General features: G+C 34.0%; 52 protein-coding genes (2 of these 52 cut by a window edge). 7 read left to right on the forward strand and 45 right to left on the reverse strand.

Features of this window, described 5'->3' with window-relative positions; translation table 11 throughout:
• Together CLO1100_RS15480 and CLO1100_RS15485 are read right to left on the reverse strand one after the other, a co-directional pair.
• Positions 1–554, reverse strand: partial view of a methionine ABC transporter permease gene (locus CLO1100_RS15480; protein ID WP_014314708.1) — the 5' portion only. The gene continues 112 nt to the left of window position 1, outside the view; 554 of the gene's 666 nt are visible here — the first part of the coding sequence; it begins with the start codon at positions 552–554; the stop codon falls past the left edge of the window.
• Positions 530–1561: an ATP-binding cassette domain-containing protein gene (locus CLO1100_RS15485; protein ID WP_014314709.1), complete on the reverse strand. Its 1032-nt coding sequence runs from the start codon at positions 1559–1561 to the stop codon at positions 530–532. Before CLO1100_RS15485 ends, CLO1100_RS15480 begins: the two co-directional genes overlap by 25 nt.
• Positions 1562–1791: 230 nt before the next feature.
• Here CLO1100_RS15485 and CLO1100_RS15490 point away from each other — a divergent pair, with 230 nt between their 5' ends.
• The gene (locus tag CLO1100_RS15490) at positions 1792–2238 is read left to right on the forward strand and encodes an Rrf2 family transcriptional regulator (RefSeq protein WP_014314710.1); all 447 of its coding nucleotides are present in this window, start codon (positions 1792–1794) and stop codon (positions 2236–2238) included.
• A gap of 67 nt (positions 2239–2305) precedes the next feature.
• On the opposite strand, the gene larE is transcribed toward CLO1100_RS15490, so the two are convergent.
• The 33 genes from larE to CLO1100_RS15655 form a co-directional block, all read right to left on the reverse strand.
• On the reverse strand, positions 2306–3115 hold the full coding sequence (gene larE, locus CLO1100_RS15495) for an ATP-dependent sacrificial sulfur transferase LarE (RefSeq protein ID WP_014314711.1): 810 nt from the start codon (positions 3113–3115) through the stop codon (positions 2306–2308).
• A gap of 79 nt (positions 3116–3194) precedes the next feature.
• On the reverse strand, positions 3195–5363 hold the full coding sequence (locus CLO1100_RS15500) for a DNA topoisomerase III (protein WP_014314712.1): 2169 nt from the start codon (positions 5361–5363) through the stop codon (positions 3195–3197).
• Between the two features lie 237 nt (positions 5364–5600).
• Positions 5601–6263: an HAD-IA family hydrolase gene (locus tag CLO1100_RS15505; RefSeq protein ID WP_014314713.1), complete on the reverse strand. Its 663-nt coding sequence runs from the start codon at positions 6261–6263 to the stop codon at positions 5601–5603.
• Positions 6264–6377: 114 nt separating this feature from the next.
• On the reverse strand, positions 6378–7379 hold the full coding sequence (locus tag CLO1100_RS15510) for an ROK family protein (protein WP_014314714.1): 1002 nt from the start codon (positions 7377–7379) through the stop codon (positions 6378–6380).
• A complete protein-coding gene (locus CLO1100_RS15515) occupies positions 7372–8484 on the reverse strand; it encodes a Gfo/Idh/MocA family oxidoreductase (RefSeq protein ID WP_014314715.1) in 1113 nt (370 codons plus the stop codon). The genes CLO1100_RS15510 and CLO1100_RS15515 overlap by 8 nt, the downstream gene beginning before the upstream one ends.
• Before the next feature lie 10 nt (positions 8485–8494).
• Positions 8495–9874 (reverse strand): fatty acid--CoA ligase family protein, encoded by a 1380-nt coding sequence (locus CLO1100_RS15520; RefSeq protein WP_014314716.1) that lies wholly within the window; start codon positions 9872–9874, stop codon positions 8495–8497.
• A gap of 81 nt (positions 9875–9955) precedes the next feature.
• Positions 9956–10966, reverse strand: coding sequence for a U32 family peptidase (locus CLO1100_RS15525; protein ID WP_014314717.1), 1011 nt, complete (start codon positions 10964–10966; stop codon positions 9956–9958).
• A 34-nt stretch (positions 10967–11000) separates the two neighbouring features.
• Positions 11001–12338, reverse strand: coding sequence for a hypothetical protein (locus CLO1100_RS15530; protein WP_014314718.1), 1338 nt, complete (start codon positions 12336–12338; stop codon positions 11001–11003).
• 29 nt (positions 12339–12367) lie between these two features.
• Positions 12368–13351 (reverse strand): hypothetical protein, encoded by a 984-nt coding sequence (locus CLO1100_RS15535; RefSeq protein ID WP_014314719.1) that lies wholly within the window; start codon positions 13349–13351, stop codon positions 12368–12370.
• A gap of 19 nt (positions 13352–13370) precedes the next feature.
• Positions 13371–14453: a DUF362 domain-containing protein gene (locus tag CLO1100_RS15540; protein WP_014314720.1), complete on the reverse strand. Its 1083-nt coding sequence runs from the start codon at positions 14451–14453 to the stop codon at positions 13371–13373.
• 42 nt (positions 14454–14495) lie between these two features.
• Positions 14496–16127, reverse strand: coding sequence for a radical SAM protein (locus CLO1100_RS15545; protein ID WP_014314721.1), 1632 nt, complete (start codon positions 16125–16127; stop codon positions 14496–14498).
• A gap of 55 nt (positions 16128–16182) precedes the next feature.
• Entirely contained in the window at positions 16183–17823 is a 1641-nt protein-coding gene (locus CLO1100_RS15550; RefSeq protein ID WP_014314722.1) for a radical SAM protein, read from the reverse strand.
• Between the two features lie 5 nt (positions 17824–17828).
• Entirely contained in the window at positions 17829–19463 is a 1635-nt protein-coding gene (locus CLO1100_RS15555) for a carbamoyltransferase C-terminal domain-containing protein (protein WP_014314723.1), read from the reverse strand.
• 28 nt (positions 19464–19491) lie between these two features.
• On the reverse strand, positions 19492–21117 hold the full coding sequence (locus CLO1100_RS15560) for a radical SAM protein (protein ID WP_014314724.1): 1626 nt from the start codon (positions 21115–21117) through the stop codon (positions 19492–19494).
• Positions 21114–21932, reverse strand: a complete 819-nt coding sequence (locus tag CLO1100_RS15565) for a hypothetical protein (protein WP_014314725.1) — start codon at positions 21930–21932, stop codon at positions 21114–21116. The genes CLO1100_RS15560 and CLO1100_RS15565 overlap by 4 nt, the downstream gene beginning before the upstream one ends.
• Positions 21922–22920, reverse strand: a complete 999-nt coding sequence (locus CLO1100_RS15570) for a U32 family peptidase (RefSeq protein ID WP_014314726.1) — start codon at positions 22918–22920, stop codon at positions 21922–21924. The genes CLO1100_RS15565 and CLO1100_RS15570 overlap by 11 nt, the downstream gene beginning before the upstream one ends.
• A gap of 17 nt (positions 22921–22937) precedes the next feature.
• Complete coding sequence (locus CLO1100_RS15575) at positions 22938–24842, reverse strand: radical SAM protein (protein WP_014314727.1); 1905 nt, start codon at positions 24840–24842, stop codon at positions 22938–22940.
• 31 nt (positions 24843–24873) lie between these two features.
• Positions 24874–26286 carry a B12-binding domain-containing radical SAM protein gene (locus CLO1100_RS15580; protein ID WP_014314728.1) on the reverse strand — a complete coding sequence of 471 codons (1413 nt, stop codon included), beginning with the start codon at positions 26284–26286 and terminating at the stop codon, positions 24874–24876.
• 12 nt (positions 26287–26298) lie between these two features.
• On the reverse strand, positions 26299–27264 hold the full coding sequence (locus CLO1100_RS15585) for an ATP-binding cassette domain-containing protein (RefSeq protein ID WP_014314729.1): 966 nt from the start codon (positions 27262–27264) through the stop codon (positions 26299–26301).
• Positions 27265–27277: 13 nt separating this feature from the next.
• Positions 27278–29554 (reverse strand): glycosyltransferase family 9 protein, encoded by a 2277-nt coding sequence (locus CLO1100_RS15590; protein WP_014314730.1) that lies wholly within the window; start codon positions 29552–29554, stop codon positions 27278–27280.
• Between the two features lie 14 nt (positions 29555–29568).
• Positions 29569–30708 (reverse strand): glycosyltransferase family 9 protein, encoded by a 1140-nt coding sequence (locus CLO1100_RS15595; RefSeq protein ID WP_014314731.1) that lies wholly within the window; start codon positions 30706–30708, stop codon positions 29569–29571.
• Positions 30705–31799 carry a radical SAM protein gene (locus tag CLO1100_RS15600; RefSeq protein ID WP_014314732.1) on the reverse strand — a complete coding sequence of 365 codons (1095 nt, stop codon included), beginning with the start codon at positions 31797–31799 and terminating at the stop codon, positions 30705–30707. Before CLO1100_RS15600 ends, CLO1100_RS15595 begins: the two co-directional genes overlap by 4 nt.
• Before the next feature lie 8 nt (positions 31800–31807).
• The gene (locus CLO1100_RS15605; protein ID WP_014314733.1) at positions 31808–32605 is read right to left on the reverse strand and encodes an ABC-2 family transporter protein; all 798 of its coding nucleotides are present in this window, start codon (positions 32603–32605) and stop codon (positions 31808–31810) included.
• Between the two features lie 2 nt (positions 32606–32607).
• Entirely contained in the window at positions 32608–33420 is an 813-nt protein-coding gene (locus CLO1100_RS15610; RefSeq protein WP_014314734.1) for an ABC-2 family transporter protein, read from the reverse strand.
• 51 nt (positions 33421–33471) lie between these two features.
• Positions 33472–33735, reverse strand: coding sequence for an acyl carrier protein (locus CLO1100_RS15615; RefSeq protein ID WP_014314735.1), 264 nt, complete (start codon positions 33733–33735; stop codon positions 33472–33474).
• Between the two features lie 100 nt (positions 33736–33835).
• The gene (locus tag CLO1100_RS15620) at positions 33836–34558 is read right to left on the reverse strand and encodes a PIG-L family deacetylase (RefSeq protein WP_014314736.1); all 723 of its coding nucleotides are present in this window, start codon (positions 34556–34558) and stop codon (positions 33836–33838) included.
• 35 nt (positions 34559–34593) lie between these two features.
• Positions 34594–35526, reverse strand: coding sequence for a glycosyltransferase (locus CLO1100_RS15625; RefSeq protein ID WP_014314737.1), 933 nt, complete (start codon positions 35524–35526; stop codon positions 34594–34596).
• Between the two features lie 95 nt (positions 35527–35621).
• Positions 35622–36146 (reverse strand): antiterminator LoaP, encoded by a 525-nt coding sequence (gene loaP / locus CLO1100_RS15630; protein WP_014314738.1) that lies wholly within the window; start codon positions 36144–36146, stop codon positions 35622–35624.
• A gap of 262 nt (positions 36147–36408) precedes the next feature.
• Positions 36409–37512 (reverse strand): mannose-1-phosphate guanylyltransferase, encoded by a 1104-nt coding sequence (locus tag CLO1100_RS15635; protein WP_014314739.1) that lies wholly within the window; start codon positions 37510–37512, stop codon positions 36409–36411.
• A gap of 45 nt (positions 37513–37557) precedes the next feature.
• Complete coding sequence (locus tag CLO1100_RS15640) at positions 37558–38511, reverse strand: hypothetical protein (protein ID WP_014314740.1); 954 nt, start codon at positions 38509–38511, stop codon at positions 37558–37560.
• Positions 38512–38621: 110 nt separating this feature from the next.
• Entirely contained in the window at positions 38622–39566 is a 945-nt protein-coding gene (locus tag CLO1100_RS15645; protein ID WP_014314741.1) for a hypothetical protein, read from the reverse strand.
• A gap of 162 nt (positions 39567–39728) precedes the next feature.
• On the reverse strand, positions 39729–40808 hold the full coding sequence (locus CLO1100_RS15650) for a hypothetical protein (RefSeq protein ID WP_014314742.1): 1080 nt from the start codon (positions 40806–40808) through the stop codon (positions 39729–39731).
• A gap of 285 nt (positions 40809–41093) precedes the next feature.
• Complete coding sequence (locus tag CLO1100_RS15655; RefSeq protein WP_014314743.1) at positions 41094–42512, reverse strand: family 43 glycosylhydrolase; 1419 nt, start codon at positions 42510–42512, stop codon at positions 41094–41096.
• 249 nt (positions 42513–42761) lie between these two features.
• Here CLO1100_RS15655 and CLO1100_RS15660 point away from each other — a divergent pair, with 249 nt between their 5' ends.
• Positions 42762–43532: an AraC family transcriptional regulator gene (locus tag CLO1100_RS15660; RefSeq protein WP_014314744.1), complete on the forward strand. Its 771-nt coding sequence runs from the start codon at positions 42762–42764 to the stop codon at positions 43530–43532.
• On the opposite strand, the gene CLO1100_RS15665 is transcribed toward CLO1100_RS15660, so the two are convergent.
• From CLO1100_RS15665 to CLO1100_RS15685, 5 genes are all read right to left on the reverse strand, one after another.
• A complete protein-coding gene (locus CLO1100_RS15665) occupies positions 43483–44883 on the reverse strand; it encodes a S8 family serine peptidase (RefSeq protein ID WP_014314745.1) in 1401 nt (466 codons plus the stop codon). The two genes, CLO1100_RS15660 and CLO1100_RS15665, sit on opposite strands and share 50 nt — an antisense overlap.
• Positions 44884–44939: 56 nt before the next feature.
• Positions 44940–45638: an ABC transporter ATP-binding protein gene (locus CLO1100_RS15670; RefSeq protein WP_014314746.1), complete on the reverse strand. Its 699-nt coding sequence runs from the start codon at positions 45636–45638 to the stop codon at positions 44940–44942.
• A complete protein-coding gene (locus tag CLO1100_RS15675; protein WP_014314747.1) occupies positions 45625–47070 on the reverse strand; it encodes a hypothetical protein in 1446 nt (481 codons plus the stop codon). The genes CLO1100_RS15670 and CLO1100_RS15675 overlap by 14 nt, the downstream gene beginning before the upstream one ends.
• Before the next feature lie 18 nt (positions 47071–47088).
• Entirely contained in the window at positions 47089–47415 is a 327-nt protein-coding gene (locus tag CLO1100_RS15680; protein ID WP_014314748.1) for a hypothetical protein, read from the reverse strand.
• A 68-nt stretch (positions 47416–47483) separates the two neighbouring features.
• On the reverse strand, positions 47484–47810 hold the full coding sequence (locus CLO1100_RS15685; protein ID WP_014314749.1) for a hypothetical protein: 327 nt from the start codon (positions 47808–47810) through the stop codon (positions 47484–47486).
• Positions 47811–48338: 528 nt separating this feature from the next.
• On the opposite strand from CLO1100_RS15685, the gene CLO1100_RS20845 reads away from it, so the two are divergent.
• From CLO1100_RS20845 to CLO1100_RS15705, 5 genes are all read left to right on the forward strand, one after another.
• Positions 48339–48512, forward strand: coding sequence for a hypothetical protein (locus tag CLO1100_RS20845; protein WP_014314750.1), 174 nt, complete (start codon positions 48339–48341; stop codon positions 48510–48512).
• A gap of 209 nt (positions 48513–48721) precedes the next feature.
• A complete protein-coding gene (locus tag CLO1100_RS15690; RefSeq protein WP_041700302.1) occupies positions 48722–49201 on the forward strand; it encodes an SPASM domain-containing protein in 480 nt (159 codons plus the stop codon).
• Positions 49202–52258, forward strand: a complete 3057-nt coding sequence (locus tag CLO1100_RS15695; RefSeq protein ID WP_014314751.1) for a type 2 lanthipeptide synthetase LanM family protein — start codon at positions 49202–49204, stop codon at positions 52256–52258.
• Between the two features lie 23 nt (positions 52259–52281).
• Entirely contained in the window at positions 52282–53007 is a 726-nt protein-coding gene (locus CLO1100_RS15700) for a flavodoxin family protein (protein ID WP_014314553.1), read from the forward strand.
• Between the two features lie 66 nt (positions 53008–53073).
• The gene (locus tag CLO1100_RS15705; RefSeq protein WP_014314752.1) at positions 53074–53268 is read left to right on the forward strand and encodes a hypothetical protein; all 195 of its coding nucleotides are present in this window, start codon (positions 53074–53076) and stop codon (positions 53266–53268) included.
• Between the two features lie 156 nt (positions 53269–53424).
• On the opposite strand, the gene CLO1100_RS15710 is transcribed toward CLO1100_RS15705, so the two are convergent.
• The 5 genes in view from CLO1100_RS15710 to CLO1100_RS15730 are tightly spaced (at most 50 nt apart) and all read right to left on the reverse strand, a layout consistent with a single transcriptional unit that may run on beyond the window.
• Positions 53425–54390 (reverse strand): carbohydrate kinase, encoded by a 966-nt coding sequence (locus tag CLO1100_RS15710; RefSeq protein WP_014314753.1) that lies wholly within the window; start codon positions 54388–54390, stop codon positions 53425–53427.
• A 34-nt stretch (positions 54391–54424) separates the two neighbouring features.
• Positions 54425–55447, reverse strand: a complete 1023-nt coding sequence (locus CLO1100_RS15715) for an alcohol dehydrogenase catalytic domain-containing protein (protein WP_014314754.1) — start codon at positions 55445–55447, stop codon at positions 54425–54427.
• 18 nt (positions 55448–55465) lie between these two features.
• Complete coding sequence (locus tag CLO1100_RS15720) at positions 55466–56479, reverse strand: zinc-dependent alcohol dehydrogenase family protein (protein ID WP_014314755.1); 1014 nt, start codon at positions 56477–56479, stop codon at positions 55466–55468.
• A 17-nt stretch (positions 56480–56496) separates the two neighbouring features.
• Positions 56497–57576, reverse strand: a complete 1080-nt coding sequence (locus CLO1100_RS15725; RefSeq protein WP_014314756.1) for an erythritol/L-threitol dehydrogenase — start codon at positions 57574–57576, stop codon at positions 56497–56499.
• Positions 57577–57626: 50 nt separating this feature from the next.
• A protein-coding gene (locus CLO1100_RS15730; protein WP_014314757.1) for an FAD-dependent oxidoreductase crosses the window boundary here: on the reverse strand, positions 57627–57671 show its 3' end. The gene runs 1251 nt beyond the window's last position; 45 of the gene's 1296 nt are visible here — the last part of the coding sequence; the start codon falls outside the window, past its right edge; it ends in the stop codon at positions 57627–57629.

The following is a 57671-nucleotide window of genomic DNA, read 5'->3' on the forward strand; positions in this document are numbered from 1 at the left end:
TACCTGTAAAACCCATAGCGTATTGCAATGTCGCCGAGTCCTCCTCCGCCCACTATTCCTGCCATTGCGGAATATCCAAGTATTGTCGTGGTTGCTATTGCAGCCCCGGTAATAAGGGATGGTACGGATTCAGGCAACATGACCTTACGGATTATCTGAAACGGGCTACAGCCCATTGAAACCGCCGCTTCTATAACACCCTTGTCAATCTCCTGAAGGGAGGATTCCACAAGTCTTGCAATAAAAGGTGCTGCCGCTATTACAAGGGGTACCACGGTAGCAGTTGACCCGATGGTTGTTCCGATTAATAATCTTGTTAATGGCATTGCGGCTATTAATAATATAAGAAAAGGAATTGAACGAAGCAGGTTTACTATTACGTTCAGAACCTTGTTTAGCTTTGGCATAGGGAGAATCCCGCTGTTTTCGCTTGTAACAAGCAGTACTCCAAGTGGAAGACCTATTACATATGCTGCAAATGTAGAAAATAATGTCATATAAACTGTTTCAAGAAGACCTTTGCCTATCATTATCCACGTTGAACTATCCCACATTGGTCAAAAACCTCCTCTACCGCAAGATTTCTTTCTTTCAGGTAATTGATTATCTTTTCTGATGTCAGTTGATCTTCGGGAAGCTGTATAACCATCTGGCCGAATGCTTTCCCATCTATATCACGCATATCAGCAAACATTATGTTAACAGGCGCACCGCAATCTAATATCATTCTGGCTACAACCGGCTCATAAGAGGAACTGCCGTCAAATACTATCCTGCAGCGGCGGCTTCCGATATCTCTTTCATTTTTATTGCCATTTGGGAAAACCAATCTTTGAGCTGCATGTGTCTTAGGGTGTGAGAAAACCTCAGATACCTTTCCCTGCTCTGCAATACCGCTTTTATCTATGATTGCCACATGTGAGCAAATCTGTTCAACTACGCTCATTTCATGTGTAATTATTACAATGGTAATTCCAAGTCTGCTGTTGATATCTTTCAGCAGTGAAAGGATTGATTTTGTAGTATTAGGGTCAAGTGCAGACGTAGCCTCATCGCACAACAAAACTTTAGGGTTTGTTGCTAATGCCCTGGCTATGGCAATCCTCTGTTTTTGTCCGCCGGACAGCTGTGACGGGTAGGACTCTGCCTTGTCAGCCAGATCAACCAGCTTCAGCAGCTCTTTTGCACGATCTAGAGCATCTTTTTTATCTATACCTGATATTTCAAGAGGAAACGTTATGTTCTCTATTGCCGTACGCTGCATCAGTAGATTAAATTGTTGGAATATCATTCCCATAGACTGGCGGACTTTTCTTAATTCCTTTTCATTGAGACCTGCCAAATCTACCCCATCTACTACTACCCTTCCGCCTGTAGGCTTTTCAAGATAGTTAATACACCTAACCAGAGTGCTCTTTCCTGCTCCGCTCATTCCTATTATTCCAAAAATGTCGCCCCGGTTGATTGTAAGATTTACATTTTCAAGTGCTTTAACTTCATTTGTTTTTCCTGAAAATATTTTTGTTAATCCCTCTATTTTAATTACAGGCCTGCTGTCCATTATATATTCACCTACCTGTTAGAATATATTCATACTATTCATATAATTCATATATGTATTCTATTGTTTTCTTTAGTATAATGGCTGATTCCAATATTGTCAATGTTATTTTTTACTATCCTTACAGAACTACTTGGGAATAAATGTGAATAAAAACTAAAAATATTGACACATTATAAAGTATGTGGTTCAATAAAACATATATAATTAGTATGAAATCGGAGGTAATTATGCGAATTTCGTCAAAGGGCAGATACGGGATAGCATCTATGATATGTGTTGCACAATTAGGCAGAAACGGCGATTTTGTTACTGTAATTAGCATTTCGGAAAAACTGGGAATATCGAAAATATACCTTGAACAGGTTTTTTCGCTTTTAAAAAGGTCAAAGCTTGTTACTTCCATCAAGGGGTCTCAGGGCGGATACCAACTGGCTAAACCACCGGAAAAAATTACTGCTTATGATATTTTGCAAGCAGTTGAAATAAGTCTGTTTGAGAAGACCGAGCGTTCCGTTTCCGAGCAGGCAGAGGGAATTGAAAAATCAATAACTAATTTGGTCTGGAACAAGATGGATGAATCAATTTCCGAAGTTCTGAAGAATACTACTCTCACCGATCTTGTTGATGAAGCTGAAAGAAACCCGGAAGATGATTCCTTTATGTTTTATATTTAGTTTGGTTTACTGCTGCAAAAATCCTGTTGTACCACGTAATTATTGCAGCAGTGTACCTTGATGTTCTTTATAAAGTTAACCCTTCATTCATGCTGCCTGTTCTATAACCTTTTAAATCTAAAGAGGTATACATAAAGCCTATTTTTTTAAATTCAGAATAAACCTTTTCTCTTATTTCGCTATCAATAAATTTCAAGAACTGTTCCTGTCCTACTTCGATTCTTGCTATATCACCATGGAACCTTACTCTCACCTGTTTAAAGCCCAAGTCCATTAGTAGCTGTTCAGCTCTGTCTATCATTCTAAGCCTTTGTTGTGTAATTTTTTCTCCGTATGGGAATCTGGAGGAAAGGCACGCAAATGCAGGTTTATCCCATGTATTAAGACCCATTTCCTTTGAAAGAAAACGAATTTCGTCCTTTGTAAGAAGTGCGTCTTTCAGTGGGCTTAGGACACCATGCTCGCTAACAGCCTGAAGTCCGGGTCTGTAGTCTCCAAGGTCGTCATGGTTGGAGCCTTCAAGAATATGTTTTACATTTTCCTCTTTTGCAACCGTCTGAATTTTATCATATAACTCGTTTTTACATAAATAACAGCGGTTAACGGGATTATCTGCAAATCCTTCAACGTCCAGCTCCTCAGAATCGATTATCCTATGTCTTATGCCAAAGCTTGAAGTAAATTCCTTTGCTTCATTCATCTCTCTTTCAGGGTATGTGGAAGAATGTGCCGTTACCGCTACAACGTCTTTTCCAAGTACATCAAATGCTACCTTTAATAAAAAGGAAGAGTCCACTCCTCCGGAAAAAGCTACCGCAGCACTTCCTAATGATTTTATATTAGTTTTCAGAAAATCAAGTTTATCAAATACGCTCATAATATCCTCCCGGAAATCTTTTTCCTAGTTATCCTATATAAATTATAATGATAATACAATAATCAGATATCCGTGTCAATTATTTCTTCCACTTGGCCAATGCATCGGCAAGAGCTGAATTTATACTTTCGTCCTTATCCTGTTGTCTCATAAATCTGGCGACATCCTTTTTATCTACCTGTTCACCCTTGCGTTTTTTAAAGGCATCCAGCTTCTCCCTGTAGCCGCAGGAACAGTAGAAGGATTTATTCTCGCCTTCTCCCCTGATTTCCATCTTCTTGTGACATTCGGGACACCTGGCATTTGATATCACGGTTACCGATTTTCTATATCCGCATTCTCTGTCAGGGCAGACATGCATTTTCCCCTTCTTGCCGTTTACTTCCAAAAGGTATTTTCCACATTCGGGACACTTTTCCCTTGTTACATTATCGTGTTTGAACTGCTCTGAGCTTGCTATGACTGCTCCCACCAATTTTTTTGCATAATTTTTCATTTCACCTACAAATGCATTTGAGTTGGCCTTACCTTTGCTAATCAATGAAAGCTGCTGCTCCCACTTTGCGGTAAGCTCAGGAGATTTCAGGTCAGCCGGAACCAGGGAAATAAGTTGTGTTCCCTTTGAGGTAGGATAGATTTCTTTGCCTCTTCTTTCTATATAGAAGGTGTTAAATAGCTTTTCTATTATATCTGCCCTTGTTGCAGGCGTACCAAGTCCGCTGGTGCTTTCTAGAGCTTCTTTTAACGCTTTGTTGTCTACAAACTTACCCGGATGCTCCATTGCAGAAAGTAAAGTGGCCTCGGTATACCTTGCGGGTGGCTTAGTTTTCCCGTTTATTGCTTTAGGTGCAACAACTTTTGCCTTATGCCCTTTTTGAATATCCGGCAGGGACTGGTCATTGTCATCTTCATCACTGTCTTCATCAAGCTTTCCAAAACCGTCATATACAGTTTTCCAGCCCGATGACCTGACTATCTTTCCTTTTGCATAGAAGCTTTCTCCTGCGACATTAAGCTTTACCGTAGTCTGCTCATATTCAAAGGGCTGGCTTAGTACTGCTATAAATCTCTTGACTATAAGGTCATATATATTTCTCTCTTCTGAATTCAGTGAGGACAAATCAACAAATTGTTCTGTTGGTATTATGGCATGGTGGTCTGTAACCTTGCTGTTATCCACAAACCTTTTTGTAACACTTATTTTGTTTCTCATAACTCCCTGCACAAGCTTTGCATAGGGGCCTACTGCTATACTTTTCAAGCGTTCGTTCAAGGTTGGTACAATGTCATCTGTTATGTACCTTGAATCTGTTCTGGGATACGTAACCAGCTTGTGTGACTCATAAAGACGCTGCATGATATTCAGGGTTTGTTTTGCTGAATATGAGAACTTTTTGTTTGCATCTCTTTGCAGCTCTGTCAGGTCATAGGCCAATGGTGGCAATTCTTTCTTGGTTTCTTTTTTTACTTCAACGACTTCACCTATCTGCCCAGTTATTTTTGCTACTATTCCGTCTGCCTCTTCTTTGTTGAAGGTTCTGGTTTGGTTAGTTCTGCCGTCCTGCCACTGTACAGAAAATCCGTTAAACTGTGCGGAAATTGTCCAGTAGTCTTTAGGCCTGAATTTCCGAATTTCTTCTTCTCTTTCTACAATCATTGCAAGAGTAGGTGTCTGTACTCTTCCTGCTGATAGCTGTGCGTTGTATTTACAGGTCAATGCCCTTGTGACGTTAAGCCCAACCAGCCAGTCGGCTTCTGCTCTGCTCTGTGCAGAGTAATACAGGTTGTCGTATTCCTTGGAAGGTCTTAACTTTGCAAAACCTTCCTTTATGGCTTTGTCTGTCTGAGAAGATATCCATAGACGTTTTATGGGCTTTTTAAACCCTGCTTTCATTATAATCCACCTGGCAACAAGTTCTCCTTCTCGCCCCGAATCAGTGGCTATTACAAGCTCGTCCACATCTGCCCTGTTCAAAAGCCCTCTGACTACACCATACTGTTTTGCAGTCTGCTTTATTACTACCAGTTCCATTTTGTTCGGAAGCATTGGCAGGTCTTCCAGATTCCATGTCTTGTACTTGTTGCCATAAGCCTCAGGGTCTGCAAGGGTAACAAGATGTCCCAAAGCCCAGGTTACGATATATTTTTTTCCCATTATATAGCCATTGGCATTCTGTCCGCAGTTTAAAACTTTTGCCAAGTCTCTAGCTACCGAAGGTTTTTCTGCTATTACTAATGTAAAACCCATATTTTATGTCTATCCTCCTAAAAATCAAATATTCTTATGTTGGCTCTAATTTATTATAGAGTTTATAATAACAAAAAATAAAGTAAAATAAAAATATTTAATTTAAGACGCTCAGCTCATCTAATAATGACTAAAGAATTGTTGTATTCTTTATCCTTTGTTGTGTTAACCATCTCTATCAATAACTCAATCTTAGCATCATCGGCAATTGTCGCAACGTACACTAGTGCAATCTGATTACTTTACCAGATCTATTTGTTTTATATCTAAAAACATATTTATTCCTGTATAAAGCTCAAACATATTATTAACGATTAAATTTGGCGATTCTTGTTCCAAATCGGCTTGTGAAAATCCTCCCCAAGTAACAGCAATGCTTTTAACTCCTGCATTCTTTGCGCATTTTATGTCGTTCTTCGCATCGCCAATCATTAATGCACTCTCAGCACCTATATCCAATTGATTTAAAATATGGATTAAGCTATCCGGATGGGGTTTTGGGTGCTTAACATCATCTGAACATACAACAATTGAGAAAAACTTTTCCAAACCAAATTTCTCAAGAATTCCTAACGTTCTCTTTCTATCCTTACCAGTACATAGAGCACAGATAACCTTGTCATCTTTAAGCTTTGTAAGTATTTCACTTATCCCCGGATATATTTTTATCGTATAGACTTTTTCTTGACTAATCCTTCTATAATGTTCAACCATTTCTAGCGGTAGATTCATATTTTTAAATATATTTTCCAGGCTGTTCCCACTATGGCTTAAAAATTCTCTAAAAGAAGGAGTTCCTTTTCCAACAACTATTTTGTAGCTTTCTTGAAGTGCCTGTTTTTGAATATCCAAGGAGTCAATAATAACCCCATCGAAGTCAAAAATAGCTGCTTTTCGCATATTATCACCTCTCTCAGTATTTTCATTTTAGCCTTGTGCTACCAATGAAAAAAAATAAGTTTAACTCCTAACTGCTGAGCTAAACTCTTTAAACGTAGTTCAATATCAAATTTATTAACCATTTTCTTCAACTTCCTTTATATCCCTATTAATATGGCATAGGTCTGGTTCTCTGTTATTTACATGCCTGTATATAAGACCAAGAGCTCCTATTACTCCATTAATATCAGCTAATGTAGATTTTTCTATTTTAACTTTTCTATTGAAGTAATTCAGTTGGTGCGCAACTGTTTCCTTTATAGGTTCCAGAAGAATATTTCCTGCCTCGGCGACGCCGCCGCCAATAACAAAAGCAGAAATATCAAGGAGCATAACAATGTTTGATATTATTTTCCCGATATGCATCCCTGCTTGAGAAAAGACCTCAATTGCGTCAGCATCTCCCTTCCCTGCTAAAGCAGAGACCTCCGGCAGCTGTATCAGCTCGGCATCTTTGCAATCGGCTTGCCTTAACTCTTTAAATCTTTTCAAGAGTGCGGGACCCGATACTAAGGATTGAAGACATCCTTTATTTCCACAACTGCATTCCGGCCCGTCTTCAACCACCTTTATATGACCTATTTCACCTGCCCATCCATTTGCACCGGTAATGAGTGTATTATTAAGGATCAGTCCGCATCCAACGCCTGTACTAATCGTAATGTATGCCAGATTATCATGTCCTTTTCCGGCTCCCTCAAGTTTTTCTCCAAGTGCAGCTGAATTGGCATCGTCCTCCATAATAATAGGTACATTAAATCTTAATTGCAAATACTTTTTCAGTTCAAAGCCATTCCAAGTCATATTGTTAGGCCATTTAACAATATTTCCGGTTGTTCTTTCAAAAAGTGCGGCCAGGGAAAGCCCTATTCCTCTTAACACTTTATTTTCCTGCTTTTTTTCATTTATAGCAGATGTTATCAAATCACAAATATTTTCCGAAATTTCAAGCTCACAAATCCCGGATTTTTTAAACTTTACTTTTTTAATATCTGAAATATAACCAAAAGCCTCATCATAAGTTGCAATACGTATATGAGTTCCCCCGATGTCAATTCCAATAAAAAAGTTATTCACGAATAAACTCCTCCAAACTGACACTCCTAATCTTTTGTTTATCTATATTTTCATTTATGTATAACTGTTCTATAAGCGAGACTGTATTATAGGCATCCTCAGGCTTAAGATAATCCGCAACCTGTCCCCCAATAACCCTCGAAAAGTAAACGGCCATGCTGTCAAATGCATTTCTGGTACTGTTAGTGCTTGAATCAAATACTTCATTTCCATTATATAATTTAATCAATAAATCTTTTTGCCATAGCTTGTCATTACTAAAACCAAAAAGAGTTTTCAGCTTTACGCCAGATTTTGTTCCAATAATATTAAAATAAGTTGCATCCCCGTCTATTGGAGCTGTCCAGCTTAATTTTAGATTGATACTTTTGCCGTCATCATACTTAACTTCAGCATATGCGGTATCTTCAACATTAACCTGATACTGGTCAGTATAATTTCCTGTGAACCATTGAGCTGAATTTAACACGGTCCGATTGTCAAGCATTGAGGTAATAAGTGTTAATTCCTGTGGTTTTTGGCTTCCAAATAACATCATACAAATATCAATTACATGAGAACCCAAATCAACAAGTACCCCGCCTCCGGAATATTCTCTGCTGGTAAACCATGTACCCGGCCGCGGCACCCCGTTTCTTCTCAACCAACCTGCTTCTATAGATTTTATTTCACCTAATTCACCAGATAACACTATATCTCTTAACTTCATTATGTCGTACCTGAATCTATTTACAAAACCAGGCATATATACCACACCTTTTGCTTTTGCAGTATCAATAATTTCCTTTATTTCACTTGTAGATAAAGCAACAGGCTTTTCGCATAAAACGTGTAATCCATGTCTCAGCGCACGTAAGGAATATTCGGCATGTGTGTAATTAGGCGTAGCAATTACTACAGCATGAATTCCTGAATCAAAAAACTGCTCTATGTTATCACAATAATTCTTAATATGAAATATTTCAGATATTCTCTTGGCTCTTTCGATATCAACATCGAATACTGATAAAATCTCAACAGTATCCAGCTTTGAGAAAGCTGGGATATGCGCATTTTCTACTATCCATCCGCATCCTATAAATCCAAGTCTTATTTTCTTTTCCAAAATAGTGTCACTACCTTTTCAATTCTTGGTGAATAACTTTTCCAAGCTTGTTTTTTGGGATACAATCAGTAAATATTATTTCGTTTGGAATTTTGTGCTGGCTCAGTTTTTCAGAACAAAAGCATCGAATCTGGCTCTCGGTAATTCCATCCGCTACAATATATGCCCTGACTCTTTCTTCTTCGTTCTGATTGATATACCCTGTAACCATACATTCCCTGACCCCGGCTAATTCCATTAATACTTCTTCAACTTCATAAGGATTTACTTTCTTTCCTCCAACATTAATAAGCAGTTTTTTCCTTCCTTTTATATACAAATAACCATGAGAATCCTGAACAGCAATATCACCCATTGCAAAAAAACCATCCTTGTCAAAAGGCGGTTCAGATGTACCAAAATAAGCTTTAAGCATACCATCGCATTTAACCATTATTTCTCCAGTTTCACCAGTTCCCACTTTTTTGCCATTTTCATCGCACAGCTTGATTTTCACCCCATCCATAGGCATTCCGATAGAAGTAAAGGTCAGCGGATCAAGACGTGATACTAGCGCACCGGTCTCTGTACTCCCATAGTTGCTTAATAAAGCTACTCCATATTTCTCCTTGAACTTATTATATACCTCTTCTTTAATTGGGCCTGCTCCAACCAGTGCAATACGAAGAGAAGACAAATCATATTTCTGATCAGAAATTGTATTGCATATTAAACTGGCCATAACCGGTACTAATATAAAAAATGTAATACTGTTATTTTGTATTATTTTTAATACTTTTCTGGGAACAAAACTGTCAATAGTATATATACAGCTTCCGGATACAAAAGCTCCCATAATTGCAGCTCCGAGAGCATATGAGTGATAAAGGGGCGATGCACTTAGAACCCTTTCTTGAGTGGTGATAGAAAAAGTATTCTTAAAACTCAGGCCTTCACAGGTTAGTCCATAAAGGGTACGGATACAAAGCTTTGGCGTACCGGTTGAACCTGAAGTAAGGTGCAATATTCCAGTGCTATTTGAATCAGATATATTTACATCATCTGCAAACTCCAAGCACTTATAAAATTCCCAGTTTTCATATGGAAATATTGTTGCGCTGGTTAAGCTTATCACTTTTTCCAACTCATCCTGTTTGATGTCGTCCGGAACAGGTATAACCCAGCACTCAACTGATAAAAGACTTAGTAAAGCAATGATAAAATCAACTTGTTTGTTAATTTTAACTATTACTTTTTGCATTGGTGTGAAACCATATTTTTTTAATGTAACGTTATTACTTTTTATATAATTATACAGCTCTTTGTATGTAATGGTTCTCTCTTGGGCAACTACAGCAAGGCTGCTTGGGTTGCTATCTGCATATTCTTTAATATAGTCAAATAAATTCATCAAATTAAACCTACTTTCAAGCCAGGATTCCATTTCATATACGTATACGTCTGTCCAGCCAGACAACACTTTGATAACCTATTAATTATAAAAGCAAGTTGTGGGACACTTATTGTTAAAAATGTTTAGCTTGATTTTCTCTTCAAACTCCTCTGAGTTTGAAGCAGTATTCATTATATCTATACCTTTTTTAAGGAATTCCAAATCCCGTTTTACCATATCCAGATTGTGGCCTCTTCCAACTAATTTGATATGAGTAATACCACACCTCATTAACTTATGCATTTTGCATATTCCACAGCCCTTTTCAGCAAAATTGTAGGTATCAGCCCTACGTTTGGAAAGGTTATAATAGGATCTCTTATCTACAATATTGGTTTTACTGGCTAATTGATTTCGTAATTTCAAGACATGATAGATATCTTTGTATTTTGTAGAATTCTTGTCTATGCGTACTGTTTTTGTAGGCAAATGGCAAGAATGAGGTATTTCATCACAATGGACAGTATTGCAAAACGCCCCCAGAAACATACACCAGTCATTCAATATAAAGGATTCAAATTCCTTTTTCTCACCAGTTTTAAACTGCTCTATACTTGTCCTTATATTATCTATAGACTCTTTACCCGGAAAAATAAACCGTTCAATATTTAACGGTTCAAAGAAGTCTAAAGTATAATGGTTTAAAGCACCGCATTCTCCACTTAAATGGATATTGCAGTCTATATTTTTCTCCCTCAAATAGCAGACTAATGCCACATCTGCAATAATAAAGGTATTTATTCCGCAGTCCTGCAGCATTTTAATCAGATTCAGAATTAAAGGGTATTGCTCTTTAATGTAATACAAGGAATTTAATGTTACTTTAACATTAACCTTGTAAGTTTCTATCATTTTTTTTAATATTCTAACGGAACTCATGGTACATATATTACAATTATCCAATAAATACTCACGACGATTTAAAGGCATTGTTACGTTGTACTTATCTAACCATTCAAAAGGTAATATCCCGCAAAAAAATTCATCAGCACCAGCTTCTACCAGTGGAATATAATTATCCATATTCGATAGTGGAGTTACTACTTTCAAATTCATCACTCCTTCAAAACTACATTTATTTTAATTATAAATTAAGTACCAATCGGTCATAGCCCTGATTCAATAAATCTTCCAACAAGTTGGGATCAGTTATAACCCCACGGTTAAATCCAAATATACTGTTACCTTTTCCTACCATATATAGATGTTCAGGGTAAAGATATACAAATTCATTACAATATTGAGGACAGCTGGCAACTACCCCCTGCTTGGTTCGGTTATAAGTTGTACATTCAGCATTGAGGGGGCAATATAGAGATGAATTAGTCTGGAAATACGGAAAGTGAAAACTTAGCCCTCCACTAAATCCATCAGGCCTTTTGTTCCGGAAATCAAACTCAATTCTTTTTATTTTCAGTTCTTGTAAAAAATTTGTAAAGTGACTCAGGTTCAAACTATTTTCTTCTAATTTGTCTTTTACCTTGTCAATTCCCCACTTCCAAGGTATTTTTGTATCCTTGAGTTTCTTATTTATCATTCTGCCGTATGCCAGAGTAAATTTGGGAAAATGTCTATTTAAATAATGCAGCATCCCCCAATCATTAATTACTAATTCTATAGTAATCCCCTTTTGCTCCTGCCATTGATATAAAAACTCTATTGTCTTTTCCATAGAGTTTACGTTGTCTTCTCTAATAAACGGAAACACAACGGTAATACCCAGATTTTGCTGCCAAGCCTTTTCAAGACAATTTTCAAGTAAATCTATAGACGGAAACAAGTTGCAACAGAATTCGCTTCCGATATATACACGTTTAAATTCGGATATAATCCCATGGTCTTGTAAGCCCTTATCTTTTAATATTTCAGCAAACATTTTATCTGCCGGGCACTCTAAAAATTGATGATACAGCTCATTATTATCAAGAGTGAAGCACAATTCAAATTTCTGTGAAACTGTTCGGAAACGGTGGTCCTCTTCAGTAGTAACAGATACCTGAAACCACTTTTTCTCCTGTCCTTCCCAGTCTGTACAGAAATCTTTATCGTTTTCCTTAGGATAAATTGGATTAGGCTCAACTATAGTTTTTAATGTTTCAATATCGCCGGCACCTTTTACATTGTCATCTATGAGAAATAGCTTCTTCATACAGGTAATATATTCTTGCGAGGGTTTGAGAAGTTCAATTTTATATATTACCGAAAAGGGCTTTTCTTGAAGTTCAATTATTCTTATCTCTGAAAAGGAAAAGCTTATGTATTGAAATTTTTGAAAATCGAATACCTTTAAATCAAAAGAAGATAAATCAGGAATTTTTTCATCCGCCTCAAAGGTAATTATTTTCTCATCACTCTCTATTATCCTCACATCTTTATCATTTATAAAACCGATTATAAATGCAGCTGGTAATGTTTTGCTCATATTCAAACTCACTCTCATTTATATTAGGATTACTTTAGTACCTTGTTGTTTAGGATTTCGATATCATCGCTCAAGAAATTCAGTATTATAGAGGTTAATTTATATTGCTGTTCTGATGAATCCAAATCAGACACAGGTATTCCTGTTTTACCCTCCATATACACCTGAAACCAAGGGTTAGATGCCTTTTCCTCAATTAACCCAAAAACTTTCAGACCACAACTATTAAGGTATTCAGCAGTTTCCTTTACCATTTCAGCTGAATCCTTGGAATGTATTGCAAGCAAGACCCCATCAGGTTTAAATAATTCTGCAAAATCCCATGAATTGAAAGAGTCAACTATATTACTGTCTGTCTGAAATGGAAAGCCTTGGGCTGGCCCGTCAAAAATAATAATGGGACTTGTATCTGCATATTCTTCCTTCAAAAAGTTTATTGAAGTATCAAAGGGCAGCAGACTTGATATGGGATTACTGCTCATAATAAAGCTTGGTAAGTGATACTTTTCGAGTGCCTTTGTAATTTTAAGTTCCACTGAATGAATATTAATTTCCTTTCTTGTGGCAGTAACCATGACAGACGGCTGTTCATTCAGCACCATCCGGTTATCTTCAATAATAGCAAGAATGGAATCATTAATTTTATCAACTGAAATAGACCTTCTGCAATAAGTATCACAGGGTATGGATAATTCAAAATATGGACTGGCTACGGGAATGCCTAGTTCTGCAGCAGCATTCAGTACCATTAAGTAATAATCATATTTTTCAGTCCATGGTGGTAACAGTAATGTTTTAGGGCTATTTTCCAAGATTAACACTAAATCGCATTGTTCCATCATACTTGTTATATTACTGTTAAAACCGCCGGATTTGTCTTTCTTGATATCAAGTTCATTAATTATGCTAATAATATTAAATGATAAGACATCTTGTAGCTGTAGCAAATTGCGAGCTATATAGTTATCAGGATACAAGATTACTTTTTTACCGGCTAATTCAGCTTTATTCATACCGTAGAGTTTAAACCTTTCAAGAATTTATTTTTTTATATTTTATAGATAACGCTCCATGGAAGCAGATTTCATAACATCTGAAGCAATGCAGACAGGCGTTCTCATCTACTACAGGGTAAGGATCCATGGTAATTGCATTGGCAGGACATCCGTCGAGACACGCAGAACATTTGGAGCATTTGGAAGAATCGCACTGAATCTTACCAAGAACCAACTTTAGGAATCTTTCACGTAATCCCCCCTGTAAAGTGGGTATTAAATTTGCGGTATGCAATATTCTTTCCCTATAGCAACTATCATCTATAAACAGGTTATCCAGATTAGATTCACCAAGATTCCTCTCCGAGGCTCGTCCAATCATTTGCACATCATCAATTTTATAACCCAATAAGGTGGCACCAAGAGCATCAATTGCAACTGCATCCCGAGAAACAAGTAACACTCCAAAATTCACAGGATTACCATGTACAGGCCCTATGCCGTCCATTCCCCAAATACCATCCATTACCGTCAAATCAGGTACCCGGACACTAAATATATCTGTTAGCAGTTTTGAGAATTCTTCCTGAGTTTTATATTTATGCAATGCTTTTCTCTGCTCAAAAGCTACAGCTCCGAACATGTTTTTGATTGCTCCCGTATATAATGTAAGAGCGTGAGTTTTTAATTTTGGCATTGATATCACCTTATCGGCTTGCAGTACATCAGAGCTATAAGAAATATCTTCTACAATTGAATAATCTGACAAATGCACCTGTTGGAATTTTTCGAACAGAAAAGCCGGTACCTTCTCTTCCCGTGCGACATCCTCAATTCCAGTATCTTTAATGGGAGATTTAATAGTAGCAGGTCCATCTCCTATAATCGGATGTCCTCCACACTCCTTAATCAGTCTAACCATCATTTTTACAAGAGCCGGATGGGTTGTAGCTGCTTGTTCCGGGCGAAAAGGCCCGGTTAAGTTTAATTTTAGCAGAACAGTATCTCCTGACTTTACAATACTGTCCAATCCACCTATAAACTCAAAAGATTCTCTTAACGCCTTCAAAATCTCATTTTCATCATATGTTTTAGTTAATTTTAAAGAAATCTTATTCATCAAACCCCTCATATCGTTGGTTATGAACATCCAAAGGCATGTTTAAATTTTTAATGACCTTTGTATACTCATACCATATTTCAATTGAATTTTCTGAACCTTATAAATTTTCTCCTCTATTTTCAGTAAGTGATCTTTCAGTATTTCGGAAAATTCATTGTCCGAACCATCATTTTTCACCCAATCAATGCACTTTAAAAACCAAGTATGATTTAAATCATCAATATCCTTTCTCATATCCCTGACAGCTTCCTCAAGAATGGACAGATTGTCAGACAAATACTCATGTCCCAAAACACTTGATTTCAATAACCTTCTACGCATACGTGATATGTATGTTACTAACTTAGTGATACCTTTGAAATGAAAAAATGCTTTTTCAGATAAAACAGTGTTAACAGTCAGCATTTTATCCGACAATCTCTTAACCCGCTCATCTAAAAACTTATAATCATATAAAGTGTAAATACCTTCACCTTGATTTAACAGCATGTTATCTTCCTGTAACTTTTGATATATGCGTGTATTCGGAAAAAGATATAATTTTGATGAATATGTACACAATGTATCAGCCAGTCCGATTCTTTTAAGAAAATCAGCATTAGCAGTTAAATCTTCAAAGGTACTGTATGGATGGAACATAATAAAACCGCAATCAATATTTATATTGAATTTACTTGTTAAATCAACAAATGAAAAATAATTTTCTACTTTAGCCCGTTTGTTAAATAGCTGTAAACTACTGTTGTTTCCTGCCTCTACACCAACAAGCACTGATTCAAGTCCGGCAAGATACAGCAATTCCATTAACTCAGAATCATCCTCTGACCAATTTTCTGCACGCATATGCGCAAGAAATGTAATGTCAAGGTCTGATTCTAAAATTAATTCTGCTATCTTTCTTATCCTTTCTTTACCCTTATGCCCCGGATCTTCAAATGTAGGATCCAGAAAATTGAATTGTTTTATATTGTAGGTATTATTTAAATACTTTAATTCTTCAACAACATTTTCCGGGGATCTTCCTCTCCATACCGGGTCATTCTTGGTTCTTGTAGCCGGAATTGCACAGAAGGCACAGTTGCCCAGACATCCTCTTGCAGAAGAAATCCACATTGAGCTATAGTTGTGGAGCAGCTGTGAATCTCTCGCCGGAAAAGGTAACTCATCCAATGAACCAAGCGGACGATCATCGTTTGCAATAATTCGCCCATTGTCACGGTATGTAATTCCCAAGCAAGAACTCAGATTTTCATTTTTGATAAACAAATCAACCAGTTCTGTAACTGTATTTTCACCTTCACCACGGATAATCACATCAATATCGGAACATTGCTCCATAATCAGTTCTGTATTCATTGGTGCTGAATGATGACTCCAACCGGCTAGTACTATTTTGCACTCAGGTTTTTTAGATTTAACGTAACGTGAGAAGGATACCAACTCTGGAATATTTGAAGTACGAGGTATTGTAAAAACTACTACATCCGGCATGTTTTGCATTAATTTTACTAAATCCTCATCTTCACAGCCTCTGCTTATTTCATTTAAAGATGTTGAATGCCCTTCTTTTCTAAGCATTGCGATTATATACCCGGCAACCAAGTCATCAGCTGCTTCATAATCCTCGTAGTCATATAATAATGACACAACATTTATTTGATATTTACTCATATTACACCTTCTTTTTTATTTTTAAATGACCCATTTCCAGTAGTCAACATCAATATTACATATTCATAATCCGTATCAATCCTCTTCCACTTCTCATCTGCACAGATTTAACCTTGTCATATTCCACTTTTAAATCAGCAAAATGCTTATTCATAATATTATCAAATTCTTCATCCTTACCATCCTGCTCAACCCAGTCAATGCACTGTGAAAACCATTTATGGTTTAACTCGTTCAGGGAGCTTTTCATTTGCTCAACTGCATTTTCTATAGGTAACAGATATTTCATGGACTCTTGATTGTCTGATTTCTCTATTTTTCTGCGTATTCTGGATACAAAGGTTGTAAACTTCTGAATATTGTAAAAGTGAATATCCGGTCTGACATTTAACTGTTGTTCAACCCAGGACATTTTTTCTGCCAGCCTTTGAACACGCGGATCGATGTATTTGTAATCAAATAAACTGTAAACTCCATTTTGTGTTGTTTTAACAAGGTTATCACTTTGCAATTTCTGAAAAATTTGAGTCCTTGGAAAAGCCTTTAGTTTTATCAAGTATGCTCCCATCATATGCCCTATTCCTGCTTCTTTCAGGAAATTATTATTATCTCTGAGATCCTGAATTTCACAATAGGAGTGAAACATAATAAACCCATACGCAAGATATATATTGAAATCTTTCATAAGGTTGATAAAAGTAAAGAAATCCTGTATGTGGGCACGCTTGTTAAAAAGTCTCAAGGTTCTTTCATTTCCTGCTTCAATTCCCACAGTTACAGATTCCAGACCTGCTTTATAGAGCAATTCCAATAGTTCTCTGTCAGAATCAGACCAGTTTTCAGCCCTCATGTTTACCAGAAAATTAATATTTAGATTCTCTTTTATAATTAATCGGGATATTTCCCTGATTCTTTCCTTACCCTTTTCTCCCGGATCTTCAAAAGTAGGGTCAATGAACATGAAGTGCCTTATACCAAAAGTATTAACCAGCTCTTTTAATTCAGAAACAACATTTTCAGGCGTTCTTCCCCTCCAAGGTGAGTTCCCGCTGACTCTCTCCGCAGGAACAGGACAAAATGTACAATTCCCGAGGCATCCGCGGGCGGATGATATGCGAAACGATTCATAAGAATGTTTGGTATGTGTATCTCTTGCCGGAAACGGCAATTCATCCAAGCACGCAATCGGAGATCGGTTGTTATTTGTAACAATGCGTTCTCCAATCCGGTATGTTATACCTTCGCAGTTATCAAGGCTTTCATTTTTATAAAGCAGCTCAGCCAGCTCAACAACTGTCTGTTCTCCCTCTCCTCTTATAATCACATCTATGGCTTCACTGGAGCGAATCACAGCATCAATATCAATCGGGGCAGAATGATGATCCCAACCGGTTAAAACTGTATTGCATAAAGGGTTTTTACTCTTTACATAATTACTGAAATTAATTAGCTCCGGAATATTGGAGGATGTTGGTATGGTGAATATAACCATTTTGTATTCTTTAGATGTCAAGTATTCCAAACCAGTACTCTCATTATACTTGTCGATTTCAATAATATCTACGGAATACCCATTCTTTCTTAACATTGCTGTGATATAACCCGCTACCAAATCATCCGCTACTTCATAATTTTCTCCATAAACTAATATGACAACTGCAATATCGAAATTTTCTATGCTCATATTGTTTTCCATAGCAGCTAATCCTTTATTTTTGTCTTTGTAACTATCCAATTACCAATACAAAGTAAATCAATCTGTGAATTATAAAAAGATGTAATAGCATCTTTTGGAGTTTCTACAATAGGTTCCTTTAAAACATTAAAGGACGTATTTAACAAGACAGGTACGTCTGTTATTTTATAAAATTCGTTTATCAAATTATAAAAAATTGGATTTTCTTTCTGATCTACAGTCTGAACTCTGGCACTACCATCAACATGAGTAACTGCAGGAATGACTTTCTTTTTATCCTCTTTTACATCTACTACAAACAACATAAATGGTGAGGAGAAATCAATGTTAAAGTAATTTGCTGCCTGTTCTTGCAGGACAGCCGGTGCAAATGGCCTGAAGCCTTCACGTTTCTTTACTCTGTAGTTCAGCTTGTCCTTCATTTCAGGATCTCTCGGATCTGCTAATATACTTCTATGTCCTAAAGCACGAGGCCCCATTTCTGATCCTTCCTGGAACCAACCGATAATTTTACCTTCCTTTAAAGCTTCCGCCACTATAGGGCAAACATTATCATAATATTTATACTCAATATCTGCATTCTCAAATGATTTTAACGCTTCAAGAATTTCCGGTTCGGAATATGTATGTCCTGTAAATGCATTATATGTAGCACTTTTTTTAAGAGGTTTATTTTTTGAAAGCAGATTATATCCGTAGAACGCTGCTCCCACTGCTGTACCGGAATCTGAAGTATAAGGCGGAACATATACATGCTTAAATTTTGACTTTTCTTTAATCTTTCCATTAACTACACTGTTCAGACCCACTCCTCCGGCAATACATAAAACATCCTTTGGAGCTTTTTTATGTAAATAGTCCACGCAATAGAACATGCAGTCTTCAAGAACAGTCTGTGTTGCCCAAGCTATATCCGCCTTAGCTTGGAATAAATCCTTCTCATTGGCTTGACTACTTAATATTTTTTGTACAAATTCTCCTATATAAGGTTCATTAATTTTGATTTCAAACTGTCCATCCCCTAAAAACTTTACAAATGATTTAACCTCATTGTAGAATTTATCAGTTCCATAAGGAGCCAGTCCCATAGTTTTCCCATCCTGCAAATAACCAAAACCGATTTCTTCAGTAAATTTCCTATAAAAATCTCCAAGGGAATTTTCAGTTAATGTTTCATGCTCATCATCCTTTGACCATCCCAGTCCGCCTACTTTATCGATAATTTCCACATCACCGGATCTCCCTACTGCATATGTTACAGTTTCAGCGATTTTATTTTCTTTATTCACTTTACTGCCAGTCCCATCCACTACCAATATAGCCGTTTCATCATGTGGAATTGTATAAAAAGCAGAATATGCATGAGCAAGATGATGATTTATAAGTTCAATACGTTTTCTCACAGGAAAGTATGTCATTGGATGTAAAATATCATTTCCAACTATCATGTCGATATCATCAATACTCAAATTTAATTCATTTAAGCAATACTTGCGGCAATTAGCATACAGTGAATTAGGTCCCAAACTATATTTCTCACGTGTAATTCTTTCTTCTTCTACTGCACAAACAACTCCATTTTCTGATACCAAACAAGCCGCAAAACTGTGGTCAGAGCCTCCCATACCTAATATGTACATATTTTACATTCTCCTTTTCAGGCATCATTTAAAATTTTAATTTTGAAATATCAATTTTATTTCGGTTCAGCTTACGCCAGAAATCAAACTGAATTCTTTTAACTTCTTCAATTTTTTCAGGTAAGTAATCTATAATATATCTTTTTACCAAACTATTGAAAATATCATCGGACCAAGTAGATTTAGCTAATTTCAAACATTCATTCAAAAATTCTGTATTGTTTTTCATCATTTCCATTGATAATTTATCGATATTATCTGCAAACTGTATAATTTCATCCTGCATCAGCCCTTTTGCATATAGTCTGCGCCAAATTCTAGCCAATAAAATTCTTAACCGTGTATTCACCAAATCAAATTCTTCAATAGACGCTACTTTTAAAGGCAATTCGCATAAACTGTCAGATAAAACCTTTATCCTTTCATCTACAAAACGATAATTAAATATATTTCCCTCATTAAATGAAGCTTTTTCAAGCAATCCATCCTGAGCGAGCTTCTCCTCGATGCTTACGCCGGGGTAGACTTCCAATCGTGTTAAAATACATTTAATATTATAGCCAAGCCCTGTATTGTGAAAGAATTGTATATTCTCATAACAATCTTCAAAAGAAGTATAGGGTTGAAACATTATAAAACCATACTCCAAGGAGATATGTGCATTTTTGAGTAAATTTACAATACGCACATTATCTTGCGGGGTAGCAATTTTACTGTATACTTTCAGGGTTTTTGCACTTCCTGATTCTATTCCAACAACAACTGACTCAAGCCCAGATTCAAATAGCAATTCAAGTAAGGGCTGATCTTTTTCTGTCCAGTTTTCTGCTCTCATGTGTACTTCATAACTGATATCCAGATTTCGCTTAATAATTTCACGGGCAATTGCTTCGATTCGCTTTTTACCTTTTGAGCCGGGGTCTTCATATGTAACATCAGTAATAAAAAATGTGCTCATTCCATACTCTTTTACCAACTGCTCAATTTCATCTACCACGTTTTCCGGACTTCGCCCCCTCCAGACAGCAGTTCCTGCATTCCTCTTACTGGAATAACTGCAAAAAGAACAATGACCGAGGCATCCTCTGCTTGTTGAAAGTAATGCAATCGGTGGCTTTACCTCAGCCTCTTTGTAGATATCCCGTGCCGGGAAAGCTAGTGAATCAAGATCACTTATACTTTCACGAGGTTGATTAAACCTTATTTTCTTATCCTCAAGCCGATATACTATCCCTGATACTTCTTTGAGCCGAATGGAATCATCATAGGAATCAAGAAGTTCACATAGAGTAATCTCACCTTCTCCCTGAGCAATATAATCAACACATTCATTATCCGCCAAAATGCTTTCTGCTTCCTGAGCAGCTGCATGTCCTCCAAAAACTATATTTATTGATTTATCTATATTTTTTATCATCTTGCAAATTTCTATAATATTTGCCATGCTTTCAATAAATGTTGTAAAACCAATAAAATCAGGCTTAAATAATTTGATTTCTTCCAGCAGGGTTTGCGTATTCTGATTAACTTGGTATACGAATAATTTTACCTGATGGTTTTTTTGTCGTAACGCAGAAGCAATATAGCCTAAACCAATATGTTCAATAGTATCTGCACTGCGGCTCATAGGGTATATCAATAGTACTTTTTTCATTCTACTCCTTCACCTCTACTTATCTCAGGATATAAAGTAACTTGCCTGTCTATTTTTACTAAATGGTCTGATTTTACTTCTCTCAATAACACATTACCGTCCAATATTCCTGTCAAATTGCTGCAAGCATTTGAATTCGTCAAATTTGAATCCCTTTGATTATTTATATATTCCAAAGGGATATATCTCTCACAGTCACATCTGCAGTCCGGAGGCAATTTCTGGTTAAGCCTTGCATGGGGACAGTAACGGAATACTGCCAGAATAGCTTGATTAAAAAAACCATGGACAGCTATTTTTTCGTTCAAATTCCATTGTTGCAATGTTTTTGCTGTATTATCGAATATATTCATTTCAATACCGACAACATTAAATTGTTTAAGAAGACCGATTTTATCTTCGGAAAAGATACATGACTGCAAAATATTCTGACGCCACTCTTTGGGATAACGTTCAGAAACAAGGTGTGCCAGCGGATGTTCTTCAAATGCCTTAATTAGAAGCCTTCCCGCAATTAATCTAATTCCTTTAATCTCATAAAGTCTAAGCATAGTTCCAAAATCATTGACAGTAACCTCTAAGGTACCAAGCTTTGAAGCAGCTGCTCTTATATAATTTTCAACGTAGTTCATTGATTGATTTAATATTTTTGGCAAGACCAATTTTATTTTTGTCCTTTTTCCTGCCTCAACCAAAACGTCTAAATCAGGCAATCTTCCCAGACATCCCTCATGCCCCAATGAAATTGCATATGGTTTTTTTGCTATAGCCTCATCTATTAGGCTATTATGTGTAATCCTTATTTCATGTTCCATTATTATTTAAAATCACCCTGCTCATACAAAATTTGCTTACGCTATTTTCATTATCATACAAGCATCCCTTTTTACGATTTAACCGACACCAAAGACTCCAATTTGGATACTTTTTAATTATATTATCCCTAAGTTCCTGTACAGTGTTTATATGTCCGCCTTTTAATAAGTTTATGGCTTCCCGGTAAACCATTGTCCAATTCAAAATTAAACTAAAATCGATATGCCTTCCCGGAATTTTTATATAGTTAATATTAGAGTTTATCAAAGTCGGCATATTACAAACAGAACAGCTTAGTGTCATATCAATAAAAGATCCTTCCACTGTTTTATCTTCATCAATAGTTAATCTATAGTTTGATTTGCAGGGAAGCCCTATTGGAATCATCTTGTGGTCATTTTCAATAAAATGATCAATATAGCATGATCCCTCGTAAGCAGCACAATTTAAATGACTAATCAATCCCAGACTTAAAGGAGAATTTTCACTTAATTCGTAAATCTCCTTTATTGCCAATTGGGGGGAGAGTTCAACTGTTTTTACATTGAGACTTTTAAAAAACTTTAGTTGTTCAGTATTTACAATGTCAAATAAAAAACTGGCATGGATATCTATGTTTGGATCAATCTTGTTAACTCTCATTATTGCGCTGATATCATCCAATAAAATACTATCAACGCCGGCATCCAATCCAAATTTTACATAATCCGAAAAATATTCTGCTAAATTATGCTCAGTAGATACAGAGTCACTTAGACAATCAGTGTAGACATTGTATTGAGCTAAAACCTTGTTCCTATGACAGAACTTAACAAGTTCTTTAAATTCCTTTACTGAAAGTTTATTTTCTCCTACTGTCCAGCCATTACTGCCATAGGGATAATTTGAGTATATTGTTGTTACCCCTCCAATATAAATACCGTCTGCTCCAGCCTTTATAACCTCTTCTGCTTCTTCTATTGAATTTGCAGGCGAATAGAGTATCATAGCTAATACCTCTTTGTTTAATACTTACTTTTAAGAATAATCTGAGCTGTACGCTTGAATTGGTTTTCACTAATCTCTTTTAATTGATAATTGGAATAAACAAGGTTTCCATTTGAAATTAACGTCCTTATCTTTTCCAGTGAAGCCGTAATGCTTGAATTATCATACTCATTAAGCAATAAGTCAATAATCTGCTTTTCGTCCAATAAATTGTACTTTTGTATCACCTTGTTATCTAACTCTGTAATAATGAAGAACTCAGTCTTTGTAATATCAAAAAGTACCCAATCATTATCCTTTTTGAAAGTATAATACTGAATTTTCATAAAAGAATTATCGAATTTATTATTACTAATAAAGCTCTTAAGCCTTTGTATCAATTGATTTAACTCCGTAATAAATCCGGAAAGTATACTTTCGCAATTTAAATTATTATCACTGAGGTTGTCCAGTATATTCTTGTAGGATAACAAGTGAAGCTTCGCCAAGTCATGCCAAATTGAGTTGTATTCACTAATGGTTTCAGCTGGAACAGGTTTAGCCAATGGTTCGTAAAAAGGATTAAATATATAATACTCAAGATGTACCAGAGTTATGTAAACAGGCCACCATTGTGTGGACATATAGAATACCAGACGTTTAAACAGCTCAACCTCTTTGTCAATTATCTCATAATCGTAATGAAAGCCTTTTTTTACAGCTATTTCTTTAATGACAGGATGGGATAATATACTTGAGCCTACTGACAAACCTAAAATAGAAACTGACGGAAGTAATAGATTCCCAAAAGAACTCCCTGACTCTTTCTCGAGCCTGTTTAAAAAGAAGTCCAGATTAACTCTAATATCTTCAAATTTGGTAAAGGGATTAAATAAGATAAAAGTCAAATAAGATTTGATTTCCAATTCATCAAGGATATTTACAGCGTTTTTTATTTTATCAACATTAATACCTTTTCCATAAAATTTCAAATGCTCCGGAACCAGATTCTCAATACCTAATCCCACTCTTGCCAGACCTATTTCTTTTAATTTAATAAATAAATCCCTATCTACATCATCAACACGGCAATTTATAAAAAATTTCACATGTAAATTTCTCTTTTTTATCTCATCTATAAACTCATATGCCCTTGTTTTACCGCTCTTTCCCGAAATAATATTATCGTCCCAAATGGGAATAATACGATGCTCCCACTTGGTAGCCAGCACTTCAATTTCATCAACAATCTTTTTAATTTCTATCTGACGCCATGCTTTGTCTTTTATATAGTTATAAAACGCTTTAATTGAACAAAATGTACAATTACTGTAGCATCCTCTTGAGGTAACTACATAAGCACTTCCTCCACGCTCGAACAAATATGGCATGTGTGTTTTAGCCGCAGCAGGTAATTGGTTCAAATTTATTTCCTGCTGTGGTATGACTTTTATCTCATTATTTTCTCTGTAAACCAAACCGGGAATATCATGAATCGGATTGTTATTTTCCAAGCTCTTAACTAATTCCAGCATACTGATTTCGCCTTCACCAAGTATGCAAAAGTCAATTTCCGGACATTCTTGCATTATCTCCTCATAATTTAATGTAGGGAAAAAGCCCCCTACAACAATTTTAGGTGTATAATCGTTTTTTGCCAGTTCATGAATCAATTTACAGGTTATCTCTATATTATTTTCCAACACGGAAATTCCTAATAGCGATGTCTTCTGTTTGTAAAGTAATATCTTAACTACTTGTTCACAGGAAAGGTTTAACAGGTCAGCATTAAAATAATCTACATCATAACCATTATCGTTTAGTGTTGCAATAATTGAATTCAATCCGTAATTATCAAGAATATCATCCCGTAAATCTCTTATGTCTCCTTTTTTATCTTTAGGAGGCGTTAAAAATGTAATAGAAAATTCGTTTGTTTTCATTGAATTACTCTCTTTTCGATAATAATATAGTTTAATTCGCTTTTAATTTTCTGACATATGTCAAAGGAAGCGGTTTTGACTTAATTTTATATCTGATTACTTTTTTTAAAAGACTAAAGGGCATATGCAAACAAATCCATCTCCATAAAACAATTTGAGATTTTTTAGGATTTGAAATTATTTTAAAAAGTGAGGATAACCAGTAGAGCCTTATAGTATCCTCCCATCCATAGTCCTTAATATGAAAAAGGTCACTTACAATTTCGCTTAGCTCTGTTTTAGGGAATAAAATGATAGTTTCCAGTGCGTCCGTTTCAGAAGTAATTTGTAAAATAGAATCTCCCTCATTTGTTTTGCCGATATTTTTAGTTTCGGTAATTAAATCAAATGTGGTAAAATCCAACAAGTTAAATGTAACAAACTTTATCTTTGTTTTTGTATAATTGATTATCCTCATAGTTTTTATCATTTCTTCATTTTTCTTTAACCTTTTACGGTTAACAGGATTTAGGCTTTCCAGCCCGTACTCGATATATATGCAGCCGGATTCTTGCATCAAATCCACAAGTTCCTTTGTCATTATATCCGGACGGCACTGGCATCCGTATGAAATATTCAAATCCTTTAATTGTCTTAAAAAACTACGGAAATTATCATTATCAACATTAAAAATATCGTCAATAAAGAATATGTAATCTACTCCATACTCATCCTTGACCATCTTTACTTCATTAATAATTTTATCTGCAGGCTTTACCCTATATGCCTGACGAAAGCCTTTTCTGAAGCAGAAAGCACAATTAAACATACAACCCCTGGAATATTCGAGAAGAACTCCTCTTTGAAAATTGAACTCGGGGTCGTTAACCCATGAATGACAATGGTATTTTTCCATTTCAAGCAAATGAAATGCCGGCTGTGGTAATTCCGAAAGATCACTTACAACAGCAGAGGTATTATTTCTTATATCACGGCCATATAAGCCTGTGATATGTATGTTTTGAAAACTGCTGTCAACGAATTCTTTTAAAGCAAGTTCAGGCTCACCGCATATAATAAAATCAGCTCCGCTTTTCTTCAACGTCCAATCCGGTTCTATTGTTCCGTGTGGTCCTATCAGGAGTGTTTTAACTTTTATATGTTTTTTGATTGTTTTGATAGTTTGGCTGACAACCTCAATATCAGGAAAACAGCATCTCCAGAATAAGTATGTATTTGCCGTACAAGTAACCACTATATCAGGCTCTATATCAGATATCTTTAATGCAATTTCTTCCAACGATAAATCATCACGAAAAGCATCAACAAGATAGACTGAATGATTTTGCTCTAACAATGCTCCAATATAGCATAACTCTATAGGCTGATAAGGTCTCGTACTACCTAAATCAGGATAAATACTGTCATGATAGCGCCAATTACATTGTAATAATATAACTTTCATAAACACCTGTCTCTATATTATTTTTTCTACAACATCTTCCAAAGAAGTTTCTTCTATACTAATATCATGGATATCACAAGAGGTCAGAAGTACGTTCACAACATTAGTTACGCTGCTCTTGGAGACTTTAATGGAAGCTTTCATTTCGTTCAAATCAACAACCTCTCCATATGTACTCAACTCTTCCTTAGTGGGCAGCTCATTAAATGAAACATTAACGATTTTATCATCACTAAATTTCTTTATTAAATCCTCTTGATTTCCATCGAATATGATATTACCTTTATCAATTACTATTATACGATTGCAAAGTTCCTGAACATCCTTCATATAATGGCTTGTAAGGATTATAGTATTACTGTTTTGTTGATTGTACTCTTTAATGAACTTTCGGATTGTCTTTTGGGATTTCACATCTAGTCCGATAGTCGGTTCATCCAGCAATAAAACGCGAGGGTTATGAAGCAGTGCTGCAATCAGCTCCATTTTCATACGTTCCCCAAGTGATAGTTTTCTTACCTGTATATTTATTTTTTCCTCAACCTCAAGTTTTTCAACCAGATAATCTAACCTATTCATAAAATCCTTATTGGGGATTGAATAAAGCCTTTGGTTCAAATAAAAGGTATCCTGCGCAGGTAAGTCCCACCACAATTGATTTTTTTGACCCATAACAATAGAAATTTGCTTTAAAAATTCATTTTTTCGTTTCCATGGTTGATATCCCAATACATTTACCTCACCGCTGGTAGGGTAAAGTATCCCTGACAAGGTTTTCAAAACTGTGGTTTTTCCGGCACCGTTTGATCCGATGAAACCCACTAATTCTCCTTCCTGAATTGAAAAACTAACCTGTTTGACGGCTTCATTAAATAATTTTTTCCTATGAAACAAATTTTTGAATGATCCTGACAAACCCTGTTCCTTTTCGTAGTAACTGTATTTTTTAGTTAAGTTGTTCACTCGAATCGTTTCCATATGACTTTTCTCCTTAATCATTTTTATCAAAAACGAAATATATAGTATTTATATATAATTTTCCGCATAATACTTTTTGAGAATCCAAATACAAATGTATACTTTTCAATTCTTGTTCGTTTAAGTCTACTTGTATTGGAAAACGTAGTAGATTCCATCCTTCATGTAATCGGTGTGCTCTAAGTATAGTCTCTCTCTTGTCTGAGGTTTCAACTGTAACTTTCATCATCCCATAACTTGAGAGTCTAAATACACCCTTTTCTATCCATACATCTATTCCAAGTATTTTGTTTTGTATCTCTATTTCTCTATCTAATTCATAGTCACAGATTAAGTTTTCTCCTGATAAATCTGTTACATCTAATCCAAGACCCATTGAACAATCAAAATCCCACGTCTTAATACAGCTATTAATATTTAAATTACATTGTGTGTCCCAAAGTACTTGTTTTGGTATGGTTATTTCGAATTTTTTGTCTTGTTTATAATATTTAAGTTGGTTACTTTTCCAAAGTGCGTATATAACAGTACTTGGAGATACAAGATTAATACACCTTTCAGGTTTTGTACATACAATGGTATATTCCGGACATTCACAATCATCGGGAGGAATAATTCCTATATTAATATTACTTAGGGGACGATGGTCGTTACCAATTCTCGGTTTCTCTTTACCATATATGGTAATGCTGGGTATATTAAATGCTGCAGCAATATGTCCCCCGGCACTGTCGACCCCTACAAAAAAATCACAATTCTTTATAGCAGAAATAAACTCTAAAATACTTAAGTTTTCACCGACATTAAATACCCTATCATGTTCAATTACCCGAAAATCCAAATTAACTAATTGAATGTCAGGTACAACTGATATTAAACCATCAATTAATTCCCGAATACGATCATTGCTCCAGCTTTTTGATTCCATCGATGCATTAAATTGCAGTCCTATCGTCACCTTTGTACAATCTATTCCGGCTAAGTTAAACAAGCTGCATATATGCCTGTCAATTTTCTCACTGGTTGTAATACATTGGCTAGTATATTCGTCTACACCTGCTATCCTTGCATACACATCAATGAAATTCAATTTTTCATTATTAAAATAAGCCGTAGTATCCCATGTCAATGATATCGCCTGTTCAAATCTTCTAGTCATTAACAAATCTGATATCAGGTTTGTTATAATATATGGAAAACCTGGCGGATCCGGGCGCATCGAACAAATGAACATTTCATCTATGTTAGGATTTTGCCTATAAATAATGTTAGCTTTAACATTAATAATTAATGTAATATTGTATTCCGGATATTTCTTTTTTATCCCCGGCAGCAGGCTAGTAAGCCGAACAGCATCACCGATTCCCGGCATATCAATTAGTACAGCCAATCTTTTTTCACGATGCATATCTGCATTCTTTTTTATTTTGATATAACTGACATGTTGAAAAATAAAATAAGTTGTACAATTTTCATCTGTTCCAACAGCTCTTATAAAAAAGCTATATTCTGCAAGTTTAGCTTTTATAAATAAAAGCCATGCAGCTTGCTCCAAGTTTCGCTCTTCCTGTTTTCGTTTCTTATTGAGAGTGTTTTCTGAAGTTAAGTATAGAGAATGCCCCTTCTGCGATATAATCGTTTTTGTTTCGGACAGCTCTTTGCATAATTGGTTTTCAATCTCTGCCGGAATGTTATCGATGACTACAATGTCATAGTATCCTTCCTTCTCTTTTTCAAAATACTCCCATGGGATACAGGATTTATCCTGCGAATCCTCTTTTGTTATATTAACATTCTGCTGTATTATATAATCATATTTATAGGTATCCCACCAACGCTTTAAAATTATCTGATTGTATCTTTCCTTTGCAGAAGGTCTAATCATAGACACTAAAGGCCATTCAGACTTAATAATCTTTACATACCCTTCTTCCCGAATAAAGATATGTAATTCTGATAAAGATTTCAGTTTATAATTGACGGGAATTTTGGTTAATAGCCACTTTTTATTAATTAGGACAGGTAACCATGTCTGAGCATCAACTACAACCCTAGTGTCATCCTCCAAGCCTGATACATAGTTTTGGAGCCATTCATCGGCATCCTCCCTCAATGTCAAAAAGTTATCCAATAATAAAATCCAGTCTGTCGGTATTCTTTGAACAAAATCATAAAATGCAATATCGTCCTGATGAATATTAAACAAATACTGTGTTCTATCAGCAATCTCTCTTTGTTCCGGTTCAGCCTGTTTGCATAATCCAATTAATTTTATTTCCGTTTTTAACATAAACCCTACCCAGCTTACTTATGTATTTTGTTTTTATACAACAACAATTCTTCAACGATTTCATCCAAGTGAACCCGGGTATTACATAATACTTTCTGATTACATGTTTTTTGCCAGCATGGAGCACATTCCACATCGGCTTTAAATTTTTTGCCTCCAAAGAATAGTTGTACCTCTTGCTCACACGAAGGCCCAAACCAAGCTACACAGGGTTTTCCTACTGCTATACCCATATGCAATCCCAAAGAGCATCCGCTGAAAACAATATCACACATACTTGTATATGCTATTCCATAGGATAAATCTTTTGTATTTGTTAAATTGATTACATTTTTATCAATGGAAGAAAGATATTGATTTATTTCTTCTTCTTCCTTGCCACCCAATAATAAAACCTGACAATCCTTTTCTTTTTCTATCAGGCTTTTAATAATTTTCTCATTTGCATCCCTTGGCAATTTACGAAGAGGCATTAAATCAGAACATCCGGTGTTAATACCAATAAGAAACGCATCTTTCCGTATTCCTTTTTCCTTAAAAGTGCTTTCCTTTATGCTCTCATGCTTACTGGTTACTGTAATGGTATAGGGTTCATTCTGATACGCCAATCCCAAGCTTTCAACCATGATTTGTGCCATAGACTTTGTATTTATTTTAAAGCGGAGTTTATCATCAATCCCCAATTTATATAAATACTCAAATTCTTCGTTAAAATAATTGATACTCCCATAACTGTCCAAACCAAATCCATACTTTTTATCAGCATTAATTATATTGGCCAGTGCAGATACATGACGTGTTCTGTCAAGATTTACAACGATATCAAATTTTATCTGTGATAAAAACAAAACTGTTTCCGGATTCCAGACAATTAATTCATCTATGTATTGATTGTTTTCCATTATAGGCACTGCAGCTTTTGAGGTTAAAAACGTTATTTTACTGCTTTTGTATTCTCGTTTTAGCGGCTGCAATACTGAGGATGCCATCAAAACTGCCCCTAAGCCAAGCAAGCTGATAACTAAGATACGTTTTTCAACAAGCTGCGGGGTATTGCAATCCTCACAGACCTTGTAAGGAGCACACGGCTTATATCCGTTAAATTTGATACATTGCTGATATAATTCCACCTTTTTATTTGAATTATCAATCATACCAGCTTCCTCCCATGCAATTCAAGATAGTCTGCTTTAACTGTTTCTAAGAATTTCAACATTTCAGGTTTGCTATAGAACGGAATTGTTTTTATATCTGCTTTTGAAAGTACACCTTCAAAATAAAGATTTAACACTTCAGAACGTATGTAGCAATGGTCACATGAACCTAACTTAGGCTTACTAGCCAATAACATGCGGTACACGGGAGCTGTTTGGAAATTATCGATTACAGCTTCACTGTCACGAAACAGATTTCCAAGCTCAACAGTCCACCAATATGGACATGGGGTAAATTGACCATCATCGAAAAATTGGAATGTATGATATGGAATCATACAGATTCTTTGTCTTCTCTTGTTTTGGAGGAACAATTTTAATCCCTCCCAGTACTGTACCGGTGGGATAATACTTTTATAATTATCGTAATTATCTATAATTTTATCGAGTTCAGTTATCTGTTCTTCCTTTGGAAAGTACTTTTCAACCTCATCACCACGGACTGGGAATGGGAAAACCTTTAAGGGGTAACCCTCATATTGCTTCAAGTAATCTAAAAAGTTGCTTAAATGGGTAATACTACGATCTGTAACAACACAATTAATTTCCAATGGTATTCCGCTTTTTAATACGTTATCAATATTTTTCAAGAGTCTATCATGCATATTCCTGTTCTTATTACGATAAAAATTCCCCTCGAAATCACTGCTGTCAAAGGAAATCTGCAGATAGAAGTTAGGAATTGCTTTTAGTCTTGAAATAGATTCATCATTCAATAAAATACCATTAGTCATTAACTGAACATTTATAAATTGTGATGAGCGTTCTTCCAATAAAGAAATAATATTCTTTACCAGCAGAATTTCTCCCCCGCTGATTTTAAGCGCCCCTATATCAAGCTTCTGCTGAAGAGTATCTATGATATAATTCAAACGTTGGTACAAGTTAGTACCTTTTTCATATATATATTCATTTCTTAAACATGCTTGACCCGGATCATAATTGTCATAATTTGTAAGACAATACTCACAGGAAGCATTACATAGATTTTTCGCAATTACCATATCACATAATAATAATTTCTTTTTCATAGTACTCCTTAGCTACTCGCACTGCTGTAATTTTTTATTGCCAGACGCCAACCTATTATACCAATAGCTAAAACTACTATTGTCACTAATAGGTCATAAAGTATAAATGTAACATTTAGCCTGCCCATCAATATTCTACTTGGGAAATTAACAATTACTATCATTGGAATAAAGAACATCAGGACATAACGAATAATACCGCTGAATATTACATCCGGCTTTTCAGCAAATTTGATACCTTGGTAAAATAAATTATTAAGCATATTTGTTTTAATTACTTTAAATGAAATCAACTGAACCAACAGCTGAATCATAGTGAAAATAACAACACCGTTAATAGCTAAAACTATATATATAAGTATAGTTCCAATATTTACACTACTCTTATTTGCAACAACACCAGTTATGGTTAAAATAATTCCTAAAAAAACATTAATAATTGAAGCGAAATTCATGTTACGAAAAATAACAAAAAACAATGAATCTACCGGCTTAACCAAAATGAGATCCAAAGAACCGTTACCCACATATTCAGAAATACGTTCAACATTTAAAGCCGTACTAAAATCCCATAATCCATGAACTGCATGATATGTACCTAAGAAAATTAGAATTTCATTAAAGGTCCATCCTCCAATATTATTAGTCCATTGATATATAACACCAAACAGTGCCAAATTTGCAACCAGATAAAAAATATATCCGATAACTACTACAATAAAATTGACCCGATATTGTAGTTCGCGACTCAACGAATAACTAAAAAATGCAAAATATAATTTAATGTACTTAATTAAGCTTTTCATTATCAACCTCCGGTTGCAGAAAATTCTTTTATCCCCTTGTTCCAAACAAATTTACACAATAGCAAACATATTAAAAGCCAGATAGTTTCGACTGTAAGACCTTTTGCTATTGCAGCGTTATCCAAATTACCTGCAAGTAATTGTGTTGGAAAATAAACCATATAATAAAATGGAGTATATGACAATAATGTATGAATCCAACCAGGTAAAATATTTAATGGAAACGCAGATCCATTTAATATGGAATATATAAAAGGTATAAAATGAAAAATCGATGCAAATTCAGTAAACCAAAAGGACAACATTGCAATAGTTGTTTGAATAAAATAAAAAATAATCAATGCTAAAATCAGAGAAACAATAAAATACAATATATTCTGTGAAAATTCAGGTAACTGTATAAAATCCCGAAAGAATAATGCCATTGGAATAAGATTTATTATAATGCAAATAATAACCACTAACTTTTTGGAAAACACATATACCAGTTTGAATAAAATAAAATCTACAGGTTGAACTAAATAGCGCTGCAAAAATCCATCTCTGATGTCAGATATTACAGTCCATTCAATTCCCTCAGTTTTCACTAATTCATTTACAATCATTGCTATAATATAATACGTAATCATAGCACTTAGTGAATAACCTACAATGGTAGTACTTCCTGAATTTTTATAAACTACGCTCCAAAGTAAAATTTGGATTCCTAATGGAAAGTACCATAATAAAATTTGGGTAAAAAAGTTAAAACGATATTCTGTAGCATCAGATAACCCCATTTTTAATATGGCACTATATTTTTTAATAAAATCCATTTTCTGCTCCTAATAAAATAATACTATTCGTCCTGTCTTTTCTGCCTAAAATCAACCTACTTCGCTTAATTTCTTTTCAACATACTCTGCTAAATTTTTGGTTGTTCGTATAAGCTCTGTGTTCAAGTCATCATCATCAACTTGAATATTAAACAGTTCTTCGATTTTTACAAGAATACTGATGGCATCAATTGAATTAATTCCTATGCTCTGAACAATATCCACATCATCGCGAAGCATCTCATCACTAATCTCTCGATTTACAGTCTCCTTTATAGCTTTGTTTATTGTTTCATAAATTTGAGATATATCCATATGTATACTCTTTCCTTTCTTAGATTTAGAATATATATTAATAGAGTTCTCTATTAAATACTTTGTTTGATATGTACATGTAGCTAAAGCTACTTTAAAGTTATAAAAACCTTTCAATCAGTGTACAGAAGAATTCACAATTACATACATAATAGGCCTCTGCCCAAAGAATCTGCCTAAGTCCTATTTGTTCTGCACGGTATTTATTTAAATTCTTAATTACGTTCTCAAGGTGCTCAGGGTTTTGGCTAACGTAATTTTTAAGTATCTCAATTTTTTGTTCAAATGATTTAGTAATGTTAATAGAATAATTAATATAAACCGGAAAATTCACTTCATAACATGCTATGTATTGAGTACTTATGGCTGTATTAGTTAAAATAGCTTTTAAAGAATGTGCCAGAAAAGTACTCGTTGCCCGATGGTCATTATGCATGTCAATAAACCAAGGTGTAAAAATAATATCCGGGTTATATTTTTGAATTAATTCACAAAGTTTGTTTACACAATCATTTTCAGATGAAGAAAGCATAGAGTCCTCAAAGCTAAAAAATTCCTGAACTATATTATCAAACGAATTCCAAGCATTTAGGGCTTCTATTTTGCGTTTTTTCTCCTTATCCAAAGTAAGATATATAATTACAACCTGACATTGCTTTTTTAAATATTCAAGAATTGTTCCTCCGCAACCCAATACCTCATCATCACAGTGAGGAGCTAATACAATGATGCGTTTAGCAGGAATAACTCTTCCAAATAACATACTATTAAAAGAATTATTTTTAATTATTTCTAAAATACCTTGATTTTCATTTTTTGTCATATCCCTTACTCCATACAAACCGAAGAACTAATTTATTAACTTTTCTCTGTTAGATAATCACAAAACTTATAAACATCTTTAATCTCATTAAGTAACAGCTTTGGTAGCAATTTAATAATAGGGTCCTGATGTTTCATGTAAAAGAGCTCATATGCTTTCAACAAAGCTTCTTTATAATTTTGTCTTAAATGAGTGATATGGTAATTACAAGCTTTATCTAAGTATAGAATTTTAACTCCTTTTTTTTGTAGTCTGTATCCCATTTCTACATCTTCGCATCCCCACAGTCTACCAAAGGATTCATCGAAACCGTCAACGTTTTCAAAAACTTCCTTTTTGCCTGAAAGGTTAGCCCCTGTACACCCTATAAAGTCTAGCTTATGCAGGTTCTCATGTTGTATTGCTCTTGTTAATATAGTAAAAATATATTTTTCAAATGAGGATGTCCGTTTCTGTTTATCAATTTTTTCAAGTGTTCTGACATCTTCTGTAGTAATCAAATAATTTGTTAATCCGGAAGTATCAGTATTAAGTGATAAAGTATCTGATTGTAAAATAGTTCCCAAAGACGGATCACTAAAAAATTTCAAGTATGGCAGTTCATATATTTTTCCATGAACTATAGAATTATCAAACTTTTGATGTAATTCATAGTGGCTACTTATAAAAGCATTTGACAGAATAACATCATCATCAACGAAAACCACAATAGACGCATCTGCTGCATTCAAACCAGTATTTCTTGCATGTGAGCGTCCGGAATTATTTTGATATATATAGTTTATATTCAATTTAGTAATGTAATCATTTACGACATTTGATGTATCATCCGTTGAACCGTCATCGACAATAATTACCTTAAATTGCTCTTTAGGCATTATTTGATAACATAACGATTCAAGTACCAGCCTTAATCGTGTAGATTTATTATATGTAGGAATAATTAAATCAATTAAATATGTTTCCATTTTATTTTAAAATTGTAAAGTGTTGATTTAGTAATCATCCAGAAATCGAAAAACATATTGGTGTATTATTTTATTTATATATCCTTAAGAAAAATTTATGATATTTTCTCAATAACATCTAGTGATACACTAACCAGCCTTATCTCTCCCATAAAATTTAACTCAATCGTTGCTAAGTGTTTATGCCTGTTTACCTTCTTAATAATACATTCTTTGCCTTTGAGAGGCCCTTCTTCTATATAAATTTTGCTACCTTCTTTGATAGCGATTGATGACTCAATACAATGCTTATCATCACACAAGCTAAGTAATAATTGTTTTTCAGTTTCCCTCAAGGCGATCTCAGTATCCGAGTATCTTAAGAGATGGTTTATGTTATCAATATAAGAAATAATATCACTTATTTCTTTTGTAAATTCATGTTGTGACAATTTAGACTCAATAAAGATATATCCTGGGAATAACGGTTTTACTTCATATTTTATAACTCCCTGCTTCTTAAATACAGTTTTTAAGAGGGGTATAAATGGAATAAACAAATCATTATCCAGTATTTTACTTAAAAGTTTTTTAACTTTTTCCTCCATACCTGTCCGGATAGATAACACATACCAGTACAATAATTTCACGTCCTCATAATTTAACTTTGCCGTTTGCACAGCTTCGCCCTTTCACTTATCAAAAAATAAGCTACGCTAATTGTAAATATGTTTCTTATCATTAGCTAACGTGACCCACCAACGATTAACCAATCTGACTAAGTATTTCCTCAATTATACCCCAACTATTACATTTAAGTCAATATTTTACATGGATATGACAACAAAAAACCTCCGTCTGTTGCATATGTGTAACTCAAAATTTGTCATATATTACAACTTCTTACTTTAAAATCTGTTCCTTATGGAAACCTAGTACAACTTTCCCACAATCTTTTGTATTTATATATTCGTGAGCAACATTTCTATCTTTTATGGCATCATAAACCTCTTTAATCCTTTGCGTCTCACCTTTTTTAGCTACCATTATTACATCGTCGGTTTCTACAACAATAATATCCTCAAGGCCAAGAGCTACAACAAGCCTATCGTTAGAAATGAGCATAGAATTCTTGCAGTCAATAATTTTACAATCACCTATTTGTATGTTACCTTCTTCATTTTTTTCAAGATATTCATAAATTGAATCCCATGAGCCAATATCATTCCAATAAATCTCAAGTAAAACAGTAATAGTCCTTGTAGATTTTTCGGTAATAGCATAGTCAATAGATATACTTTCTAAGGTTTCGAACTTTTCATTAAATTGAGAATAAGATTTTGTTGTAATAAATTTATATAATTCCGGACAATGTTCTCTTAGTTCACTAACAAACGTATCCAAAGTAAATATGTACATACCCGAATTCCAGTAATAGCAACCTTCCTCCAGATATAATTCAGCAGTCCTTAAATCCGGCTTTTCCACAAATTTCTCGCAATAAAACCCTTTTTTATATTTTTCCCCTATTTTTATATAACCATAGCCAGTTTCAGGTCTGGTGGGAGATACACCTATTGTAACAAGTTTTCCATCCTTGGCGTACTCCAAACAGAGTTTTAACTTTTCAGCAAATATATCATCGGGCTCTATTATATGATCAGAAGGGGCAACAACTATCTCTTCGTACTTATTTACAAAAAGCAACTCGATACAGTATTTTAAGGCTAACGCTATTGCCGGAGCAGTGTTTTTGGCACATGGTTCTGCTATTATATGTACGTTTAACGCCTCTATTTTTCTCAGTTCTTCTCTAACATCATTTAAATACTTATTTCCGGTTAAAATTAGAATATCACTAGGCTGTACTAATTGTAGGTATCTCTTAACGGTTTGGGCCAATAAAGATAACCCTGAGTTTACACTCATAAACTGTTTTGGTTTGTTAGCCCGAGAAACAGGAAACAGTCTTGTCCCCCCTCCCCCTGCTAAAATAATAATTTTCATATTACTTTATGTACCTCCGCTTATTTAAACGTATACCATATACTTTTATTGCCCACTAAGATTTAAACAAATTTCATATATTATATCCTTTTCTTTATTCAAAATATCTGTAAATTTCTGTATATAATAGATTTTATCATTTTCAGATAATTTAATATTTATGTATAATGAATCAATCGTTTTTTTCAGATCAGATATTAAGTCTATTATTTCATCCGATAGAGTAGATATCTTTATATTCTGCTTCGTTAATCCGAATATATATTTGAGTCTATCGTACATAAAAGTAATATGATCCAAAACAGTATTAGTAGATGTTATCAAGTAATCATCCACTAAATCATTGGATATTCTATTATTAATATAATTTTTTACCCCGTCAATATCATTACCGTTACTATCTTTTAATAAATCTTTTATATCTATTAATATTTTTTCCATATCAATTGTCTTTTGAAAAAGTTTATTACTACCATAACTATTAATCAGTATTCGGCCATCTACTACTCCATTAACTTTTGCTACAATACTTTCACATATTTTTTCAAACCGAATATTTATCTTTTCATATTGTCTATTAATAAATATAATCGCTAAAAAACACTGTTCTTCCTCATCATATCCATATATCAGAAATGGAAGTTCATTATCTGTAAAAATATTATTATTTAATTGCAATTGTCCTTTATCAAATATACCAGTTAAATATTGTTCATCATCAATTAACCCTTTTAGTGTTTCTAATACTAAATCTTTCGGTATACATACGGTATTCATTGTACCAATGGGAAAACAGTAACTTGTACGAATGAAAACTCCTTCATTTAAAAAGAAATCATTATCGCTAAAGCTTATCTCATCTTTACAAATAGTAAATTTAATATAGTGGTTATATATCCAACCATTTATAAATAAGTCATCATTTAAAATAAATAGTGGAAGCATGTTTAGACTTTTCTTACTAAACATATCAGCATTGATATCTAATTTTTTATTCATTTGACTATAAAGTGATTTATTCTGTCACATTCTCCTTATCTAAGATTCCTTGATTTATATGAATTCTCTTTTGCAAACACCCAAATCATAGACATGGTTACTAAATAATTTTAGAAAATCTTTCTTAATACATCTTCCTCAATTCTTAAAGCTGCTAATCCCCTTTCACGAATTTTTTCCATTATATAAATGTTATTCTTTACATGATCTTTTATTGCCAGATTTATAATAGTAGTATAGGCATTAACTACTTTCTTTAGTTGTACTTCCAATTCTTTATAAAACTCTATGTATCCCAGTTCATTTAATAACATTAACCTTTTTAACATAGTACTCTTGTGTTCATACAGAGCATAAAGCGATGGAAGTTTAATGCCATCTTCACCTAAGAAGAAAAAGTAATCATAAATACCTTTAATACCAAAAGAAAAATCTTCTTCTATAAATGGTTTAGAATCCAAGTAATTCTTTATCCTTTCTGATATTACACTGAAATCTAATCCCTTATTAAAATTTGTATTAAGTATATAATTATTAAATCTAATATATCCATCCTTTACAACTAATGATTTAACAAAATCATCATATGGTACCTCAAAATCATCCCATATATCATCTCCTATATATCCCGATGACAGAAAGCTATTTGTTTCATCATTAAATCCGTAGATTAGATAATTACGTTCAAAATTAAATTTCATATAGCCTAGCTTTGCTGGTATAAAAAACTCATTCCATATACCACTAACATAAATATTATTATTAATACATTTTTTTATGTAATTTACTAAGTTTGGGGTATCATAAAACTCACTTGGAAACATAGCATATATGGAAACAAAAAGGCCTTCCATCGACATAAAATATGGCATGTCAAACTCTATATCAGTTAGGTAACCCTTCTTATAAACAATATTAATAAAATTATTATACAGATAATCTTTGTTAGGCAGATTAGCCTCAATTATACCCGTTGGAAAGGCATAATGCTGATAACATCGTATAAATGGTTTATTAAAACTAAGTATTTTTTTAATTTTACATCTTCCTTTCACTGAAATAGCCTTACTTAAAATACATAATATTTCAGTTTATAGAAATATAATACATTATACATTATCAATTTTCAACATATTTGTATTTATGTAATTAATTAAATCCTCCATTTGAGCATTAGCCTCAATGGAGGATTAGTTATTGTTTGGTGATAAAAACTTTCAGTTTCGGGATGTAATATAGGATATTGGGTATGTAACAGAACTGTTATCTGAAATTGCCTCAAGTAAATCTTGAGCCGTCTTTTTTTCTTTTTCAAACATATTTTGCAGAATCTCTATACTTCTGTTAATTAAACTTTTATCGTTAACTATATTATATTTTATTATCATATTTCTTATTTTTAAAGAAATAATTTTTAACTCTGTATATGTAGATGCAAAGTCGTATTCTCTTTTAAGATATTTTTTTGCAACAAGGTAATGTATACGATCTGCCATTGTTTTCTTATGCTCATAAAGCAAATGGGGCTGCCTTATATCACATACTTCCTTATCAATATCAATAGCCCAACGATAACAATCCATTAACTCATTGTATACTTCAATACCATAAGTAAAATCTTCTTTTGGATTTCCTATTGTCCGTAATCGATGGGATGAATTTTGGGAAAACACATAATCATAAAGAAGACTTTTTACATTTTCAATGTCAAAGGTAAATGACGGTTCATAAGAACGATTATCCTTAGGTTTAAACAATATTAAATCGTTTTGCTTATTAATAGAATTTAAATAAGCTTTCTCGAAATCAGAGAATTCTACAGATGATGTAGCATAATCATTCTTATCATTATACCCTATTACATTAAAGATTTTTTTATTTAAGTCAAAACCATATATCATTATATCATGTCGGAAATGATCATTTTTATATGCTGTTCTTTCGGGTATAAAAAATTCATCAGTATATGTTGTTACATAATATCCATTTTCAATACTATTTTTGATAAATTCAATAATATCTATTTTATTTTTAAATATAAATTCCAAATCTAAAATCTTATAATCTAATATAGGAATAAAAACACTATTCCCACATATAATATAAGTAAAAAAGTTCAATTCTTTACTTTGGCGGCGATATTCCAATTGTATGTAATTACTGAAAAACCATGAATTAAAGTCTTCATGATGCATTGCTGAAGTAAGCGGATAGGCATGATGCAGGTAACAAACTATCGGTGGTTGATTAATTTTTAATTGCATTTTAACTTTTTTATATGATACATTTGATATCATAATTCCTTTCTATAAAATGCCTGCTAATAAATAACATTCTTTGCCTTTTTTTGAGTTTAATATCAAATGTATTATATATCAAACATTTTCGCCTGTAAATTCCTTTGTTGGTATTTTTTTAACTATAATTTTTAAAAGTTAACAAAAACTAATCCGCCAGTTTGAGCATTAAACTCAGTTGGAGGATTAGTTTTTGCTTAGTTACTTTTTATTTAATTTATGTGTACACAACAAGAAAAGTGTACAATTTTGTCTTGAATAGACAAAATAGATGTCGTCACTTTTTTATTCTAGTGTAAAAGAAGCCAAACTTGCACTGCCCGACCCTGCATATGAGAAATATAATGCATGTACACCGTCTGGTATCACGATATCTGCAGAATACTCCTTCCATATATTCGAAAATACTACAGGTATCTTTCCAAGAGCCGTTCCGTTCCAGGCTGTTTTTAGCTCGAATTCGCCCTGGCAATATCCGCGAACCTTGATTTTGACTTTCTTGACACCCTTGCAGTCAAAATACTTAAATCCGGCTGTAGCAGAATCCTTCATATTAGCGATATAGCCTATTTCTTCATCCCCATCTCTTCCGTCCTGGGTAATTTTAGGGAACTGATGATCCATCCATGCTCCGGTCCAATCGGTATAGACGGATTCCTCCTTGTAGAACAGATTACATGCCAAATATGCCGGGTATTCCCCGTATCCTACAAGAGGGCCTCCATTGGGTCCGCAAGAAGTCATCTCCACCTGAGGAATTGAACCATCTTCAAGGAATGAAATAGGCTCAACACAGCCCTGACGGCTGAAATTCGTTCCATTGGTATGTCTATGATAAAAAATGTACCACTTGTCATTGATTTCACAGATGCTGCCATGGTTGTTTGCACCATAAAACATGGGTTTTTCCGCCGGCTTGTAAGTATCAATATGGAGATCGCTGTTGCTTACAATCACTCCGCCGTAGACAAAGTCCTTCGTTGGGAATTTGCTGGTAGCGTAACACAATTCATGAAAAACAATCGAGGAATAAATGAAATAATAGGTATCTTTCCTCTTGCGAATTGAAGAAGCTTCAAAAAACTCATGTCCTTCATACCCACTGCCTTCACTGTAAGGCTCACTTGGCGCTATAAACACCGGGCTTTCTACAATCGTAAGCATATCCGCCCCAAGCACTGTTGCCATAGGACCCTTCCTTGATTTATCACCTTTTCCGCAAAAGCCTGTATACAGGTAGGTTTTATCTCCTTCTGTCAACACACCGGGATCGAATTGAGGCTGATCCCCCTCTTTTTCACCAAGGCGTGTTCCATCGGAATAATGTACATATCCATAAAATTCATATTTGCCTGCCGGGGTATCACAAACTGCTACTGAAACAACAGGAACCTTATCCAGTACATAGTACAAATAATAGCGTCCATCTGGACCTACAGTAACGTCAGGTGCATAGAGACACATACTTCCGTCGGGATTTAGCGGATCATCTGTCTTTTTATAAATTACACCTTCGTACCGCCAATCAGACAAATCCTCCACAGGTGCCGACCAACATACATAATCATTCAAACAGTATACATAACCGTTAAAACGATCATGAGAGCCGTAAACATAGACCCTGCCATTAAAAACATGGGGTTCGGCGTCAGGAATATACTCCCATGAAGGAAGATATGGATTGAAACCTTGCTTTTTTACCATGATTATCTACACTTCCTTTACTATTATTATTTAATACATAAAAATCATTATACATTTCTGATATCATCATAAGCCAAGTGTCTCTAATTGATAATTTCAAATAATTGCAAAAGTATATAGAGACTATTATAAATACTCAGCGTACATGACTTGCATAGCTATATCAATAAAAATTTTAGAATATTGAATCGCATAAAGCAATGATATATACTAAGATAAAATTGATTTATTCTAAGATTGGAGAAAGAAATGGCTCATATATACTATGTCGAGTACGATGCTACTCATCCTGAAAGTTTTGTTTTTGATATGCCGGGAGGGCATGACTGTTGGCTGCTGGTTCTTACACAGACTCCCGCACAATTCTGGGTAAATGGAGAAATGGCAGAATACCCTGCAAACAGTGCTGTTTTATACCCTCCTCACCACAAAATACTTTACCGAGCCTGCTCGGACAGATATGTTAATGATTGGGTTCGCTTTGATTCTGCAGAGCCATACCTTATTGATACTGCGATCCCTTTGGGTATTCCATTTCCTTTGACTGATCCGGGATATTGCCACAAGCTGTTTCAGTTACTTGTAGCAGAAAATACTTTAAGCAACAGCTATAGAGAACTTGCTATTGACTATTTGCTTAAAGTATTGTTTATTAAACTTCATGAAGCCTCCAAGTATACGAAAAACTTCATTCAATTTCAATCAATATTGGAATTGCGCAGAAACATTCATAATAATCCGGGGTATCCTTGGAGTGTTCCTGCCATGGCAGAAAGCCTGCATTTGAGTCCAGGCTATTTGCAAGCATTGTACAAAGAAACGTTTGGAATCTCCTGCATGAAAGACGTAATAAATTGCCGTATTCGTTTTGCAAAAGACCAGCTTATACACAGTCCACACACGATTGCAGAAATATCGACTCTATGCGGGTATAACAATGTAGAACATTTTGTCAGGCAGTTTCATAAAATTACCGGCTGTACACCCCGGGCCTTTCGTAACTTGGCGATGCCATCATGAGGCTCTCCTTTTGTAGTATAACAATAGCTCTAAAATTATTATTCTCTATTTTGATATTAAATATTCCTCCATTACATTGGATTACTTTTTTAACATTTTGCAAGCCAATGCCATGATTTCTTCTATCATGCTTTTGTGTTTTGAAAAAATCCTCTTTCTTGTTTGCATGTATGTTGCTGATACTATTTATTATTTCTATTCTTACGTAATCATTTCCTTCTCGTACTGTTATGTTTAAATATTTATCTTCTGTACTTTCTATTGATAATTCTTCAACTGCGTTCTGAATTAAATTTGAAAAAATTGTACATAAATTCACATTATCAACTTTAATACCCCACATGCATTTACCTGTTACATTGATTTTTACATCTTTTTTAATTGATGTAAGATAATAATTCAAAATGATGTCTAATACTTGATTTCCAACACTATAACATCTCTTTTGAATATCATTCATAGCAGACTTTAATGCTTTATTATAATTTAGTCCACCCCAACTACAATTTATTATATCTATGCCCATAGATTCTGCATACTCTATTGCTCTGATAGCATCAGATGTATGTCCTTGCGTGTCGCTAATGAATTTCAATGGCATAATTTTTACATTCGGCGCAACTCCACATATACCTATGTTGTTGCTAGAAGCCGCAATAATTCCTGCTACAAACGTTCCATGAAGATCCTCGGAAAAAGAATCATAAACAGAATTATCATTATTAATAAAATCCCATCCGTTCACATCATCTATATAACCGTTATTATCATCGTCAATGTTATTATTTGGTATTTCCGATTTATTAATATAAATATTATTATGTAAATCCTCGTGATTAATGTATACTCCTGAATCTAAAACTCCAATGATAACCTCATCGGATCCCTGAGTATATGTCCATGCAGGGATAACATTTATATCAACATCTTTAACTCCATAATTACCAATCAGCTGACCATTATTCTTTAATCCCCATTGATAAGAAAAGTAACTATCAGTTGGAGTAATGGTATTATAAACATTCTCACAATTTAATACATAATCTTGTTGAACAAATTCTATATTTTCATCACTTTCTAAATCAGAAATTACACTCTCTAGATCACTTCCACTTACTTTTATTAAATCCATATTATCTTTATATTTTTCAAGGGTATCAATTTTTATATTATCATGTTTTTTATTAATATTTTTATAAACAATATCTTTATCCGTATTGTCTTTATATTTTATTATTAACTTACAATTATCATCATCAGTATTAATTTTTGCTTCGATCTTAAAAATTGATAAATTTATACTTACTGCCATTATAACTAGAATACTGATTGCACTTTTGAATTTTCTCATATGTATTCCTTCCTTTCTAATTACAATTTATTTGCCTTATAAACTTACACTCAATATTATTGCACAACGCATCTACTAAAAAAAATCTCTTCAAGTTGTGTAATATTGTTAGTATTAGGGTAAGAAAATACTTCCCGATTTTGGTCAATAAAAACTATTGTGTCACCAAAATTTGCAGCTAAATCCAAGTTATGAATTGAGTAAATAATTAAATTATTCTTTGATTTGTATTCTATTAATAAATTTTTTACTGTAAGTATACTTTCTGGGTCCAGTCCATTAAAAGGTTCATCCAATATAAGGTTTCTCGCACCTGAAATAAAGGCTCCCATTAAATAAGTTTTTTGTTTCATGCCCAAGGAGTAATCAGCTATATAATTTGACAATTCCGATCCCATTTTCAATTTATTTGCTAATATATCAATCTTATTACTTATTGAGTTTAAATCCTGTTTGTATATTTTTGCTATAAAACTAAAATACTCATAGGCTGTTAGGTTCAGGAACATGTCCTTTCTATCTGGTATAAAAAAATAAGCATATTTGCTATCAAAATTATCATTTGATAAACCATCAATTTTAATGACACCAGTATCCATCATCTTGTATTGGACGATTGCATTCATTAAAGTAGACTTTCCTATCCCATTTACTCCGACTAATGCATATATCTGATTGTTTTCAAAATTATATGAGACACTCTGAAATATCTTTTTTGAATCATAACTTTTACATAACTGTTCAATTTGTATCATATTCCCTCCTTAAGGCAGTTTTGTTAAAGATGGCTGTTGCCATCAAAATTATCATATTAACAATAGCAGATATTTGTAATATATTGTTGGTCTTCAATATCTTAATGGTAAACCAAATCTCCGCAAATAATATCAAACCTCCAAAAATAACTACCCCAAGTTTATTTGGATTACCATGCAATAATTCATTATCACTATTTGACTTTATTGGTGCACTATAATCTAAATATACGCCTAACCATGCACAAATATAGTTTATAATCGTACTATACAAGATAAGTAATGGAATTGAACGTAGATCTTGTACTTCAATGATCAGTCTTATTACGGTATATATCACAATTAACAATTCATTGATCATAAAACTCACAAAAACTTTAGCTCTGAATAATTTTTTGAAATTAATAGGTATTACTTTAAAATAACTTATATTTTCCTTATCGCTTGAAAACGAAGTAGTTGAGATGGCGTTAATTGAGGAAATCAGCGTAACAATAATCATATAATTAACGTTTGCATACTCCGTATTAAATGAGGATATTTTGTTTAATAATATTTTTGTTACAATAATGATTGTAATAACACTTTTAAGGTTAGAGTAAAATAGTATCTCTTTCTTTCTTATTATTCTTTTTAACTCTATAAATAAGTAAGTATCTTTAATTATTACTATACCTTTTTGTGAATTTTTCTTTTTCCTTCTTTTAAAAGAGCTGACTTTGTAATATGTATTAATATAGGAAATTAAAAATAACTTAATTGATATGATTAATAAAACAAATGCTATTACACACATTATCATTAACTTTAACATGCTAAGCTTTACAATAAACGACCATATATTATAAGTATAAGACTTTTGGTGAAATACTATAGAAAATATAATTTGTTTAATAAAAAAGGCATATCCCAAAAAGCAAGAATACTGGAGAGTGATTAAGCGATAGCCAATATTTTTCACAGAAGATGCCATGCATATTGAAAGGGATATAATTAGAATAGTAAAGTCTAGCATTGCTGTAAGAAAAATAGACAGCACTAAACTTTGGAAAAATTCTCCCCATTTTACGTTAAAAATAAAAGTAGAAGGAAAATATATCATAACTATAGCAATCAATTGATATGACATATTTTTCCTTAAAATAATTCTGAAAATATCAATAATTCTAATAGGCAGATACATGAGGTCAGCTATCTTACTATTAAAATAGAGATCATCTATAAACTTATAACTGACAATAAAAAAACTAATAGAAAAACATATTAACGTCAATATTTCCAAGTAATTACAATTTAAAAGACTGAAAGCAGCGCTGTTACCAATAACATACCATATGAAATAGCTAATATACATACCCACCACACAGCATATTAGTGTAATAGGTAATGATTGACGTTTTCCAAAGAGTATGTTTCTAACCGCACGATTCATTTGTGACCTCCATATTTATTATATCATGTTGATATAATAGCCCGTCATTATGACACATAATATTACAAACACAAAAGTGTTAAACTTACCCAATCTGTTTTGCTTAATCAAACTAAAATTAATAACTAACCCTAATATAGGGAAAAGCCATACACCAAGAATACTTGGAACATTATAATTCTTCGCGCCTTCATGTAAAATTGGAATTTGTTCTGGAAGAAATAATAACATTATCGCTGATATAATAAACATTAGAATGTTGATTGCAAAATTAATTTTTATGTAAGTTGCATTATTTTCAGTATAGTTGCTTCCTAACATTTTCTTTAATAATTTTCGTATCATATTTTGCCTCCATAAGATATTCAATAATAAAAAGTTCTTGTGTAATATTCCATCACAATACTACCACATTATACCATATTTATATAATAACCGGTCATTATAATACATAATATTACGAACACAAAGCTGTTAAATTTACCTAACCTTTTTTGCTTAATTAGACTGAAATTATTAACTAAACCTAATATAGGGAAAAGCCATACACCAAGGATACTTGGAACATTATAATTCTTCGCACCTTCATGTAAAATTGGAATTTGTTCTGGAAGAAATAATAGCATAACCGCTGATATAATAAACATTAAAATGTTTATTGCAAAATTAATTTTTATGTAAGATGCATTATTTTCATTATAGTTATTTCCTAATATTTTTTTTAACAATCTTCGAATCATATTCTGCCTTCTAAATATATTAATTATAATATTAATACTAAAATTAAATTTTTAGCACATTATTATGCCAATTCATAGATATCAAACTCGATGGACAGAATAAAACAAATCTCTATTTCTAAACCACAAAGCATTGTCAAATACTGACTCAAATCATACTTAATCCTTCATGTATAATATAAACACAAATTTAGTTATTGAATGTTACAATTTTACTTTTAACTACTTTCCAGTACAACAAATCATCCCATATTCCTGCATTAATTACTTCTATTCAACAAATATTATTGTATTTTATTTCCTTTTATACATTATATTTAAAGTTTTGGTTATTTTCCATAATTATCCCGTAAACGGTCAGAGTACCGTCGTTTACCTTTTTCCATTGTAATTCATCAAAATCCAACTTGTTATTTCAAGCCTCTTGTAGTACAATAAATTTAAGTAATTTTTTGGCAGATATGTGAATAAAACCAAATTTTAAATGTATTTATTGTCTATTTTTAAAAGCGTAGGAGGTTAAATTTTATGACAAATATTCAATTATCAAAAAATGAAGTTAAAGAATTACTGAGAAACGGCTATGGACTCTCTCAAGTCTCAAAATCAGCAGTTGCGGGTTCGGTGTTCCCTATTGACGTCCCTGGCGCATTGATTGGTGGGGTAACACCCGTAGCAATCGTAACAATCGTAGGCGTTTAAAGAGAGTAATATTATATTTTTTATATCTGCCATTTTTTTAAAATCTTATTAGAATATGCTTAATAGTATATTTCTGACATCGCATAGATTTTCAATTTTTTATAAACCAAAAATATTATAATGAAAGTATGGTGTTTCTATTGGGTTGTGTTTGTACAAAAACTAGTAAAAAGTTACACGAGATACTTGAATATTTAGGAGATGATATTATGGGTCATTACGTAGCCTCATCTCCATGTTTACCCGTTGGGAATGCAGAAAACCGCATTAAACCGGAAGATTTATTCATATTTGAAAATTCAATAGACAATAAGTGTTCCGGCTTATCTAACTTGGTTGTTATGCCGGACGGAAGTACATATCCTTGCTGCTACCAGGGCGGCTTCACTCCTGCATTATATTTAGGTTCCGCAAAGGAGTTGCCTTTAACTGAAATAATAAAGAATTTTAACGGAAATATGTATTGTAGAACACTTGAAAACCATGGAGTTAAGTGGTTCGTTGATAAAATACATGAAAATAATCTGCCAATTAAACTTAAAAACGGAGGATATGTAGGCATTTGCGATGTTTGCCATACCTTATTTCATGACCCTGAATATTTAAAATATTATGAGCCGTTTTTAGATATAGAAATGTATAACATCATACAAAGAGAGTTGGAAAAAGACGCTGTCATGGGAGGTTAAATGGACACATACAACCAGTATCAATACATATATGCACTAACAACTAAGGAAAGAGTTGAAGCATTTTTAAATGCAAACATGGATGTTTCTGAGGACCCGATAATAATCGAAGAAAAGTGGTTCAATGTAAAAAGTCTGGTAGGAAAGGACTCATTGGATAAAAAACTTGATTATATGGGTATAACTTATGACCAGTTTGCTTTCTCCATTAAAGATTTCAATAGTTTTGAATCCGACATTCTATACGATTATCTTAAGGAAAGCAAATGGTATAAAAAATATCAGGAAATTATGCTGGACTTCGGCAATTCATATAAATCCGAAAACGTCGTCAACGAACAATTGATACTTCCATTTATAAGATACATAGAAAAAACTATATCTGGTAAAACTTTTAAAAACTTGCAGATTGATGCGGGTGTATTAATTACTTTAGTCCAGAGTATTGCAATTCAATTAAACAAGATTACATGGAAATGCTTAATCATAGAAATGGGAGAATACAAAAATAAAAACTCATTAAATGGTGAGGATGGAAACTCCAGATATCTTGACTTTCTTAATAAAAATTACAAGACCCCTGACCAAATAGAAGAATTTTATTGTAAGTATCCTGTACTGGCAAGATTAATAGTACAGAAAATGCTTGATCTGACTCTGGAAACAGAGCGAATGTTAGATAATATAGATTTAAATTTTCAAAGTATCAGCAATACTCTAAAACTGAAAAGTGCTCATATTACAGAAATCCACGGTTCACAGGGTGATACCCATAAAAGGGGTAAATCTGTTGCAAAGCTGGTTCTTGATAATGGACAGGTTTTTATTTATAAACCACGCAACTCTGATATTGAAAGAGCCTTCAACAAATTTGTCCAGTATATTAATGAAAACAGCAATTTAATGGATTTATACATTAACAAAGTGTATTATGCAAAGGATTTTACTGTTGAAAGTTATATAGAGACCGAACCCTGCTATACGCTTGACGAGGTAAAGGAATTCTACTACAGGTTTGGTGAAATGCTTGCATTAACAAGCCTTCTTCAGGGTACTGATTTTCATAGTGAAAACGTAATAGCTTTTAATAAATATCCTGTTATTGTTGACTTTGAAACATTATTTACCCAATTGAGTTTTTCAGATGAAGAAGAAACAGAATTTGTACTTAAAAACAAAGATAATGACCGCTTAAACCTAGCCGCTACTGCTCTGCTCCCAACAAATGCCTTCACCAATAATGTAGATAAAAAGGGTGTTGATGTTAGCGGTTTGGCAGGAGGAGATTCTGTACCCCTACCTGTAAAAATGCTTGCTATTATGGACTTGTATACGGATAACATGCGCTATGAGTATATAAATATAAGTAAAAAGCAGGATAAAAACAAGCCGGTATTAAATGGAGAAATTCAGTCCTTTCAATCTTTCAAACATGATATATATACAGGATTTGAGGACATTTTGAAATATATTTACATTAATAGAACAAAAATATACCAAATAATTCAGCAGTTGTTTACAAATATTGAAGTACGTCAGGTTCTAAAGCCAACTGCAGTTTATAATGACCTGCTATCCTATATGGACCACCCTAATTATTCAAGAAATATGATATACCTTGAGCGTTTACTTGATAATAATTATGCATACCCCCATAGGAATAAAAAAATCGCATTTTACGAAATAGCGGACATGCATTACATGGAAATCCCTATTTTTTATACTAATACTTCTGAAAATTGCTTAATTACAAGTACCGGAGATAAACTCAGCAATTATTACAAGAAAAGTGCCTTGAGCAGTGTTCTTGATAATGTAAACCATTTATCAATCGAGCTTATAGACTTGGAAAAAAACAAACTGAAAATATTACTGGGAGATTATCTTGAATTAATAAATACAAGGATGAGCCAAATGTCAGGCTCTTTAACAGTTGAAAATCAATTCTGTACCAAAGACGATATATTAAATGTATGCCTTTCCATAGGAAAGAAAATACTTTCAAATGCCTATTTTAGTGAGAGCAAAAAAAATATATCCTGGCGGCATGTGGATGTCACGCAAAAACATCCTTCCGTAGGCTTTATGACTAATAGTCTTTATTCCGGAAGAGCAGGAGTATTATATTTTTTACACTATTTATCTTTGATTTCCCCTGAAAATGAAATCAAAGACTTTACCTGCCAATTATTTGATTGTATTGACTTTATTGGTGAGGACATCGAGCCATCTGTTTATATGGGCCAATCCTCTGCTATTTGGGTAAAAGCAAAACTAAATAAGCTAAAAAAGAGTGATTTAGCTTTAGTTGATATGCTTACAAAACTCAAAACACCATCTACAGCCAAGCTTAATGATTGGTTGGGAGGGACTGCCGGATTTATAAAACTTTTTTATGATATATATCAAAAAGGTATTGAACAAAATTCTTCATTGTCACTTACCCAGCAGTATGTATCCGATTTGTGCCACCAAATCAGTAATAATCAGGTCAATACAGAAAACTCTATAGGTTTTGGCCATGGGAAAATCGGAGTAGTGTATGCTCTTCTTATTGCGGAACAATTTCTGAAAAAAGATTTAAAAAAAGAAATTTATTACTTGCTTGATAAGATTGATAGTGAACTTATTCAATTTACTTCAGATGAATTATCAAATAAACACTCCTGGTGTCATGGGTTTGGAGGACTCGGCATCGGTGCATTAGCCTGCAAAAAGTATATGAAGGATGAAAGGTTTGAAACTTACATAGATAAATCATTCCGTGTAATTACTGAATCTGACCCTGCCAATATGTGTCTTTGCCATGGATTAGGGGGAGATATTGATTTTCTTATCTCAATGTCTGAGCAATACCCGGACAACAAGTATATATCAGAGGTACTACATAGAAAAGTTAGTAAAATTGTTAATTTTTATAAGAAAAATCAACATGTACTGCTTAATGAATTACCCGGTTTCAGGGACTTTGGCATGTACACAGGACTATCAGGAGTAGGATTTATTTTACTAAGATCAATCAGCCCCGATTTAGTACCAAGTGCATTGCTGCTATAATAATTTACTCTAAGGAGAAATTTATGAATAATCAAAATATCAAGGTCTTTGTATTTATCGGTAGTATGAAAGGTAAAAATTCAACAGAATATCAAGCAATACTTAAATTTTTAAATAAAGCGGCATGGAGTAATGCAGAAATCGATATCGTAACAGCAGATAATGCAGACATAAAGCCATGCTTGGGATGTTGCAGCTGTTTTGACTCGGGGACATGCCCACTGAAGCTTAACGATGATATTCTACAAATAAAGCAGAAATTACTTGATGCAGATTTAATTATAGTCTCTTCCCCGGTTTATTTACATCATGTTTCCGGCTCCACAAAAACCTTTTTAGACAGGATATCTCATTGGGCACATACATTTGATTTAATCGGAAAGCGAGCCATCGTATGTTCATCTACTGCAACCTCCGGTAATGAATATGTAATCAGCTATTTGAAGAAGGCTATGTGGGCTTTCGGATGTTTAGTGGTAGGAGAAATAAATGTAAGCCTCTTAATATCAGAGGAAGAATTGTCTTGCCAATTTGATAAAATATATTCCTCTTTATATGAATCGTATAAAAATCCTGAAACCTGCAAAGTTTCAATATTTCAACAACAGTTATTCGCAACATTAAAAAAATCTTATCTCCAAAATACTGATACATATGAATCAAACTATTGGAAGGAACATAATCTCTTTGATTATCCGAAATTTGAAGATTTCCTTAAAGCAAATTTAATTAAAGATTCAGTTATTTAAATTTGGTCAGTACACAGTACAATTCGATCAAATTTAAAATAAAAACTTCAGAAAGGAGGACTACATATGTCACACTCAACTATAGGTTTCGCATTTGAAGATTTAGGTGAGAAGGAAATGGCAGCATCACAGAATGCTTCTTCCAGTGCAAATTCAATTGTAACTATTTACTCACTTACAGGTACATGTCTGCCTTCTATTACAGTAACTATATGTCAGGTAACGGTACCAGTTACCATTACAGTCACTGCCGCTAATTAATTGAAAGTACCTGAATAATGTTTGACAAACACAGCAATCATATTGCGAATGCCCTAACAGTGGATGTACAAGGCAAGCAGCAGATTGTTACATCGGAATTAAAAAAACGCTCATTAAGATACATTTTAATCTTAATGAGCGTTTTTTTGTGAATTTTTACTTGCCATTAATGGCTTCAAAAGCCACCCTGACTCTTACAAAATCCGGGATTGAAGGTATTGCACCTTTTTTCTCGGTACTCATTGCAGCAGCTATATTTGCCTTCAGTACAATCTCAGAAAGCCTATCTTCTGAAATATCATCAAAATTTGCACCGTTATTTAAAAATCCGAATATAAGGGTTCCCCAAAAAGTATCTCCAGCACCCGTTGTATCCACCACATTAGCCGGATACTCCGGGAAAGAACCCATGTACTTATCCGTAGCGTAAACACAGCCTTGAGGGCCCATTGTTATGGCTACAAAACCAAGATCATATTTAAGGAGTTCTTTCAAACAATCTTCAGGCAATGTTTTTCCTGTAACCATTTGTGCTTCCTCAAGAGACAGCTTTGCAATATTAGCATACTTTAGCCCGGATTTCATTGCTGATATTGCACTGTCCACATCATCCCATAAAAGGGCTCTGTAATTTGGGTCAAAGGATATTATTTTTCCACATGATTTAGCATATTCAACAGCTTTTATTGTTGCGAAAAGTGAAGGCTCATGAGTCATTGACAATGTTCCAAAATGGAATACCTTACAATTCTTAATAAGTTCTAAATCAATTTCCTCTTCGGAAAGACGAGTATCAGCACCATGATTTCTATAGAAGCTAAAGCTTCTGTCCCCCTTATCATCTAAGGTAACAAACGCCAAGGTTGTATTATGATTTGGATCTGAAACAAGATTTCGGCAATCTATTGAAAGCTCTAAAAGCTGTTTCTTTAAAAACTCTCCAAACACATCGTTTCCTACCTTGCCAATAAAAGCACACTTTACTCCAAATTTGGATAATACGGCCAATACATTAGCCGGAGCCCCACCCGGGTTCTGTTCAAAGCGTTTTACTGAATCATCGTTGGAACGAATCTGTGTAAAATCTATAAGAAGCTCCCCAAGAGCTACAACATCAATCATAATTCACCCAACTTTCAATAATTATTATAATTCTTCAGAATATATCAATTAAAATCTTCATAGCTAAATCTTTAGATTCTTCAATAAATTTATATGCCTTAAGATAATCTTTAAATGCAAAATGGCGTGATATAAGTGGTGTTACTACAATTTTCTTATTAGCCATAAACCTTATTGCATCATCAAAATCTTCTCTTTTATACATAAGAGTACCACGTAAAGTGAGCTCTCTGTCTTGTACAAGTCCCAGATCGACCCTTGGTATATCCCCAAATACCCCCACCACCATTATAGTAGTACCTTTTCTGGATATGGATACAGCCTGATCCATTGTAGGTTGAATACCAATACATTCAAATATTGCATCAGCGCCATCTTTACCAAAATTCTTTAAAACTGCTTCCTTTAAATCTTCCTTTGCTGTATTAACACAGAAATCTATGCCGCAATCAATAGCCTTTTGAATTCTAAAATCGCTTAAATCAGTGATCATAACACTTTCTGCACCCATTGCTTTTGCAGCCTGAGCTGTGAGATTACCAATAGGACCTGCACCAAACACCAATACTTTTTTACCTTTGACATCTCCTAGTCTTCTTACCGCATGAACTCCTACAGCAACAGGTTCTATAAGTGCCCCTGAGTCAAGATCCAGTTCAGCGGGTATGTGTATAAGCTTTGATTGATCTACCAGGAAATATTCCGCTGCCATACCCTCTGTTTGAAATCCCATTACCTTAAGACTCTTACAAATATGATAATCTCCTTCTCTACACATTGCACACTTACCACAAAATACTTGGGGCTGAACAGTTACTCTATCCCCCGGAGCAAAATCTACAACTCCGGCACCACATTTTTCTACAATCGCTGTAACTTCATGTCCTTGAACAACCGGATATGAGGTATATGGATGTTTTCCGTGATAAACGTGCATATCCGAGCCACATACACCAATCCTTGCCATTTTTATTAATACTTTATTATCTTCTACCAATGGAACCTGTACATCTTCAAATATAATTTCACCGGGTTTTGTCATTATTGCACGTAACATATAATATCCTCCGTTATATTAATATTTTTCAATTCCATTGGGGTAAAAAATAGTTTTAAGACCTGAATTGCCTGATACTATGTCCTCAAAAAGTTTCGGTGCATCATCCAATAATAACTTCTTATCTACAAGGTCTATCAAATTAATCTTTCCGCTTTTAGCAAGGGCAACTGCTTTTCCAAAAGTTTTTTTAAGTGCAAAGCTTCCACAAATCTTTAGTTCACGTTTAAACACTTCATAAGGATTTATTGTTATTGCACTATTATCAGGACATACACCAAAGAAAAGTATTGTACCCGAGTCCTTTACATATTTTATTTCGCCCTCTATAACTCTTGGTACCCCTGTACAATCAATAACAACTTCAAAGGAATTAACCAATCCAAGCTTTTCAAATTCTGACGATGTGTAAGTATAATCTGCTCCGAGTTTTTTTGCCAAAGCAAGCTTATCCTCAAAGAGGTCAACAACAGTAACACTTGCCGCACCATTTATCGCAGCAAGCTGAGAATGCATAATCCCTATTGGTCCTGCACCAAATATAAGCACAGAAGCTCCTAAGGGTATACCTGCCTTTTCCTGTCCATAAACCACACACGACAATGGTTCTACCATTGAAGCCTCAGTAAAGGTTAGTCCGGAAACATCAAATACACAACGCTCCGGTACAGTAAGATACTGGGCAAAGGCACCATGTCTTGTAACACCCACAACTTCCATATCTGAGCAGAAGTTCTGACGATTTTCCTTACATGCCTCACATGACTCACAGAAAATGTTCGGATCTGCTGCAACACGCTGCCCAACCTTAAACTTAGTAACATTTTTTCCAGCGCCTGCTACTATTCCAGAAAATTCATGACCCGGAATTCTTGGATAGCTTCCAAAATATTCACCCTTATATATGTGAACGTCAGTACCACAAACACCTGCGGCCTTAACCTCAAGCAATATCTCATCATCAGCAGGAACAGGTATTTCAGCATCTCGTACTATACCCAAATTAGGTTTTTCAATAAAAAAAGCTTTCACGATGTAACCCTCCTTTTTTATTTAAAGGTAATTGCAACTTTAAAATCACCGTATTTTCCAGAAGCGTAATCAAAGGCTGTTTCCCAATCTTCAATTGAAAAGGTTTTTGAAACAAGCCCATTTGTTTTCAAATTACCATTTTTGATATTTTCAATTACAAATGGGTAGCAGTATGGACTTAAGTGGGAGCCAAGTAAATCAAGCTCCTTTCTGTCACCAATAATTGACCAGTCTACTAGAGTTGGTTCTCCAAATACACTGAATTCAACAAAACGTCCTAATTTTCTTATCATGTTAAGCCCTTGGATAACGCTAGATGGGTGTCCTGTAGCTTCTATATAAATATCACAGCCGTAACCTTCGGTCAGCTTCATAATTTCTTCCACCACATTAACCTTTGATGGATTCCAAACTATATCTGCGCCAAATTCTTTTGCTTTTTCCAGACGCACATCAACCATATCAAGTACTATTAGTTTTTGAGGATTTTGCATTCTTGCATATGTTATCATACCAAGACCAAGAGTTCCTGCACCGGAAATAACTACAACATCATCATTTCGAATTTGTGCTCTGTCTACTGCATGTTTGGAACATCCATAAGGTTCAATTAACAGAGCAGCACTAAGAGGTATTTCTTCAGGTACTTTAGAAATCACGCAGGTTTTAGGGAATCTTACATATTCAGCCATACCACCGTTATTACCTTTTTGAAATCCAAAAATTGCATGGGGCTGGCACATCCAATATCTACCCGTCTTGCAGAATTTACACTCTCCGCATGGAACAATCTGATCTGCTATAATTCTTTCTCCAATATGAAATTCCTTTACATTTTCGCCTACTTCAACGACATGACCTAAAAATTCATGTCCAGGGATAAATGGTGGTTCTACCCATGCCGGTTGGTTATCATCACCCCAATACATAGCTGCTCCATGTTGGCATTTTAGGTCACTTGCACAAACACCGCAGCCTTCTGTTTTGATGATGATATCATCTGGCCCACATTCCGGTGTAGGATAATTTGTTTCAAATCGGTAATCCCCTTTTCCATAGGCTACTAAAGCTTTCATTGTTTTTGGTACATTACTCATAGCGCTTCTCCTTTTCATTTATAGGACGTTTAACAAATTGTTTATGTTAATTAAATGATGGCACCCTGCTCTATCAACTTTTTCACCAGCAGTTC

This window comes from Clostridium sp. BNL1100 (genome assembly GCF_000244875.1).
GTDB lineage: Bacteria > Bacillota > Clostridia > Acetivibrionales > DSM-1351 > Ruminiclostridium.

Excerpts from the sequence above, each read along its gene's own strand:
- CLO1100_RS15485 (WP_014314709.1), bottom strand. The coding sequence starts at position 1,561 with ATGGACAGCAGGCCTGTAATTAAAATAGAGGGATTAACAAAAATATTT.
- CLO1100_RS15490 (WP_014314710.1), top strand. The coding sequence starts at position 1,792 with ATGCGAATTTCGTCAAAGGGCAGATACGGGATAGCATCTATGATATGT.
- larE (WP_014314711.1), bottom strand. The coding sequence starts at position 3,115 with ATGAGCGTATTTGATAAACTTGATTTTCTGAAAACTAATATAAAATCA.
- CLO1100_RS15500 (WP_014314712.1), bottom strand. The coding sequence starts at position 5,363 with ATGGGTTTTACATTAGTAATAGCAGAAAAACCTTCGGTAGCTAGAGAC.
- CLO1100_RS15505 (WP_014314713.1), bottom strand. The coding sequence starts at position 6,263 with ATGCGAAAAGCAGCTATTTTTGACTTCGATGGGGTTATTATTGACTCC.
- CLO1100_RS15520 (WP_014314716.1), bottom strand. The coding sequence starts at position 9,874 with ATGAATTTATTTGACTATATTAAAGAATATGCAGATAGCAACCCAAGC.
- CLO1100_RS15530 (WP_014314718.1), bottom strand. The coding sequence starts at position 12,338 with ATGAGCAAAACATTACCAGCTGCATTTATAATCGGTTTTATAAATGAT.
- CLO1100_RS15535 (WP_014314719.1), bottom strand. The coding sequence starts at position 13,351 with ATGAATAAAGCTGAATTAGCCGGTAAAAAAGTAATCTTGTATCCTGAT.
- CLO1100_RS15540 (WP_014314720.1), bottom strand. The coding sequence starts at position 14,453 with ATGAATAAGATTTCTTTAAAATTAACTAAAACATATGATGAAAATGAG.
- CLO1100_RS15545 (WP_014314721.1), bottom strand. The coding sequence starts at position 16,127 with ATGAGTAAATATCAAATAAATGTTGTGTCATTATTATATGACTACGAG.
- CLO1100_RS15550 (WP_014314722.1), bottom strand. The coding sequence starts at position 17,823 with ATGGAAAACAATATGAGCATAGAAAATTTCGATATTGCAGTTGTCATA.
- CLO1100_RS15555 (WP_014314723.1), bottom strand. The coding sequence starts at position 19,463 with ATGTACATATTAGGTATGGGAGGCTCTGACCACAGTTTTGCGGCTTGT.
- CLO1100_RS15560 (WP_014314724.1), bottom strand. The coding sequence starts at position 21,117 with ATGAAAAAAGTACTATTGATATACCCTATGAGCCGCAGTGCAGATACT.
- CLO1100_RS15565 (WP_014314725.1), bottom strand. The coding sequence starts at position 21,932 with ATGGAACATGAAATAAGGATTACACATAATAGCCTAATAGATGAGGCT.
- CLO1100_RS15570 (WP_014314726.1), bottom strand. The coding sequence starts at position 22,920 with ATGATACTCTATTCGCCTGCAAATTCAATAGAAGAAGCAGAAGAGGTT.
- CLO1100_RS15575 (WP_014314727.1), bottom strand. The coding sequence starts at position 24,842 with ATGAAAACAAACGAATTTTCTATTACATTTTTAACGCCTCCTAAAGAT.
- CLO1100_RS15580 (WP_014314728.1), bottom strand. The coding sequence starts at position 26,286 with ATGAAAGTTATATTATTACAATGTAATTGGCGCTATCATGACAGTATT.
- CLO1100_RS15585 (WP_014314729.1), bottom strand. The coding sequence starts at position 27,264 with ATGGAAACGATTCGAGTGAACAACTTAACTAAAAAATACAGTTACTAC.
- CLO1100_RS15590 (WP_014314730.1), bottom strand. The coding sequence starts at position 29,554 with ATGTTAAAAACGGAAATAAAATTAATTGGATTATGCAAACAGGCTGAA.
- CLO1100_RS15595 (WP_014314731.1), bottom strand. The coding sequence starts at position 30,708 with ATGATTGATAATTCAAATAAAAAGGTGGAATTATATCAGCAATGTATC.
- CLO1100_RS15600 (WP_014314732.1), bottom strand. The coding sequence starts at position 31,799 with ATGAAAAAGAAATTATTATTATGTGATATGGTAATTGCGAAAAATCTA.
- CLO1100_RS15605 (WP_014314733.1), bottom strand. The coding sequence starts at position 32,605 with ATGAAAAGCTTAATTAAGTACATTAAATTATATTTTGCATTTTTTAGT.
- CLO1100_RS15610 (WP_014314734.1), bottom strand. The coding sequence starts at position 33,420 with ATGGATTTTATTAAAAAATATAGTGCCATATTAAAAATGGGGTTATCT.
- CLO1100_RS15615 (WP_014314735.1), bottom strand. The coding sequence starts at position 33,735 with ATGGATATATCTCAAATTTATGAAACAATAAACAAAGCTATAAAGGAG.
- CLO1100_RS15620 (WP_014314736.1), bottom strand. The coding sequence starts at position 34,558 with ATGACAAAAAATGAAAATCAAGGTATTTTAGAAATAATTAAAAATAAT.
- CLO1100_RS15625 (WP_014314737.1), bottom strand. The coding sequence starts at position 35,526 with ATGGAAACATATTTAATTGATTTAATTATTCCTACATATAATAAATCT.
- CLO1100_RS15635 (WP_014314739.1), bottom strand. The coding sequence starts at position 37,512 with ATGAAAATTATTATTTTAGCAGGGGGAGGGGGGACAAGACTGTTTCCT.
- CLO1100_RS15640 (WP_014314740.1), bottom strand. The coding sequence starts at position 38,511 with ATGAATAAAAAATTAGATATCAATGCTGATATGTTTAGTAAGAAAAGT.
- CLO1100_RS15650 (WP_014314742.1), bottom strand. The coding sequence starts at position 40,808 with ATGATATCAAATGTATCATATAAAAAAGTTAAAATGCAATTAAAAATT.
- CLO1100_RS15655 (WP_014314743.1), bottom strand. The coding sequence starts at position 42,512 with ATGGTAAAAAAGCAAGGTTTCAATCCATATCTTCCTTCATGGGAGTAT.
- CLO1100_RS15660 (WP_014314744.1), top strand. The coding sequence starts at position 42,762 with ATGGCTCATATATACTATGTCGAGTACGATGCTACTCATCCTGAAAGT.
- CLO1100_RS15665 (WP_014314745.1), bottom strand. The coding sequence starts at position 44,883 with ATGAGAAAATTCAAAAGTGCAATCAGTATTCTAGTTATAATGGCAGTA.
- CLO1100_RS15670 (WP_014314746.1), bottom strand. The coding sequence starts at position 45,638 with ATGATACAAATTGAACAGTTATGTAAAAGTTATGATTCAAAAAAGATA.
- CLO1100_RS15675 (WP_014314747.1), bottom strand. The coding sequence starts at position 47,070 with ATGAATCGTGCGGTTAGAAACATACTCTTTGGAAAACGTCAATCATTA.
- CLO1100_RS15680 (WP_014314748.1), bottom strand. The coding sequence starts at position 47,415 with ATGATACGAAAATTATTAAAGAAAATGTTAGGAAGCAACTATACTGAA.
- CLO1100_RS15685 (WP_014314749.1), bottom strand. The coding sequence starts at position 47,810 with ATGATTCGAAGATTGTTAAAAAAAATATTAGGAAATAACTATAATGAA.
- CLO1100_RS20845 (WP_014314750.1), top strand. The coding sequence starts at position 48,339 with ATGACAAATATTCAATTATCAAAAAATGAAGTTAAAGAATTACTGAGA.
- CLO1100_RS15690 (WP_041700302.1), top strand. The coding sequence starts at position 48,722 with ATGGGTCATTACGTAGCCTCATCTCCATGTTTACCCGTTGGGAATGCA.
- CLO1100_RS15695 (WP_014314751.1), top strand. The coding sequence starts at position 49,202 with ATGGACACATACAACCAGTATCAATACATATATGCACTAACAACTAAG.
- CLO1100_RS15700 (WP_014314553.1), top strand. The coding sequence starts at position 52,282 with ATGAATAATCAAAATATCAAGGTCTTTGTATTTATCGGTAGTATGAAA.
- CLO1100_RS15705 (WP_014314752.1), top strand. The coding sequence starts at position 53,074 with ATGTCACACTCAACTATAGGTTTCGCATTTGAAGATTTAGGTGAGAAG.
- CLO1100_RS15710 (WP_014314753.1), bottom strand. The coding sequence starts at position 54,390 with ATGATTGATGTTGTAGCTCTTGGGGAGCTTCTTATAGATTTTACACAG.
- CLO1100_RS15715 (WP_014314754.1), bottom strand. The coding sequence starts at position 55,447 with ATGTTACGTGCAATAATGACAAAACCCGGTGAAATTATATTTGAAGAT.
- CLO1100_RS15725 (WP_014314756.1), bottom strand. The coding sequence starts at position 57,576 with ATGAGTAATGTACCAAAAACAATGAAAGCTTTAGTAGCCTATGGAAAA.